The 57,671-nt window shown below is 46.3% G+C and carries 50 protein-coding genes (1 of these 50 running past the window's edge); 38 read left to right on the plus strand and 12 right to left on the minus strand.

Annotated elements, in window-relative coordinates; genetic code table 11:
• Nucleotides 1-208 precede the first annotated feature (208 nt).
• The gene (locus tag Q1B04_RS15610) at nucleotides 209-727 is read left to right on the plus strand and encodes a hypothetical protein (protein ID WP_299760451.1); all 519 of its coding nucleotides are present in this window, start codon (nucleotides 209-211) and stop codon (nucleotides 725-727) included.
• A 33-nt stretch (nucleotides 728-760) separates the two neighbouring features.
• On the opposite strand, the gene ltrA is transcribed toward Q1B04_RS15610, so the two are convergent.
• Nucleotides 761-2,098 carry a group II intron reverse transcriptase/maturase gene (gene ltrA / locus Q1B04_RS15615; RefSeq protein WP_299760453.1) on the minus strand — a complete coding sequence of 446 codons (1,338 nt, stop codon included), beginning with the start codon at nucleotides 2,096-2,098 and terminating at the stop codon, nucleotides 761-763.
• 537 nt (nucleotides 2,099-2,635) lie between these two features.
• Here ltrA and Q1B04_RS15620 point away from each other — a divergent pair.
• The 4 genes from Q1B04_RS15620 (at nucleotide 2,636) to Q1B04_RS15635 (ending at nucleotide 4,965) form a co-directional block, all read left to right on the plus strand.
• Nucleotides 2,636-3,334, plus strand: a complete 699-nt coding sequence (locus Q1B04_RS15620; protein ID WP_299760455.1) for a hypothetical protein — start codon at nucleotides 2,636-2,638, stop codon at nucleotides 3,332-3,334.
• A 43-nt stretch (nucleotides 3,335-3,377) separates the two neighbouring features.
• Nucleotides 3,378-3,902: a hypothetical protein gene (locus tag Q1B04_RS15625; RefSeq protein ID WP_299760457.1), complete on the plus strand. Its 525-nt coding sequence runs from the start codon at nucleotides 3,378-3,380 to the stop codon at nucleotides 3,900-3,902.
• A gap of 85 nt (nucleotides 3,903-3,987) precedes the next feature.
• The gene (locus tag Q1B04_RS15630) at nucleotides 3,988-4,206 is read left to right on the plus strand and encodes a hypothetical protein (RefSeq protein WP_299760459.1); all 219 of its coding nucleotides are present in this window, start codon (nucleotides 3,988-3,990) and stop codon (nucleotides 4,204-4,206) included.
• A gap of 243 nt (nucleotides 4,207-4,449) precedes the next feature.
• A complete protein-coding gene (locus Q1B04_RS15635) occupies nucleotides 4,450-4,965 on the plus strand; it encodes a hypothetical protein (protein ID WP_299760461.1) in 516 nt (171 codons plus the stop codon).
• Between the two features lie 42 nt (nucleotides 4,966-5,007).
• Here the strand turns inward: Q1B04_RS15635 and Q1B04_RS15640 are convergent, their stop codons facing one another.
• Nucleotides 5,008-5,313, minus strand: a complete 306-nt coding sequence (locus tag Q1B04_RS15640) for a helix-turn-helix domain-containing protein (protein ID WP_299760463.1) — start codon at nucleotides 5,311-5,313, stop codon at nucleotides 5,008-5,010.
• A gap of 124 nt (nucleotides 5,314-5,437) precedes the next feature.
• On the opposite strand from Q1B04_RS15640, the gene Q1B04_RS15645 reads away from it, so the two are divergent.
• Nucleotides 5,438-5,950, plus strand: coding sequence for a VOC family protein (locus tag Q1B04_RS15645; RefSeq protein ID WP_299760465.1), 513 nt, complete (start codon nucleotides 5,438-5,440; stop codon nucleotides 5,948-5,950).
• Between the two features lie 190 nt (nucleotides 5,951-6,140).
• On the opposite strand, the gene Q1B04_RS15650 is transcribed toward Q1B04_RS15645, so the two are convergent.
• On the minus strand, nucleotides 6,141-7,289 hold the full coding sequence (locus tag Q1B04_RS15650) for a hypothetical protein (RefSeq protein WP_299760467.1): 1,149 nt from the start codon (nucleotides 7,287-7,289) through the stop codon (nucleotides 6,141-6,143).
• 223 nt (nucleotides 7,290-7,512) lie between these two features.
• Between Q1B04_RS15650 and holA the strand changes: the two genes are divergently transcribed.
• The 9 genes from holA (at nucleotide 7,513) to trmB (ending at nucleotide 18,804) form a co-directional block, all read left to right on the plus strand.
• A complete protein-coding gene (holA, locus tag Q1B04_RS15655; protein ID WP_299760469.1) occupies nucleotides 7,513-8,559 on the plus strand; it encodes a DNA polymerase III subunit delta in 1,047 nt (348 codons plus the stop codon).
• 225 nt (nucleotides 8,560-8,784) lie between these two features.
• On the plus strand, nucleotides 8,785-11,916 hold the full coding sequence (locus Q1B04_RS15660) for a tetratricopeptide repeat protein (protein ID WP_299760471.1): 3,132 nt from the start codon (nucleotides 8,785-8,787) through the stop codon (nucleotides 11,914-11,916).
• 33 nt (nucleotides 11,917-11,949) lie between these two features.
• Nucleotides 11,950-13,644: a TonB-dependent receptor gene (locus Q1B04_RS15665; RefSeq protein WP_299760473.1), complete on the plus strand. Its 1,695-nt coding sequence runs from the start codon at nucleotides 11,950-11,952 to the stop codon at nucleotides 13,642-13,644.
• Between the two features lie 9 nt (nucleotides 13,645-13,653).
• Nucleotides 13,654-14,793, plus strand: a complete 1,140-nt coding sequence (locus Q1B04_RS15670) for an SPOR domain-containing protein (protein WP_299760474.1) — start codon at nucleotides 13,654-13,656, stop codon at nucleotides 14,791-14,793.
• A gap of 1 nt (nucleotide 14,794) precedes the next feature.
• Complete coding sequence (locus tag Q1B04_RS15675) at nucleotides 14,795-15,505, plus strand: MotA/TolQ/ExbB proton channel family protein (protein ID WP_299760476.1); 711 nt, start codon at nucleotides 14,795-14,797, stop codon at nucleotides 15,503-15,505.
• Nucleotides 15,506-15,507: 2 nt separating this feature from the next.
• A complete protein-coding gene (locus Q1B04_RS15680) occupies nucleotides 15,508-15,906 on the plus strand; it encodes a biopolymer transporter ExbD (RefSeq protein ID WP_299760478.1) in 399 nt (132 codons plus the stop codon).
• 10 nt (nucleotides 15,907-15,916) lie between these two features.
• Nucleotides 15,917-16,843, plus strand: coding sequence for a hypothetical protein (locus tag Q1B04_RS15685; protein ID WP_299760480.1), 927 nt, complete (start codon nucleotides 15,917-15,919; stop codon nucleotides 16,841-16,843).
• Between the two features lie 54 nt (nucleotides 16,844-16,897).
• Complete coding sequence (locus tag Q1B04_RS15690; protein WP_299760482.1) at nucleotides 16,898-18,145, plus strand: folylpolyglutamate synthase/dihydrofolate synthase family protein; 1,248 nt, start codon at nucleotides 16,898-16,900, stop codon at nucleotides 18,143-18,145.
• 2 nt (nucleotides 18,146-18,147) lie between these two features.
• Complete coding sequence (gene trmB / locus Q1B04_RS15695; protein WP_299760485.1) at nucleotides 18,148-18,804, plus strand: tRNA (guanosine(46)-N7)-methyltransferase TrmB; 657 nt, start codon at nucleotides 18,148-18,150, stop codon at nucleotides 18,802-18,804.
• Nucleotides 18,805-18,897: 93 nt separating this feature from the next.
• On the opposite strand, the gene Q1B04_RS15700 is transcribed toward trmB, so the two are convergent.
• Nucleotides 18,898-19,521, minus strand: a complete 624-nt coding sequence (locus Q1B04_RS15700; RefSeq protein ID WP_299760487.1) for a hypothetical protein — start codon at nucleotides 19,519-19,521, stop codon at nucleotides 18,898-18,900.
• 229 nt (nucleotides 19,522-19,750) lie between these two features.
• On the opposite strand from Q1B04_RS15700, the gene mnmA reads away from it, so the two are divergent.
• From mnmA to Q1B04_RS15725, 5 genes are all read left to right on the plus strand, one after another.
• The gene (mnmA, locus tag Q1B04_RS15705) at nucleotides 19,751-20,878 is read left to right on the plus strand and encodes a tRNA 2-thiouridine(34) synthase MnmA (protein WP_299760489.1); all 1,128 of its coding nucleotides are present in this window, start codon (nucleotides 19,751-19,753) and stop codon (nucleotides 20,876-20,878) included.
• Complete coding sequence (locus Q1B04_RS15710; RefSeq protein WP_299760491.1) at nucleotides 20,878-21,639, plus strand: hypothetical protein; 762 nt, start codon at nucleotides 20,878-20,880, stop codon at nucleotides 21,637-21,639. The genes mnmA and Q1B04_RS15710 overlap by 1 nt, the downstream gene beginning before the upstream one ends.
• A 3-nt stretch (nucleotides 21,640-21,642) precedes the next feature.
• Nucleotides 21,643-23,295, plus strand: a complete 1,653-nt coding sequence (locus tag Q1B04_RS15715; protein WP_299760493.1) for a S8 family serine peptidase — start codon at nucleotides 21,643-21,645, stop codon at nucleotides 23,293-23,295.
• 61 nt (nucleotides 23,296-23,356) lie between these two features.
• Entirely contained in the window at nucleotides 23,357-24,010 is a 654-nt protein-coding gene (gene rpe / locus Q1B04_RS15720; protein ID WP_299760495.1) for a ribulose-phosphate 3-epimerase, read from the plus strand.
• A 50-nt stretch (nucleotides 24,011-24,060) separates the two neighbouring features.
• Complete coding sequence (locus tag Q1B04_RS15725) at nucleotides 24,061-26,457, plus strand: carboxypeptidase-like regulatory domain-containing protein (protein WP_299760498.1); 2,397 nt, start codon at nucleotides 24,061-24,063, stop codon at nucleotides 26,455-26,457.
• Between the two features lie 24 nt (nucleotides 26,458-26,481).
• Here Q1B04_RS15725 and Q1B04_RS15730 read toward each other — a convergent pair whose 3' ends face one another.
• Entirely contained in the window at nucleotides 26,482-27,354 is an 873-nt protein-coding gene (locus Q1B04_RS15730) for a DUF2911 domain-containing protein (protein ID WP_299760500.1), read from the minus strand.
• A gap of 928 nt (nucleotides 27,355-28,282) precedes the next feature.
• On the opposite strand from Q1B04_RS15730, the gene hisG reads away from it, so the two are divergent.
• From hisG to hisB, 4 genes are all read left to right on the plus strand, one after another.
• The gene (hisG, locus tag Q1B04_RS15735) at nucleotides 28,283-29,134 is read left to right on the plus strand and encodes an ATP phosphoribosyltransferase (RefSeq protein ID WP_299760502.1); all 852 of its coding nucleotides are present in this window, start codon (nucleotides 28,283-28,285) and stop codon (nucleotides 29,132-29,134) included.
• Between the two features lie 4 nt (nucleotides 29,135-29,138).
• Nucleotides 29,139-30,428 carry a histidinol dehydrogenase gene (gene hisD / locus Q1B04_RS15740; protein WP_299760504.1) on the plus strand — a complete coding sequence of 430 codons (1,290 nt, stop codon included), beginning with the start codon at nucleotides 29,139-29,141 and terminating at the stop codon, nucleotides 30,426-30,428.
• The gene (gene hisC, locus Q1B04_RS15745; protein WP_299760506.1) at nucleotides 30,421-31,467 is read left to right on the plus strand and encodes a histidinol-phosphate transaminase; all 1,047 of its coding nucleotides are present in this window, start codon (nucleotides 30,421-30,423) and stop codon (nucleotides 31,465-31,467) included. Before hisD ends, hisC begins: the two co-directional genes overlap by 8 nt.
• Nucleotides 31,468-31,557: 90 nt before the next feature.
• Nucleotides 31,558-32,661, plus strand: coding sequence for a bifunctional histidinol-phosphatase/imidazoleglycerol-phosphate dehydratase HisB (gene hisB, locus Q1B04_RS15750; RefSeq protein WP_299760507.1), 1,104 nt, complete (start codon nucleotides 31,558-31,560; stop codon nucleotides 32,659-32,661).
• A gap of 70 nt (nucleotides 32,662-32,731) precedes the next feature.
• On the opposite strand, the gene Q1B04_RS15755 is transcribed toward hisB, so the two are convergent.
• Nucleotides 32,732-33,142 carry a hypothetical protein gene (locus tag Q1B04_RS15755; RefSeq protein ID WP_299760509.1) on the minus strand — a complete coding sequence of 137 codons (411 nt, stop codon included), beginning with the start codon at nucleotides 33,140-33,142 and terminating at the stop codon, nucleotides 32,732-32,734.
• Nucleotides 33,143-33,422: 280 nt separating this feature from the next.
• On the opposite strand from Q1B04_RS15755, the gene Q1B04_RS15760 reads away from it, so the two are divergent.
• The 13 genes from Q1B04_RS15760 (at nucleotide 33,423) to hisIE (ending at nucleotide 45,829) form a co-directional block, all read left to right on the plus strand.
• Nucleotides 33,423-34,916, plus strand: coding sequence for a M20/M25/M40 family metallo-hydrolase (locus Q1B04_RS15760; protein WP_299760511.1), 1,494 nt, complete (start codon nucleotides 33,423-33,425; stop codon nucleotides 34,914-34,916).
• A gap of 273 nt (nucleotides 34,917-35,189) precedes the next feature.
• Complete coding sequence (locus Q1B04_RS15765; protein WP_299760513.1) at nucleotides 35,190-36,602, plus strand: anthranilate synthase component I family protein; 1,413 nt, start codon at nucleotides 35,190-35,192, stop codon at nucleotides 36,600-36,602.
• Nucleotide 36,603: 1 nt separating this feature from the next.
• Entirely contained in the window at nucleotides 36,604-37,167 is a 564-nt protein-coding gene (locus Q1B04_RS15770) for an aminodeoxychorismate/anthranilate synthase component II (protein ID WP_299760515.1), read from the plus strand.
• A 44-nt stretch (nucleotides 37,168-37,211) separates the two neighbouring features.
• Nucleotides 37,212-38,219, plus strand: a complete 1,008-nt coding sequence (gene trpD, locus Q1B04_RS15775; RefSeq protein WP_299760517.1) for an anthranilate phosphoribosyltransferase — start codon at nucleotides 37,212-37,214, stop codon at nucleotides 38,217-38,219.
• Between the two features lie 51 nt (nucleotides 38,220-38,270).
• Nucleotides 38,271-39,086, plus strand: coding sequence for an indole-3-glycerol phosphate synthase TrpC (trpC, locus tag Q1B04_RS15780; protein ID WP_299760519.1), 816 nt, complete (start codon nucleotides 38,271-38,273; stop codon nucleotides 39,084-39,086).
• On the plus strand, nucleotides 39,083-39,706 hold the full coding sequence (locus Q1B04_RS15785; protein ID WP_299760521.1) for a phosphoribosylanthranilate isomerase: 624 nt from the start codon (nucleotides 39,083-39,085) through the stop codon (nucleotides 39,704-39,706). Before trpC ends, Q1B04_RS15785 begins: the two co-directional genes overlap by 4 nt.
• Before the next feature lie 60 nt (nucleotides 39,707-39,766).
• Entirely contained in the window at nucleotides 39,767-40,957 is a 1,191-nt protein-coding gene (trpB, locus tag Q1B04_RS15790) for a tryptophan synthase subunit beta (RefSeq protein WP_299760523.1), read from the plus strand.
• Entirely contained in the window at nucleotides 40,947-41,723 is a 777-nt protein-coding gene (gene trpA, locus Q1B04_RS15795; RefSeq protein ID WP_299760525.1) for a tryptophan synthase subunit alpha, read from the plus strand. Before trpB ends, trpA begins: the two co-directional genes overlap by 11 nt.
• Nucleotide 41,724: 1 nt before the next feature.
• Nucleotides 41,725-42,735, plus strand: a complete 1,011-nt coding sequence (locus tag Q1B04_RS15800; RefSeq protein WP_299760527.1) for a bifunctional 3-deoxy-7-phosphoheptulonate synthase/chorismate mutase — start codon at nucleotides 41,725-41,727, stop codon at nucleotides 42,733-42,735.
• Nucleotides 42,736-43,082: 347 nt separating this feature from the next.
• Entirely contained in the window at nucleotides 43,083-43,664 is a 582-nt protein-coding gene (gene hisH, locus Q1B04_RS15805) for an imidazole glycerol phosphate synthase subunit HisH (protein WP_299760529.1), read from the plus strand.
• Nucleotides 43,661-44,383: a 1-(5-phosphoribosyl)-5-[(5-phosphoribosylamino)methylideneamino]imidazole-4-carboxamide isomerase gene (gene hisA, locus Q1B04_RS15810; RefSeq protein WP_299760531.1), complete on the plus strand. Its 723-nt coding sequence runs from the start codon at nucleotides 43,661-43,663 to the stop codon at nucleotides 44,381-44,383. Before hisH ends, hisA begins: the two co-directional genes overlap by 4 nt.
• Nucleotides 44,377-45,135 carry an imidazole glycerol phosphate synthase subunit HisF gene (gene hisF / locus Q1B04_RS15815; protein WP_299760533.1) on the plus strand — a complete coding sequence of 253 codons (759 nt, stop codon included), beginning with the start codon at nucleotides 44,377-44,379 and terminating at the stop codon, nucleotides 45,133-45,135. Before hisA ends, hisF begins: the two co-directional genes overlap by 7 nt.
• Before the next feature lie 82 nt (nucleotides 45,136-45,217).
• On the plus strand, nucleotides 45,218-45,829 hold the full coding sequence (gene hisIE, locus Q1B04_RS15820) for a bifunctional phosphoribosyl-AMP cyclohydrolase/phosphoribosyl-ATP diphosphatase HisIE (RefSeq protein ID WP_299760535.1): 612 nt from the start codon (nucleotides 45,218-45,220) through the stop codon (nucleotides 45,827-45,829).
• Between the two features lie 58 nt (nucleotides 45,830-45,887).
• On the opposite strand, the gene Q1B04_RS15825 is transcribed toward hisIE, so the two are convergent.
• On the minus strand, nucleotides 45,888-46,754 hold the full coding sequence (locus Q1B04_RS15825) for an alpha/beta fold hydrolase (RefSeq protein WP_299760537.1): 867 nt from the start codon (nucleotides 46,752-46,754) through the stop codon (nucleotides 45,888-45,890).
• Between the two features lie 189 nt (nucleotides 46,755-46,943).
• On the opposite strand from Q1B04_RS15825, the gene Q1B04_RS15830 reads away from it, so the two are divergent.
• Nucleotides 46,944-48,557: a hypothetical protein gene (locus Q1B04_RS15830; protein ID WP_299760539.1), complete on the plus strand. Its 1,614-nt coding sequence runs from the start codon at nucleotides 46,944-46,946 to the stop codon at nucleotides 48,555-48,557.
• A gap of 13 nt (nucleotides 48,558-48,570) precedes the next feature.
• Here Q1B04_RS15830 and alr read toward each other — a convergent pair whose 3' ends face one another.
• From alr to Q1B04_RS15855, 5 genes are all read right to left on the minus strand, one after another.
• A complete protein-coding gene (alr, locus tag Q1B04_RS15835) occupies nucleotides 48,571-49,722 on the minus strand; it encodes an alanine racemase (protein ID WP_299760541.1) in 1,152 nt (383 codons plus the stop codon).
• Between the two features lie 6 nt (nucleotides 49,723-49,728).
• The gene (locus Q1B04_RS15840; protein WP_299760543.1) at nucleotides 49,729-50,892 is read right to left on the minus strand and encodes an amidohydrolase; all 1,164 of its coding nucleotides are present in this window, start codon (nucleotides 50,890-50,892) and stop codon (nucleotides 49,729-49,731) included.
• A gap of 217 nt (nucleotides 50,893-51,109) precedes the next feature.
• A complete protein-coding gene (locus tag Q1B04_RS15845) occupies nucleotides 51,110-55,444 on the minus strand; it encodes a PAS domain S-box protein (RefSeq protein ID WP_299760545.1) in 4,335 nt (1,444 codons plus the stop codon).
• Between the two features lie 243 nt (nucleotides 55,445-55,687).
• Entirely contained in the window at nucleotides 55,688-57,046 is a 1,359-nt protein-coding gene (locus Q1B04_RS15850; protein ID WP_299760547.1) for a sigma-54 dependent transcriptional regulator, read from the minus strand.
• Nucleotides 57,047-57,389: 343 nt separating this feature from the next.
• Nucleotides 57,390-57,671: the 3' portion of a DUF1206 domain-containing protein gene (locus Q1B04_RS15855; protein WP_299760549.1), read on the minus strand. 549 nt of this gene lie beyond the right edge of the window; only the last 282 of its 831 coding nucleotides appear in the window; its start codon lies off the right edge, out of view; the stop codon is at nucleotides 57,390-57,392.

Raw genomic sequence — 57,671 nt, forward strand, 5'->3', positions numbered from 1 at the left:
CATTGTTTATCTGTAAGCTTCATGACAGATAAACAAATACCCCCTAAGGAAGGTCCATATTTATGAGATAGCTTCTAGTTCTTATTGAGACCGAAAGAACAAAATCACCTAACCCTGCACAGGCTCCATATTCGGCTTTGCCTCATTCGCAGCCTGTACAAATCCGTTAGGCGTAACTAAAATTAATAAATTCGTTATTTTAAATTCAATGAGAAAGCCTTCCATTTTAGTTTTTCTACTTCTGTTTATACCGTTTTTAGAAGGCTTTTCACAAATTTCGGCTACTGAAATTGATTCTAAATGGAACAATCTTAAAATGGCCTTAACAAGGCGTTCTGACCATATTATAGAATTTTCAAATTATATCTCAAAATCAAATAAAGGGAATATAAAAGGTTTAAAAGAATCGAAAGAAATTAGTTCATCTTTAAGAAATGATCTCAACAATATAACTTCTATAGATAGCCTTATAATCAATAGATTAAAATCCAAAAATGACAGCTTAACTAATTCTTTCAAAATAGTTCTTAAGAAAATTAATATTGATCAGACCTTCCATAAGCCAAATAAAAGCCAAGAATTTTTAATGCGGTTAGAAGGTATTGATAATAGAATATACTTCGAGAAAAAAGAATTTAATAAAGCTTGCAGAGAAAATGGAAGAGTTGACTTATTGTTTGGCAACGATGACCATTCCAATATAGTTGAAGATATAAATAAAGAATAGCATCTGCCAATCGTGTAGACGGCCCCGCCAGCGTTAGGTAGCGGGGAGCGCCTCACACACCACTGTACGTACGGGTCTCGTATACAGCGGTTCGTTAAGTTGTGGAGCTACCTTCTTGTAGTAGTCGAGCATCGATTCATACCCCCTCCGGACAAGCCGTTTCACCGTTACCGTCGTTATCAGGATCGGGCTCTGAGCCACGGCCCAGCCTCCTTTCCTGGTTCTGCTCCAGGCATAGGCCTGCCACTTCGGGACGCCCAGCCGGATCAGGTTCTTCCTTTTCCGTTCCGGTCGCTTCCAGTCATGCCAGATGCAGTGCCTTAATCTGTTGCGAATCCAACTGTCAAGGTCTTTGAGCTTGCCCTGTATACTAGCCGTACGGAAGTAGTGGACCCAGCCTCGCTGCGCCTCTTTCAATTCCCGGACACGCTCGTCAAAAGCGCTTGGCGTGGTTTTGCGGGTGATAGCCTTCAGCTTCTGCTTCAGCCTTGCCAATGCCTTCTCTGTTACCACCAGCTGGTATTTGCCCTTGTCGCCTTTCCTGTAGGTGGGCACGAAGCCGTGGCCCAGTAACTGGAAGTCCACAGGCCGCCTGATCCCCGACTTCTCCCGATTTATCGGTAGCCTCAGCCTGTCCCGCAGGAACCGGAATACAGTGTTGCCTACTTTTCGGGCAGTATCTTCACTTTGGGTGTAGACACTGAAGTCGTCGGCATAGCGGACGTAGCGAAACCCCTGCCTTTCCAGTTCCCTGTCCAGCTCGTGGAGCAGGACGTTGGAGAGCAGCGGCGAGAGCGGGCTTCCCTGCGGCACGCCTTTCCTGCGCTTGACGAGTCTCCCCTTGATAAGAATGGGAGCCCGTAACCATTTGCGGATCAGGCGCAGGGTGAGCGGACACTTTACCTTCCGGTAGAGCAGTTGCAGCAGCAGGCAGTGGTCCACCTCATCGAAGAAGTTGGCAAGGTCGATGTCCACGATGTGCTGATAGCCCTCGTGGATGTGCCTGTGCGCCTGCTGCAGGGCCTGATGGGCATTGCGGTTAGGGCGGAAGCCGTAGCTGTGCTCGCTGAACTCCAGTTCAAAGAGCGGGCTTAGCACCTGGCTCGCCGCTTGTTGCAGCACCCGGTCGGTGACAGTGGGAACGCCTAAGAGGCGATTCTTGCCGTTGCTCTTGGGTATTTCTACCCCCAGGATGGGCTGTGGCAGGTACCTGCCGTTGCAGATGGCGGTGGCGATGGCGTCCCTGTATTGTTTCAGGTGCAAAGCCAGCTGCTCTACCCGCATACCGTCCACGCCGGCCGAACCTTTGTTGGCCAGCACATGCTGGTATGCCCGAAGCATGTTGCCGCGGTGGAGTACCTTCTCTATCATCTGTTACTACTACTAGTTGTAATCTCTTCTCCCGCTTAAGGCAGGGCTGGCTGTGCCTCCCTGCCGAATTGGGGAAAACGTAACGCTTGGTCCTTGAGTAGCCTGTGAGACCTCCGGGGCCTTCCCGGCTCGTTACTGCTACCTACTACGACCGCTGCTGACTTCTCCCCACATTCCCGACGTGCGGAGACCTCCCCAGGTAAGAGCATATTCCTTCCTCCGATTCCTGGTACATCTACATCTTAGCGCTTGTTGGTCAGGGGCTTTGCAAAGAGGTGCTTGCTTACCCGCGCTACTATGCCTCTTATGTACTTTCTGTCCGTCAGTACCGGATTTTGCAGTCCCGCTTTCTTCACTGCGCACCTCGCGATGCACCAGCCTGCGGCTTACTAACAGGCTTCACCAACTCGCCTGTAAGGGACTTTCACCCTCTGGAATAATTTGGTATCTTCGATACCAGATGCTCATACTGGGCGCACACAAGACCTAAACCACACCTGATGGCGTGCCTTAGCCAAGACGTCAGGGTTAATAGAAATGAACAATAAGCTAATCATACTGCTCTTGACCATGCTTTTAGTGGGCTGTGGGTCTAAAACTACTATTGAAGAAGCCACTGGTGAGCCAGAAGAAAGCGACAGTCAGTTTACAGCTTTTGAGTTAAGAAGTCGAAAGTACTGGCCTGTTTTTCTTGATGTCCAAAACTCATGGCTCCCATTGAATGACTCTGTTACAAACGATGTGAAAATAGTGCGGATAGAACCATATGTGGACCAAGAAAGCAAACCCTATAATGACCTGATGTATGTCTTTCCTCACAATCAGTTTGAGGCAATTATTTACCAGGATACTTTATATCTAAAGTTCTTCCAGAGGAGCAGTAGTATCGAGGGAGGAGTAAGAGTTAAAGTTGTAAACGATGAATTTAGCACTTCTCACTACTTAAAGAGCCTTGGTGGTGATGGCGTCATTATTACCAGACCAGGAGAGGCCATACAACCATACTCTGAGGTAGAGGAATATGTTGACACAACATTTGTTGCTAACAGGCAGGTGCTTCGCTTAAACAGAAAGTCATACGAGGTAGGAGACTCCATTTCTGGTGATATTATTTACGAGGGAAGAAGAAACTATGAATCAAAAAATCCAATGCAAGCCTCTATTTTGGCAAAGGGTAGCTTCAAGGGTACTGTAAAAGAAGGAAAACAATTTACCCTAACCACACCTAAATTTTAGCTACGCCGCCGTTTACACGAGTACCGTTAGCAAACTTTTATACATGAATAAATCTCTATCAATCTTGTTTTGCTTGTTAACCAGTTTGACTTTTACTGCTCATCCTGCATTTTCACAAGAAACATACTATTTCAAGCCTTGGAAAGGGAAACATCAGATTCCAGTTGAAAATATTGTTTTTGTTATTGATAATTTAGGAAACGAGGAGAGCTATCAAGCTTTTGAAACCATTACCGATGAGCTATGCAGTAACATAAGAACAAGCGGAATCCAATGTAATACAGTGCGTATAGAAGATTCTAAAATTGCTGTTAGGGGAAGTAGCAGCTTATTTTTATTAATGTCGTTAGAGAAGCCAGCCTATGTCTATTTAGGCGATAAAGAAAAAGAAATACCGCTTTGCAATAGGATTGCATTGAAGCAGGTTAATTTTTTAGCCCCTAAATTGAAGCATAATATTGAAACAGTTATTTCTATTTCGATAGATAAAAATGATGAAGCGATAAAGCCATTAGCAGAAGAACTGTCAAAAAAGATATTGCTACATTTTGCTGCAGTTAAAGACTAACATTTCTCTTCACAAAACGGTACAGGCTCTATATTCGGCTGCGCCTCACCCACAGCCTATACTAACCGTTGATCCAATTTAATTTATGAAAGTAGAAGTTCTTCAAGTAAATTGGTTTCTAGGGAAGGATCCACCTGAAGGTACGGTTACGGTAAAAACAAAGGACGGCTGCCCTATATCTGCTTTTGCTTATGGAGAAGATTTTACTGAAGGAGAAGCTGTAAGCGTAGAAATTTGTTCGATTAATGATGACCTTGCTTGGAATACTATATTTGGTGAGAACGAAAACCAAGAAAAAAATTAGTAAAGTCCATAAATGATTGGGAATATGAAGGATATGGGCAGATAAAGTCTATTGATCCTGTAATTATTGACTTTGGAGAGATTGAATTGGAAACAGGCAAATGGACATCTGATAAAAAAGTGGTTGGAGAATTTATCTACTGGAAAATTGATAGGCTTGATATAATTAGAATAGAGTAACTCGGTACAACACCATTACGGTAGCTACGCCACCACGAAGCCCAGCACGTTACCTTTTATAAAAATGATAGAAATAGAGAAGCTAAATAACGCTGACAAGAGCAAAATAAAGCTCGAAATGAGACAAGTGTTAGTTAACTATTTAGCTATCGGGATCATTGTGGCTATAGTAACTGCTGCCTTTGTAATCCTCATACAAATGCACGACAATCTGCCAATCGGAAAAGGAACTGCTAAAACTCTTTTGCTTTTAGCTGTAGTGTCTGGTTTTGCAGCCTATTTATACTTTGCTGTTAAAGACTTCCTGAAGGACTTAAATAGTGATTCAAAAAGAATATACTCTGGAGAGATAACAGATAAACCTACTAACACCAACTGGGGGCGGCATGGCAACCCTGCTGCTGACTCTAATTCACAACCAAAGCTTGTCGAACACTTTTTAGTTATATACAATCAAAAAATACGTGTAGCAGAAGAAGAGTATAACAAGTATGAAGTTGGAGACAGAGTAAGTCTATATTTTACAAGCGAGAGTAACATCTTGTTAGAGGTAAAAGAAGAATTACGTTCAGGTAAATAAGCACAGGCTTAACCTTCGCCTCTGCTTCAAAAGTAACTTTAACTAAGCAGACATTTCTTGTCCCCACGAGTCTAAGCTTCTAAGTATAGCTTCTAATGACTTTCCTTTTGGAGTCAGTTCATACTCCACTTTCGGAGGAACAACAGCATATATTTTTCTGGTAATAAGGTCATCTTTTTCTAGTTCACGCACTGTTTGCGTAAACATCTTATTAGAGATACCTGATATCATTTTTTGTAATACGCCAGAACGAAGAGGCCCATCTAGGAGGTGAAATAAAACGAGCGGCTTCCATTTGGTGCCAATAAGGTTCATTGTATAATCAAGAGGGCAATAATCTCTTTCCATTTTATACTTGTAAGTGTTTGATATAAAGCAATTAACTCTTTTAGGTACCTATCTTGCTTTTAAGTAACCTGTTGTTTTACAGGTAAATATGCTTTTAGTTGGTGCTATAAATAATCAGATAAATATGAATAAAGAAGAAACTTACCCAAAATCCTTTTCCCATATAGGAATCACGGTTCCGAATATTAAGGAAGCTGTAAAGTTTTACTCAGAAGTAATGGGTTGGTATTTCATCATGGAGCCTTCAGTTGTGAAAAAACAAAAGGAGACAGCTATTGGAATAATGTGTATCGACGTTTTTGGCGAAGAGTGGGAGGAATTTGAGATAGCACACATGGCCACATCCGATGGTATTGGCATCGAATTATTTTCTTTTCCTCACGGAATCAAGGAAGCTCCAGAATTCAATCCTTTTAACACTGGGCTGTTTCATTTCTGTGTTCAAGATCCAAATATTGAGAATTTAATTGAAAAGATCGTCGCAGCTGGAGGAAAACAAAGAATGCCCATAAGGGCATATTACCCAAATGAAAAGCCGTACAAAATGTGCTATGTAGAAGACCCTTTCGGGATTGTATTCGAAATTTATACCCATAGTTATGAGCTAACATATTCTTCTGGTGCTTATTCAAAATAAGCGCCAGAAGGTATTGAGGGGGTGAATGCAATTGCCTTTTTTATAAAATAGTTTATCAGGCAAATCAGGTTTAGCCGCAGGATATTGCCAATCTCTGGAATGCATAAGAGAACCTGAAACCTCCACTAACTTAATATTTTAGGAATTATACCTTGATAAGGAAAATCCGGTTTATAAAGAACATTATCCTTTATAAACCCCTCAACTGCGCTTCAATTTTTTTATTCCACTGGTCCTGCGCTACTTTGTTCAGGCCGTGCTGAGTTTCTACGTCGTATTGCTCCTGTAGCCGGTTCATTTCCCGGAAAGATTCTATGTAGTGATACTGAATGATGCTATTATAATCAGTCACAGACAGTATGTCAGGTGTTATTTTCTTCTTGAACCGCTCGGCTACCAGCTTTACCAGGTCAAAATGCTTTTGCTCGTGATTCAGGCTATAATCGTTGCGCGAATCTGACTTTACCCAGGAAGAACTTTGTAGCACGTATACTTTCATGTCGAGGTACAGGTGCAGTTCGCTGTTCACGACCTCACTACGGCCCTCGTAGGCAAAACCAGGAAAAACAGCCGCCGCGAACTTACTTGGTTTAGACGGGCTTCCAGTAAAATCTTCCCAGTTAAGAGGCCGAGTAGGAGAGTAAAAGACACTGTCAGGGGCTGAGGAAGCAGTATAATCCTTGAAAATTACATTTATACTTTTAGCCAGGCGCGGATTGGTGCTGGCGCTCTCCTCCATCCATTTGTTAAAATATACTAAAGCTCCGGTCAGTGATTGGCGAAGCGCCGGCTCCACGGCCTCTACCTGCGCAGCGGGCCTGTTGTAGCGTATGCCGCCTTTATACTCTGTTAAAGGTATAATTTCTCCCTCAGCCTGCAGTTCAAACTTCATAGCTGTAACAGCTTGCCCCTGCACTCGCCCATTTTCTGCAGGTGCTTCTTTTACCTCAAGCTCCTTCAAAGTGATAATGATGGGCCGGAGCTTTTTGTTAGCCGGCAACCCTTTTCCTATAAACTGCTGCACAGCTTGCAAAGCGCCGCCTTGTAAATCAACTGGCGTTGGTGCTGTTGCTAAGGGTTTACCTGCGGCGGGAGCAGGCATAATATGGGCAACGGCTTTTTTATCGGCACGCTCATCAAGCACGCCAGCCACATAAAATTCTTTGGGCGTAAAATTGAGCGGCTCCGATTTAAGGACAATAGGCGTTATGCCAGCATCAGGCGCAACAGCGGACAACATACTAACCAGCAGCAGCATAATAATGCCCCCAATGGCAAGTTGCTTGGCAAACCTTCTGCTTCGGTGGGCAGATCGGCTATTTTTATAAGAAAACATCATGGATACAGATTGCTAACGCAGCCACAAACTACACTATACAAAAGGCAGTGGCTGCGTGATGTAAAACACAGATCGCAACTGTAGAGTTCTGATTTCGGGTATTTCATTATTCAGGAGATTATACTTTGTCTTTCGTGGCGATGCCTTAAATTTGTGATAGCGGGGCAGCAAGTATAAACTGTTCCGTTTTAAAAAACACTTTTACCCGCTACACCACATTACCATGGCCCACACACCCGAAGGTATTTTAGAGCAGCTCAAGCAAAGGCAGTTTGCGCCTGTATACTTTTTGCAGGGCGAGGAGCCTTACTATATTGATACCATAGCCGATTATATTGAGGAGTATGCGCTGCAGGAGCACGAGAAGGGCTTTAACCAGGTGGTGCTGTACGGCAAGGATGTGGATGTGTCAACGGTGCTGCTGCAGGCCAAGCGTTTCCCGATGATGTCGGATAGGTCGGTGGTGATTGTGAAGGAGGCGCAAAGTATAGCAGATATCGAAAAGGAGGAGGGGATGAAGCAGCTGGAGGCTTACCTGCAGCATCCGCTTCCGTCTACCATACTTGTGTTCTGCTACAAGCACAAATCGCTTGATGGGCGTAAGTCTCTGGCTAAAGCGGTGAACAAGCATGCGGTGCTGCTCACCACCAAAAAGCTTTACGACAACCAGGTGCCCGCCTGGATAAACAGCTACCTGAAAAGCAAAGGCATGAAGGCAACCCAGCAGGCGGTGGTGTTGCTGAGCGAGTACATTGGCTCTGACCTCTCCAGGTTGGCCAACGAGATAGATAAGCTGCTGATCAACCTGAAACCCGGGGCAACCGTGGCTGAAGGACTGGTGCAGGAGAACGTAGGTATCAGCAAGGAATACAATGTGTTTGAGCTGCAGGCGGCCTTAATTGCGCGCGATGCCCTGAAGGCGAACCGCATCATCCTTTATTTTGAGGCCAACCCCAAAAACAATCCGCTCATACCTAACCTGACAATGCTTTTTACGTTTTTCACTCGGCTCCTGACGCTGCACGCGCAGGCTGATAAGTCAGAGGCTGGCCTGAGAAAGAGTTTGGGCAACCAGGGCTGGAAAGTGAAGGACTACATGCAGGCGATGCGCGTTTTCCCGCTGCAGCGCTGTGCCGATATCATCCATTTTATCCGGGTGGCTGACCTGCAGGTAAAAGGTATAACAGGAGGAGACATGAGCGACGCTGATATCTTGCGAGAGCTTGTGTTTAAGGTGCTGCACCCGGTGCCGCGCAGTTTGGCATCTTAGCCTTTATTTTTCCACAGGCACAATAATTTACCGCTTTGTCCTTTGTAAAAGAGGTTTTGGCAAACTTCAGCCAGAACTACCCAGAAAAACAGCAAAGGCGGCGGTGGCTTTCTAAAAATTACTAACTTTGAGTGAGGCGGTATGAGTGCCGGTAATTTCCCGGTAATTTATACTTCCTCCTTTTATTTGAATAAAACGACGTGCCCTTAGGGCGAACAGGGAAATATGAAGATAGCGTACAAAATAGCACTTGCATCGGTACTTACCGGGGGCTCCCATGTGGTGGTGGCGCAGCACACGCAAGCTTTTACCTCTGAGGAACGATACTTTCATGAAGGCGTAGAGCTTTTTGACCGCGCCAAGTATGGTGCGGCCCAAGAGGCCTTTAAGAAGTACATTGAGCTGATTGGCAACGACGCCAAAACTGCCGATGCGCAGTATTATTATGCGCTTAGCGGCCTGTACCTGCTGCACCCGGATGCTGAGCAGCTCGTGCTGAACTTTGCCCGCAAATACCCGACTCACCCTAAAACTGCACTGGCAAATTATGAGCTGGGCCTGTACTACTTCGAGCAGAAGGACTACAAGAAGGCGGTAGAGTTGCTGAAAGACGCGCCCACACACCTGTTAAGTATAAAACAGAACAAGGAGCTGGAGTTTAAGCTGGGTTATTCCTATTTCGCCACAAAGGATTTTGATAACGCTAAGATTTGGTTTGACAAGAACAAGACAACCGGATTCCGGGAGGATGACCACCGTTTTGCCTATGCCTCCAACTACTATGCAGGGTACATCTCTTACCGCAAAGGCGATTACGCCGCGGCCAAAGAAGATTTAAAAATAGCGGAGAAAAACGAAGCTTACGCGAAGATAGTGCCATACATGGTAACGGAGATTCTCTACAAAGAGAACGATGTTTTTGAAGTGATCCGTTACGGTGAGGCGGCATTGGCTAAAAAGCCGCAGGTGCAGCAAGCAGATGAGATTGCCTTATTGGTTGGGGATGCTTACTACCAGCGCGCTGAGTATAAGACTGCAGAGAAATACTTTAACCAGTTTGCTGATGGCAAACGCTCTCTGGAGCCGGTAGTGCAGTATAAAATCGCTTTTACAGATTATAAGAACAACAACTATAAAAACGCCATAGCTAACTTTAAACCTGTTGCGCTTAAAAAAGACTCGCTGGGCCAGAATGCAGCTTATTACCTGGGCCTTAGTTACCTGAAGGAGGATAACAAGCAGTTTGCGCTCACCGCTTTTGATCAGGCTAGGAAAAATGACCAGGACAAAGCCGTTACCGAAGCGGCCACACTTAAGTATGCGCAGGTAAATTTTGATGTGGGCAACTTTAGAGAAGTTATAAACTCTCTGTCTGATTTTACGGCTAAATACCCTAAGTCCGAAGAGGCTGAGGAGGCTGATCGTTTACTAAGTGAATCATACTTTGGCTCTAACGATTATGCCGCAGCTATCCGTCACATCGAAGCGATGGACAAGAAAAGCTGGCGAATTCTGCAGACTTACCAGCGCGTAACGTATTACCACGGTGTTAATCTGTTTAACGATAGCAAGTTTCCGCAAGCCGTAGCAATGCTCGATAAGTCGCTGCAGTACCCTTACGATAAGGAAGTTACCAGCGCCAGCCACTTTGTTAAAGGCGAGGCCTACTCTATAGGGCAGCGCTACAACGATGCTATTAACAGTTATGCCGCTGTGTTCCGTACCGCGCCTAACACAAAAGAAGACTATTACATTAAGTCCCGCTACGGCATTGGGTATGCATACTTTAACACAAAGGAGTATGATAAAGCCCTGACTCACTTTAAGGCTTATGTAGAAAATACGCAGCCAAGCAACCCTAATTATAACGATGCCACTGTTCGTCTGGCTGACACCTACTATGTAAACAAGAACTATAGCGAGGCACTGCGGCTTTACGAGCGCGTAATTTCTACCAGCTCTCCAGACCGTGACTATGCCATGTTCCAGAAAGGTGTGGTGCTGAGTATTCTGAATCAGAATCAAAAAGCGAAAGACGCCCTGCAGGAGCTGCTGAATAATTTCAAAACGTCCCGCTTCCGTGATGACGCCATGTACCAGTATGCAGTGATAGATTTTGAGTCAGGAAACTATGAGGCGGCTGTGCAAAGCTTCACCAGGTTAATTGACGGCATGTCTGATAGCAAGCTGGTGCCGAACGCATTGCAGAAACGAGGCCTTGCTTATTCCAACCTACGCCGCAACGATCTGGCCATTGCCGATCAGCAGCGTGTGCTGGACCAGTACCCTGAGTCAAAAGTGGCAAGCGGCGCACTTTACAGTCTGCAGGAGGTGCTTGGGCAGGAGAACCGCAGCAGCGAATTTGATAAGTATGTAGACCGATACAAGTCTGCAAACCCGGAAAGCGGTGCCCTGGAAAGTATAGAGTTTGAGGCTGCTAAGACCTTATACTTCAACCAAAAGTATAAAGAGGCTGCAGCCAAGCTGGAAAGCTACATCACGACTTACGCAAAAAGCAGCTTTGTGCCTGACGCGCGTTATTACCTGGCAGATTCATACTTGCGCAGCGATAACAAGCAAGCCGGCGTTAAAATTATGAAGCAGGTGGTAACTGAAAACCGCTCCGAGTTTGTGAACCGCGCCATTCAGCGTGTAGCTGATTTGGAGTTTGAAGCCCAGAACTACTCAGAAGCGATCAAATACTACAGTCGCCTGCGTGATTTGGCTACTAACCGCAAGGAGCAGCAAACAGCTTTACTGGGCCTGATGCAAAGCTATTACCGCACCAATGATTTTGCCGCTACTAAGCGTGTGGCCGGAGAGTTGATCAGCCAGGGAAATGCTTCGCTTAACGCCTATAATTCTGCGCTGTTGTTCAGGTCTAAGTCTACATTGGCGCAAGGCAATATGGCGCAGGCGCTGACAGAACTCCGTGAAACAGCTACTTCAGCAAGCGATGTGCATGGGGCAGAGGCACACTTTCTTATCTCCCAAACACTGTTTAAGCAGAAGAAAAACCAGGAAGCACTGGATCATGCCTTTGAATACAGTAATAAGTTCGGCAACTATGATTACTGGCTGGGTAAAACATTCCTCCTGATCTCTGACATTTATGCTGCCCAAAATGAGATGTTCCAGGCAAGAGCTACCCTTAACTCTATAATAGAAAACGCCCCTAACCAGGAGATTGTGGCAGAAGCGAAGCAGAATCTGGCAAAACTTGATGGAAAGCCGCAGCAGGCGCAACCGCAGAACCTGCAGCAGCAGCAAACACCTGTTCAAATGGATAGCACCATCATGGAGGAGCCGATTGATACCACAGGTGTACCGGTTGACTCAACAGGCCAGCAGAACTAATCAGGATTTTAGATTAAGAAGAGAAGCATCACCATGAAAAATAAATTAAGATTAGCATCACTTGCCATTGTGCTGAGCGTGGGGTACAGCTACCTGAACACAGCGCAGGCGCAAACTCAAGGCTGGTCTGAAGGCGGTAAGCTGGAAGATGCCGAGGTAGTGGTGGAGAAGAACCGTGTAATTGAGTTGCCACAAGCTGCGCGAAACTATGAGAAGTTCCGCATCAACCCGCCGGAGATTGCGGACCGGAATGTGCGCTACCGCTTCTCTGATTACCGCCTGCCATCGCAGGACGTGGATCTGCAGATGAAGGTGCTCACGATTAAGCAAGACGAGCTTACCAAACTTTACGGTAACTATCTGAAGGCTGGTTTAGGTAACTATGGTTCTGTTTATCTGAAAGGTTACTTTCATAACAAGCGTAGCAAGGATGCCAGCATCGGTGCTAATGTTAGCCATGTTTCATCCGCAAGAGGACCTGTAGATAAAAAGAACTCTGCTGTTTCACAGTCTGATATCGGAATTCACGGTGAGCGATACCTGCAGGGTTTAACCATTGGCGGTGATCTGAAGTATGGCCGCGAGAAACATTATTTTTATGGCTATGCTCCTTTAGTGGAAGAAGGTGTTGAAGTGGACCGCGACACAATCAAACAGGTGTTTAACCGTATTCATGCGCAGGGCTTCTTTCATAACCAGAATTCCAAGTCGCCGTTCCTGTACAGAACCAATGCTCGCTTCCGCTATATCAACGACGCGTATGAAATGAAGGAGAGCAACTTTGCCGTTGATTTCCGAAGCGAGTATGGTATAGATGATGTTTCAGCCTTTAAAGTAGATGCCGATCTTTCGGTACTTTCTCATAAAGACTCTGCCGATGTTAGCCGCGGGCTGTTTAAGCTGAACGCTGCCTATGAGCGCCAGTTTGAAGTGGTGCGCCTGACGCTTGGTGCCAAAGTGGCTTATACAAGAGATGAAGTAAACGATGCGCGCCAGGTAAACGTGTACCCGATGGTGCGTGTAGCACTAGAGCCAATAAAGGGTAACCTTTTGATATACGGTGGAATAGGAGGTGACCTTGAAAGAACTTCTTTATACGAGCTGACGCAGGAAAATCCATATTTGGCGCCAAACGTACAAGTGGCTGATGTTAACAAAGGTCTAGAGATTTACGGAGGCTTCCAGGCGAATGTAGCCAATTACGTGCATCTGAATGGCCGCGTAGCTTACCAGAACTTCCGAAATCTATACTTCTACAACAACTCTGAGGCAGATCCTTCTAAGTTTGAGCTGCTGTATGATGACGGCGTAACAAATGTATTTAATATTTTTGCGGAGGCTTCATTCAACTATTCAGATGAAGTTAGACTGGGCTTAAAGGCTGATTATAACAGCTATAATACAGCAAGCTTAGAGAAGCCCTTTCACCGTCCGGAGTTGATGGCGAGCGTTTATGGCACCTACAACTTCTACGACAAGATTCTCTTTAATTCAGAACTTTATTATATTGGGGGTTCATTTGGCGGAATCACACGTCCTGATGGTACTTTAGATTTACGAGAGACAGATTCTATCGTAGACCTAAACCTTAAGGCGGATTACAAGTTCACCAATAATTTTACGGTGTTCCTGATGGCCAATAACCTGTTTGGGAAAAAATACGAGCGTTTCGTAAATTACCCGAACAAAAGTATAAACCTAATAGGAGGCGTAACTTACTCATTCTAAAAACTGCGTATGGTTGAGAAGCACATAAAGTCACTGCTGTATGATCACGACTGTGTCATTATCCCTGAATTTGGAGGGTTAATCGCACGGTATGTGCCTGCCCGAATTAATCCGGTAAAGCACACGCTCTCACCGCCATCTAAAAAGATAGCTTTCAACGAGAAACTAGTGCTCAATGACGGCCTGCTGATAAGTACAATTGCCCACCACAGCAATGTTACCAAAGATGAGGCACAGCAGCGCGTGGCGGAGTTTGTGCACAAAGCCAAGTCTAACCTTCATCTGGAGAAGCGATTTGAGTTGATGGATATTGGTATTTTCAGGTATAATGCGGAGCGCCGCCTTGTGTTTGAACATACTGAGGCTGATAACATGCTGGAGGAGAGTTTTGGCCTTCCTGAGCTATCAGCCAGACCGGTGAAAGTTGAGGAGCCCGCTGTGCTTCGTACGCTTATAAAAGAACGGCAGCAGGAGCTTGTGGAGGAGAGGCAGCCGTTGCGCAGGCGCATTAAGCGTGTGTACAATATGGCGGCAGGCCTGGCATTAGCCGGGTTATCCGTATCTGCGTTTTATTTTCTGTCCTTGCAAGCGGATTATAATTTGAGCAGCCTAAACCCAATGTCTGTGTTTAGCTCAACAGGTTATTCAGCGCCTGCCACAGTAGAGCCAAGCCGCTATACCAGCGACTATGTGCCTTTTACCGAGGATGAGCGATTGGCTTACTATGCAAAGCTACTGCCAGAAGAGGTGCAGGCTGCGACTACTCAGGCAGATGATGAGTTTGAGCCAGCTGGTGCAAGTATAGCATCAGATGAGTTTGCTTACGGATTTGGAAATGAAGAGGTTATAGCAGAGTCGGTGGCACCAGTAGAAGCTGCAGAAGAAACTGCTCCGGCTCATATAATTTATACAAAGGATGGGCGTTCATACATCATCTCTGGTGGGTACGCCCGGCTGGAGAATGCTGAGCAAGGCCGTGAGGAACTAATGAAAGAAGGGCATGAGCAGATATTTATTCTGCTGCCACAGCCTGGGAGCAGATTATTCCGCGTAGCCCTGGCTGATTTCTCTACGGCAGAGGAGGCACAGGAAGCCTTGAACACTTACAGAAAGAATTTCGGAGAAACACTTTGGGTACTTAATAATTAACATGACATCACTCTTATTACAAATCACGACCTCGGCAGATGCCGATACTACTGCAGCACTGGCAGAGGGGACTGAAGCTGCTGCAGAAACTTCTGTCTCGCTTTTAGATTTGGCCATGAATGGCGGGTGGGCCATGATTCCGCTAGCGCTTCTTTCTTTGGCAGGTATTTACATTTTTGTGGAGCGTTACCTTACGCTTAAGAAAGCCGCCAAGAACCCGGAAGGTTTCAACGACCGCATCAAAAGTATGGTTTTGGCCGGAGATATTAACGGTGCTAAAATGCTCTGCGCTCAAGCCAACACACCGGTTTCACGCATGATCTCCAAAGGTATTACCCGCATCGGGCATCCGCTGAAGAACATCGAAACCTCTATTGAGAACCAAGGTAAAATTGAGATCAGCAAGCTGGAGAAAAACCTGGCAGCGTTAGCAACTATTGCCGGTGCCGCGCCAATGCTTGGTTTCCTGGGTACTGTAACCGGTATGATTGCCGCTTTCATCGCTATTGCACAGGCAGAAGGTTCTGTTAGCCCGAAATTGCTTTCAAGTGGTATTTACCAGGCCATGGTAACAACAGCAACTGGTTTGATTATCGGTTTGCCAGCTTATGTAGGCTACAACTACCTAGTTTCCAAAATCGACAGCATTGTGCACGCTATGGAGTACTCTTCTATTGAGTTCCTTGATCTTTTACAAGAACCACAGCTTTAATAATGAATTTTCGCTCAAAGAACAGGATAAACGCAGAGTTCAGCATGTCGTCTATGACTGACATCATCTTCCTGTTGCTGGTGTTTTTCATGCTGACTTCAAATTTCGTTACGCCGTCGGGGTTGCCGGTTAGCTTGCCTAGCAGTCAAACATCCGACATTGTGATGCAGAAGATCAGTGTGACGATTACAGACGACCTGAAGTATTACTTGAACGAGAAGCCGATAGCGCTGGATGAAATAGAGCCCCAGCTTGCTGCCTTGCTACAGCAGGGAACAGAGCAGGGAGCTGTAGTGTTACACGTAGATAAAAGCGTGCCAGTGGAGCACCTGGTAAAGGTAGCTGGTATAGCTAAAAACCTAAACGCAAGCGTTACACTAGCCACAGTGCCTACCGAATAATTACTTAATTATGTCAATTGCCCTCACCCAAGAAGAAGAGAAAAATAAACGCATTGCTGCCGGTGTAAGCATCGGGGTGCATGTGCTTATTGTTCTTTTGCTGATATACTTGCTGGCTTGGCGCGCTCCAGATCCACCTGCTGAGGAAATAGGCATCCAGCTCAACTTTGGTATGGACAATGTTGGAAGCGGCGATGTACAGACTGAGGCTACTCCGAACGAGTCTAAAAACGTAGAAGACAGTAAACCTGCACCTACACAGCCAGACCCTGAACCGGAGCCGCAACCACAGCCTACGCCTCAACCCACTCCTCCGGCACAACCAGTGGAAACTCCTAAAGTAACCACTACCACAGCACCTGAGCCTGTTTCTGTTAAAGAAGAGGTGAAGCCGGTGCCAAAGCCGCAGCCAAAGAAGGAGGAAGTTAAAAAGCCGGAGCCAAAACCAGAGCCTAAAAAAGAGGAAGTAGTGAAGAAGGAGCCTGAAAAGCCTAAATCACTTTATCCTGGAAAGCCTACAACAAGTACAGGTACGGGTAAAAATGGCTCGTCTGATGCTGCCACAGGTAACAACAATGGCGATGACACTGGCAAAGTAGGAGACAAAGGAGATCCGGCAGGAGACGTAAATGCCAAAGCCCTATACGGCAAAGCCGGAGGCGGTGGCGGTGGATCACTGAACCTGCCAGGTTGGCGATACGACATAGAGCCTAGGCGCGACCCTTATACAAATGAAACCGGTATTATCCGTTTCCGGATCAGAATTGATGCAGACGGTAATCTTGTTAATGTGGAGCGTGTAGAAAGCACCGTGTCGCCGCAGGTAGAGAAGTGGTATAGAGACCAGCTTTATAAAACCACCTTTAGCCGTACAGGTACAGGCGCTACTTCAGTCAGTTATACAGGAGAGGTTGTTTTCAGAATTACGGCCCGATAATTTTTTTTGATGACTTATCAAGAGTGTCTTGATTACCTATACCAGCAATTGCCGATGTTTCAACGCATCGGCAATGCTGCTTTTAAGAAGAGCCTCGATAATATAATAGCTCTTTGTGATGCGCTGGGGCAGCCTCAGCACCAGTTTAAAAGTATACATGTGGCCGGTACCAATGGCAAGGGCAGTAGCTCCCATATGCTGGCTGCCGTGCTGCAGGAGGCTGGTTATAAAACTGGTCTTTATACTTCACCGCACCTCAAATCATTTACAGAACGTATTCGCATAAATGGTCAGGAGCTACCGCAGGAGTACCTTGTTAGCTTTGTAGAGCAGCATCAGGAACTGTTTGCAAGTATAAAACCTTCGTTTTTCGAGATGACTGTAGCGCTTGCCTTTAAATACTTTGCTGAGGAAAAGGTGGATGTGGCAGTTATAGAAGTCGGGCTGGGCGGGCGTTTAGACTCTACCAATATCATTACCCCCGAGGTTTCGCTTATCACCAATATCAGCTTTGATCATCAGAGCATGTTAGGTGATACCATTGCCGCCATCGCGACGGAGAAAGCGGGAATTATTAAACCGCATGTTCCGGCAGTGATAAGTATGTTTCAGCTAGATGCGAAGGAAGTGTTCAAAGCCAAAGCTCGAGAAGTAGAGGCTCCTTTATACTTTGCTACGGATTATTTTAAAGTGGAGCAGACAGAGAGCAATCTGGAGCGGCAGGTGTTTCAGGTCTATCATAACAACAATTTATACTTGCCTAACCTGGAGGTTGACCTGACGGGTGTTTATCAGAAGTATAATTTACCGGGTGTGCTGCAAACATTAGCCATACTACAAGATAAGGGGTATGCTATTTCTGAAAATGCCATCCGAAAGGGTTTAGCACAAACTAAAAGTATAACTGGCCTGAAAGGGCGCTGGCAAGTGCTGCAGCAAAAACCACTTATTATTTGCGATACCGGGCATAACGAAGACGGAATACGCCAGATTCTGCTTGGGCTGGAACAGCTGCAGGCAAAGCAGGTGCACATGGTTTTTGGGGCTGTCAATGATAAGGATGTCACAAAGATTCTGGAGATGCTGCCTCGATCCTATACATATTATTTTTGCCAGGCAGATATTCCGCGTGCACTTCCGGTGCAGGAACTAGTGCTAAAGGCTGAGGCTGCTGGGTTAGAAGGTACAGCTTTTGGTACGGTGGCTGAAGCCGTGGCCGCAGCAAAGGCAAATGCGGCACAAGATGAGGTTATTTTTATCGGAGGTAGTACCTTTGTGGTTGCAGAAATTGAAGAACTATAGGAATGGGAAGATCTAAATTAGCGAAATTTGCCGCCATCGCGGAGCGTGAGAATGTAGTAGAACCAGGCGATGAGCTGTATGGTCAACTAGTGGGCCGTTGGGCTGAACTTCATTTTGAGAACAAAAACCCTATTGTGTTGGAGGTTGGCTGTGGCCGTGGTGAGTATACGGTAGGTATGGCACAGCTGTATCCGGAGAAAAACTTTATAGGCTCCGACATAAAAGGAGCACGCCTTTGGAAAGGGAGCACATTGGCAGAGGAGGGAAGCCTGACTAACGTAACGTTCCTCCGTACTTTCATTGAGAATATAACTGAGAATTTTGCCGAGGATGAGATAGATGAGATTTGGATTACTTTTCCGGACCCTCGCCCGCGCGACCGCGATATCAAGCGCCGCCTTACCTCTCCGCGATTCCTCGATTTGTATGAGCAGATCGTAAAGCCGGGCGGCATTATTCACCTAAAAACTGATAACGGCCCTCTGTATGAGTATACCTTAGAAGTGCTCCAGGAGCGGCAGGCAAAAAACTTGATCTATACTCCGGATTTGTATAACTCAGATTTACAAGAGCATACTATGGGGATTTACACAACGTATGAGAAGCGGTATTTAGCAGAAGGTGTTCCGATCAAGTACCTGCAGTATACTGTAAATTAGAAATGGAAGTATAAAAATGCCTTTACTCCAAACAGAAGAGCCTGCCGAGTTTAAATCGGCAGGCTCTTCTGTTTGGAGTAGATGGATGAAATGTTAATTCTCCTCTATTTCTTCAAAGATTTCGGCAAGTTCGTCAAAATCTTTCAGGCCGGGCTTAATCTCATGGCCACCCTGAAGACCGATACCTGTTGGCTTCAAGTTATTTAACACACTGTTTATGTTACCCTTATCTATCCCAAAGCCAATATAGGTTTTAAACTTTTTAGTGATAGCTTCCAAAAAGCGTGAATTTGTGTCATCAATAGTGGTAAAGTCATCTGAGAAAATGATAAACGAATGAACATAAGGGCTGTAAAGCTCCATCATTTCAAGCAGTTCGCTTTCTACCGTGTCTTTGTTGATGAATACTTTTTGAATAACAGGCTGGTTTATCTCTTCAATTTCATCAATCAGGTAGGGTACATCCAACTGAATATAATCCAGTTTATACTCCTGCGCCATCTCATTTATGATATCTGGCCTGGCACGGAGAAACTCGCCTGCAGTTTTCACACCGGCCACCCAACCCATAATTTCCTTCAGTGTTTCAGGCTGTAAACGCTCCGGGTCATCCAATTTTAAGTTAAAACCTATAACGTCTACACCCATTCCGGCGCAGTATCTGGCATCACTAAGATTGTTTATTCCGTTCACTATCACAGAGGTACGTAAGGACATGGTAATTTATACTTTAAGTTTTCAGTTCTGATTATACACAGGTTTCTATAGCCCAAAGTAAAAGCGATTTTCCTACACTGCCAACTTTTTTACTTTTTTCAGCAGGAATTAGGGCGGAAATGCACGAGCCGCGGCATTTATTAGAACCTGAATCTTTATAACTGTGTTGTTGTTGCTATATTTGTATCAGCTTACAAATATTTTAATTAGATATACACTTTTTATATAGATGAGTACAAAAGGAAGGGTATTAGTAGCTATGAGCGGGGGCATCGATAGTTCGGTGGCGGCCGTTATGCTGCACGAGCAAGGATACGAGGTAGTGGGGATGACCATGAAAACATGGGATTATGCTTCCAGCGGAGCAAGCAAGAAAGAAACCGGCTGTTGCTCACTCGACTCCATCAACGATGCCCGAAATATTGCTGTTCAATTAGGCTTTCCGCATTATATTATTGATATCCGTGATGAGTTCGGGGATTTTGTAATCAACCATTTTACTGATGAGTACTTGGCAGGCCGCACACCAAACCCGTGCGTGCTTTGCAACACGCATATTAAATGGGATGCCCTGCTTCGGCGTGCCGACCAGCTTGGCTGTGAATTTATAGCTACAGGCCATTATGCGAACCTGCGTCAGGAAAACGGACGTTATGTAATCTCAAAAGGATTAGACGAAAACAAGGATCAGTCGTATGCGCTTTGGGGAATCTCTCAGGAAAGTTTAAGCCGCACTATTTTTCCATTGGGCAACTTGCATAAAACGGAGATCAGGGAGATGGCCCGTGAGCGAGGATTTACAGAACTTGTAAACAAACCGGAGTCCTATGAAATCTGCTTTATTCCGGATAACGATTACCGTGGCTTCCTGAAGCGCCGTGTTGAGGGTTTGGAAGAACGTGTAGCAGGAGGCGAGTTTGTGCTGGAAGACGGTACTGTGGTAGGTACGCACGAAGGTTATCCTTTCTATACGATAGGGCAGCGCAAAGGCTTAGGTGTCGCTTTAGGTTTCCCGGCTTATGTCACACGCATAGAGAAAGATAACAACAGAGTTGTGCTTGGTAATTACGAGGAGCTTGCTAAAAACGCCATGACGGTTGGCAAGCTAAACATGTCTAAGTATGAAAACCTGATTGGGCAGCCTATCCCGACTGTTACTAAAGTGCGCTACAACGATGGCGGCACTGAGGCTATCGTAGAGCAGGAGGGTGATAAAATGAAAGTGCACTTCTTAAGTGGTGTACATGCCATAGCGCCTGGCCAAGCTGCTGTTTTTTACGAAGGTAATGATGTAGTAGGCGGAGGCTGGATAGAGTCAAACTATAACTCAGAGTATAACCTGAACGTGTTGCAATAATGAGAAGAGCCCTGTTGCTTTTGGTTGTTCTGGCTGGCTTAGTAGCGGCTTGCGAGGATAAGTATAAAGACCCTGACCCGAAAGCGATGGGCTATGATTATTATCCGTTGGAGGTGGGAGACTATCGTATATACAACGTGACGGATATCCGTTTCCAAAGCGACATTGGCGACACCAACCGCTTTCAGATGCGCGAACGTGTTGATACCACTTTCTACGATCAGACCAATACGCTTAATTACAAAATCATCCGTTCGGTAAGGGCTAATGAAAACCAGAACTGGCTCGACGACTCTGTAATGGTTGTCTCTAAGTCTGATGTTAATGTTGTTCTGACAAAGAACAATACCAGGTATGTTAAGATGGTCTTTCCTGTGAAAAACGGGTTCTCATGGCTAGGTGATGCATACAATGCTAACAAGGAGACAAGCTATGCGCCTGATCCGACCACAAACAGAAGAGCGGACTATTATCTTACTAAGGAGTCTTATACTTACCAAGAAGTCGGCCAGCCTATGACGCTCAACGGCACCACATTTGATAATACACTAACTGTAGTTCATGGCTCTCCAATTGAAACCTGGATTGGCTATGATGACAGAAAAGAGATTTACGCTGAAGGGGTTGGGATGGTGTATAGGTTATTCACAAGAATAGTCTATTGCAATGCGCAAGACCGCGAAGACTGTGAGTACGGTATTGGCTATAAGCTTCATGGCCACGAGCGGCATGAAGAACTAATCTCCTACGGAAAAGAATAAATTATGCGCCAGTTGCTCCTCTTTATCTGTCTGCTACTGCACCTGCCTGTTCTGGCGCAGAGTTCTGGCAACACAGACGAAGAGGAGCAGAAGCGTTTAATATACTTTTCAGATAAAAATAACTCCCCTTTCTCTCTCTCTGAGCCGCTAGCGTTCCTGTCACCTAAGGCATTGCAGCGCAGGCAGCGCCAAGATATTCCTCTTCTTAGCCGTGACCTTCCGGTAAACCCTGACTATGTTGCCAGCATCCAAAATGCGGGCGCTAAGGTTTGGTATACTTCACGGTGGTTTAATGCAGCGGTGGTGCAGTGCACCGAGGAACAGTTACAGGTTGTGGAATCGCTGCCCTTTGTCAGAAACACTCGTAGCCTTAATAGGTTGGCATCATCACCCGGAACACAACAGGGCTTTGGTTATGCTGCGGTCGATGAAGCCTCATTCAGCACTGCGTTGAGCAGCGAAGATTATGGTCCGGCTTTTCATCAGGCTGATATGCTGGGCGCTGATGAGCTGCATGCGGATGGTTATAATGGCGCAGAAATGACCATTGCCGTTTTTGATGCAGGCTTTCCAGGAGTTAATGATCTAGAGGCTTTTTCGCATCTGTTTACTAACAATCAGTTAAAAGGCTCTTTCGATTTTGTAGAGAAACAGGAGAATGTTTTCGGAGCCGATTCCCACGGCACATCCGTTTTATCTACTATGGCTGCTTATGCTCCCGGAAGTATAATCGGCACAGCCTATGGAGCCAATTACATACTGCTACGGACCGAAGATGCCGCTACAGAACATACTATTGAAGAAATAAACTGGCTTTTGGCTGCTGAGTACGCTGACAGTGCCGGAGCTGATGTGATTAATTCCTCTTTAGGCTACACTGTTTTCGATACGCCTTCCCAAAGCTATACTTACCAAGACCTGGACGGAAATACCTCCTTAGTTTCTAAAGCGGCTGATTATGCTGCAGCCACTGGAATGTTGGTTGTAGTGAGTGCCGGAAACAAAGGAAACAAAACATGGCGTTACATTTCCGCACCTGCCGACGGTGACTCGGTTTTAGCCGTAGGGGCTGTAGACTCCGTAGGTACTAAAGCAAGTTTCAGCTCATTTGGGCCTACACCAGATGGCCGTATAAAGCCTGATGTGGTGGCGCTTGGGCAGCGGGCATACTTCTTAACATCAAGCGGTAGGCTGGCACAGGGCAATGGTACTTCTTTTGCCGGGCCTATTGTCGCGGGGTTTGCAGCTAGCCTTTGGCAGGCTAATCCTTTTAAGACTAACTTAGAACTAATAGATTTATTACGCAGTAGCGGCAGTAAGGGCCAAAATCCAGATAACAGCATTGGTTACGGTGTTCCAAACTATAGCCGTACGATTACTGCTTTGCCACCTTTGCCCACGGCGGGAAGTCTCTACATAACCAATCCGGTCAAGCGCGACCCGATCATACTTTATATGGGGCAGGAGTGGCTGTTGCAGCAGGTAGAGGTGCAGGTGCTGGATGCCGCCGGCAAGCAGGTTTTTCGGCAAAACATCAGGCAGGCGCAGCAGGAGCAACCGCTTAAGCTTCTTCCTCAGAGCTTACGTAGTGGCTTATACTTGTGCCGTATTAGGTCTGGTAGTAAAGTTGCAACGCTAAGGTTTGTAAAGTTGTAGTTTAACTTGCTGTCAATAATTCATCATCTAGGATCATAAATATTAAATTACCTTTGCTGGTATGAGACCAATAGTTGCCCCATCCGTGTTAGCATCCGATTTCGCCAATTTGCAGGCGGAGGTAGAGATGCTGAATAAGAGCCAGGCCGACTGGCTGCATGTAGACATCATGGACGGCCGTTTTGTGCCTAACATTTCATTTGGTTTTCCGGTGATGGAGGCCATTAAGCGCTTTGCCCAGAAGCCGATGGATGTGCACCTAATGATTGTGGAGCCGGAGCGCTATATTGAGCAATTCAGGGAGGCCGGAGCCGATTCCATTTCAGTGCATTTGGAGGCATGTACGCACTTACACCGGACGGTGCAGCAGATTAAAGCATCGGGAGCCAAAGCTGGTATTGCTGTTAATCCTCATACTTCGGTGCAGCTTCTAGAGAACGTTATTGCTGATGTAGATTTAGTTTGCCTGATGTCCGTTAATCCGGGTTTTGGAGGGCAGAAGTTTATTGAGAACACTTACCGCAAAATAGAGGCGCTGAAGGACCTGATCATCCAGCGTAATTCTCAGGCTTTGATCGAGATTGATGGGGGAGTGAACCAATACAATGCGCCGCTGCTGCTGGAAAAAGGTGCCGATGTGCTTGTGGCGGGTAGCTCCGTGTTTTCTTCCGCAGATCCGTTGCAAACGATTGCCGATTTAAAATCAGTTAAGTAAATGCTGCGCTCCAAATGCTGAAATATCTTACGGTTTGGTTATGCATACTTTTGCCCTTAGTAGTTTCTGCACAACAAGCTAATATTATAGGAAAAGTGCTTAACCAGCAGCAGGAGCCGCTGGAGCTAGCCACAATAGGTTTAAAAGGGAGCACAGTCGGCACCAGAACGGATGCTTCCGGGAATTTCATACTTAACGTGCCTTCCCAAACTGAACTGGTGGTGCTGGTGCGTTACCTGGGCTACAAAGAGTTGGAACAGACGCTACTATTGAAGCCGGGCGAAAACCGAGTATTGCAGTTTATACTTGAGCCGGACCCTCAACAGCTGCAGACGGTGGATGTGCGCGGCAAAAATGATGATAGTCGGGAGCAGGTAAGCGTCACTACCCTGGATCCACGCGAGATCAGGAACCTGCCATCAGCCTTCGGTGATTTCAATAAAGTCTTAGTCACACTCCCTGGCGTTACGAGCAATAACGAGTTATCCAGCACCTACTCAGTGCGCGGCGGCAACTACGACGAAAACCTGGTTTACGTCAACAACATCGAGATCTACAGGCCGTTTCTGATAACGGCAGCACAGCAAGAGGGGCTATCTTTTATAAACCCGGACCTTGTAGCGGATATACAGTTTTCTTCCGGAGGGTGGCAGCCAAGGTACGGCGACAAACTGTCTTCGGTGCTGAACATCAATTATAAGCAACCTACAGGTTTTGCTGCTTCGGTCAGCGGAGGTTTAACTGGCGGAACCTTGCATTTGGAGTCTACCTCCAAAAATAAGAAGGTATCTTACTTGTTTGGAGTTCGGCACAAAAACGGGCAGTATGTTTTAAAGGGCCTCCAGACCGATGGCAAGTACAACCCGGTTTTCACAGATGCTCAGGCGTACGTGCACGTAGACCTGACTAAAGACACCTTACATGCCGGCCGCACAACACTTGGGCTGCTCACCAGTTATGCCAAAAACGATTTTCGGGTAAAGCCAGAATCCCAGGTGACTACCTTTGGCACGCGCAATACACCTTTGCGCCTTTTAATCGGCTTTGACGGGCAGGAGCAGATGGAATATGCCACCTATCAGGCAGGTATTAATTTAACCCACCATTTTAGCCAGTTCTATACTTCTGAGTTTATACTTTCGGGTGTGCATTCTCGGGAGCGGGAATTTCGGGATGTGGAAGCTGGCTATCGGCTCTGTGATGTGGGTACAAACGGCAATAATTTTGGGGAGTGCCAGCAGGAGCGAGGAGTTGGCAGTACGTTTAACCATGCCCGTAACACCCTGCTGGCGCGAATGCTGTCTGCTGAGTTGCGCAATACCTGGCGCGTAAGCCAGCGCAGCAATTTAAGATTTGGTGCCAAGATAGGCTCTGAGAACATTGAGGATCAGCTGCAGGAGTACATTTTTTCTGACTCTGCGGATTTTGTCACACAAAATTACTTTCTCCGTTCAAACCTCGGCTTAAACACCATGCGCTACAGTGGTTACCTGCAGCACACATATGAGCTCGATTCGTTAAAAACAATTACCTACGGAGTGCGGGCAACTTACTGGGATTATAACAGAGAACTAAATATTTCGCCAAGGGTTCAGTATGCATTTATCTCACCTAAAAACCCTGATCTGTCTTTTAAAGCCGCGTTAGGTTTATACTTTCAGCCGCCTTTTTACCGGGAGCTCCGTGATTTTAACGGCACGCTCAATCCTGACCTCAAGGCACAACGCGCCATACATGCCATTATAGGCAGCGACTATCTTTTTCAGGCTTGGGGCAGAGACTTTAAGCTAACCACTGAGGCATACTATAAATGGATGACAAACGTCATACCTTATGATCTGGACAACGTGCGCTTGCGTTACTATGCTAAAAACAATACTAAGGCATACGCTGCAGGGTTTGATGTACGTGTAAACGGTGAGTTTATACCTGGGGCGGAATCATGGCTAAGTTTAGGATTGCTTACTACCAAGGAGAATGTAGAAGGCGACTCCACCTCAGTTTTTAACGCGCAAGGTGAATTATTAGGTAAACAGGAGCAGGGCTATATCAGAAGGCCCACTGACCAGCTTCTGAATGTGGGCGTTTTCTTCCAGGACCACCTGCCGGATAACCCAACTGTCAGGATGTACCTCAACTTGGTTTATGGCAGCGGCCTACCGTTCGGCCCTCCGCAACAGCCTGAGTACCGCAATGCATTTGACGGCCGCTCCTACAAGCGCATCGACATCGGATTCTCTAAAGTGATAGTTGTAGAGAGCGATGTCGTAAAACGAAAAAAACTTGGCCTGGAGAGCCTTTGGATAGGCTTGGAAGTACTAAACCTGATTGACGCGAAGAACCGGGTTTCTTACAACTATGTAAGTGATGTGAACGGAGTAACCTACGCCGTGCCAAACTTTTTGACAGGCCGCCGTTTAAACCTTAGGCTTGTCGCAAAGTTTTAGCCGCATTTATACCTACTCATACTTTTACTTACGCTTCTTCCACTCGCTGTAGGCCGTTTCTATCTGCTTAGCATAGGTTTGATATGTTTCCGGCTCCACGGTACCCAACTCCATAGCTTTAGCCGACAAAGATGCCGCCATTTGGAACTCTTTATTATAAGCGTAAAGCTTAGCCTTTATCCAATTGTTGTAAAAGTTCTCTTTAATTGCAATGGATTTGTTTATCCACTGTAGTGCTTTTTGATGATGCTCCTTGCGCGGCAACATGTATTCTGCGCACTGTGCCCAAGTATACCAATCATCATCAGCCGCGTTTGATAAAGCGTAGTCAATATTTTCAAGAGCTTTTTTCTCTATGTCTGTCTCAATGTTGAGCGAGATCATGGTGTTTTCCCATGCAAGGTTGAGCTTGGCTTTGTTGGTGCTGATGTCGGTGAAAGAGAACTGCATAGTCTCTTTGAAATCAGAGGTTTTGGTTGGTTTTACCTCCAGATAAGCTACGTCGTCGAGTTCATTGTAGCCTTCCAGACCCCACAGCGTAGTATCTCTGTTTAAAACTACATGCCATAAGGAGTCGTTTTGCGGGAAAATAAAGAAAGAATAGGTGCCGGCAGGTACCCGCTCATTGTTCAGAAAAAGCTCATCCTGAAAAGTAACCAAAGTCGCTTCGTTTGCACCTGCACGCCATAACTCACCGTAAGGCACTAAGCTGCCAAAAACCTGTCGACCTCTTGCACTTGGAGCGTGGTAATTAACAGTAATATCTGTTAACCCAACTGTCTGCCGCAACATGGCCGCCGGACTAGCCTGTGGCAGCCGTACCTGCGCAGCAGCACTGCCTGCCCATGTCAAAGTAATTACAAAAAGTACGAAAAGGGAACGTATGAATCTATTCATGATACTTAGGTCACAGATTTAAGCTATTACAATAGGCATTATACCGTAAAAACTATGCCAATTATATGGCAAATAGCAGATGATCTTGGCTGTAAAGCTAAGCATCTTGTTAAAATAGTCTTAAATATTTCCATTCTTTGCATATAGTTTATCAATAATAACTTAAATGCTTCACGAAAATTATATACAGTTAGTACCGAAGCTCTGCTTATAAATTAATTAGCCTTTGATTAAACTAGAAGAGTCATTCGCGCAAAAGGCTTATTAAAGTACCAGCTTATACTGTGAAGTATAAAATATTCAAAAAAATATCAGCTAAATTTAGGACTTTAAGTAAAAGTTGTTGCAACGCTATATGTGGCTGTATATGACACTTCTAAGGTTCATAGCAGCAGCAATTAATCAACTATCCATGTAAGTATAGGTATTTTTGGATAATCATAGATCGGCAACATTTTATTTTAAAGGCTGTATAGTAGTGAAATTACTTTGTGTGACTGCAGTAATTAATAAAGCAGAAAACACAATATACCCTTTTGCTAATTATGATTGTTTGCAGATTTATTTTACAGAAATTAATCAAGCTTATTGCAGAGTAGGTTTGATGCCAAATTATCTTCTCAGGTAATTATCTTTTTAATCAACAGGTAATATTTTATCTTTAGAATTACTTTTATTTAAGCGCAAAACAAGTTTACTTTGCGCCAAGTACATGAGCAAAACCTATACATATAGCACACCTCTTAGCTGGACAACCCCTGTTGCCCCGGCTGCGCATGTACATTTCCACCACTGCCATCATTCCTCGTAAGAGGAATCCATATAACCATATTGCCCCCGACGGGCTTTGACCCGTATTATGCTTTGCCAATGGCAGGGTATATAGCCTTATTATAATTCTTACTCTTACTTTACGAAACGACATAGAATGCTACGAATAGCAATCCAGAAATCCGGTAGGCTTAGCGAAGAATCGCTTAACCTCATCCGCGAATGCGGTATCTCCTTTATCAGCAGCTCTCTAAAGCTAAAAACAGAATGCACCAACTTTCCGCTAGAGATTCTTTTTCTGCGTGATGATGATATACCTGGTTATGTGGCCGATGGTGTGGCTGACATTGGCATTGTAGGCCAGAACGTGCTGGTAGAAGAGGGGAAAGAGTCGTTGACAGTTGAGCCGCTAGGGTTCTCGAAGTGCCGCCTGTCTCTGGCTGTTCCTAAAAGTGCCGAGTACAATTCTATAAAAGATCTTAACGGTAAAAACATAGCTACCTCGTACCCAAACCTGCTGCAGGCTTTTCTGGATGAGCAAGGGGTGCAGGCGCAAATCCATACCATTAGCGGCTCCGTAGAAATTGCTCCAAGTATAGGGCTTGCCGAGGCTATCTGTGATATTGTTAGCTCAGGCAGCACTCTGATTAGCAATGGCTTAAAAGAGGTGGAGCGCGTGTTTAAGTCTGAGGCGGTGCTTATCGCTAATCAAGATCTTACGCAGGAGAAGCGTGAGGTGCTGGAAAAACTGCTATTCCGTATTCATGCCGTACAGCGTGCCCGCAAAGCCAAGTATATACTTCTGAACTCTCCGGACGATAAGATTGAAGAGATCAGCAACTTATTGCCGAGCGTGAAAGCGCCAACTGTTCTGCCTTTGGCTGAGGAAGGTTGGAGCTCTTTGCACTCAGTAGTGAATGAAGACGATTTTTGGGAGATAATAGAGAAGATAAAAGCCGCCGGTGCACAGGGTATCTTAGTTGTTCCGATTGAGAAAATGATAATCTAAGCGTATGCGCAAAATTATTCAACCAACTCCGGATACTTGGACTGAGCTGTTGAAACGGCCAACCAAAAACCTGGAAGAACTGGAGCCTGGTATTCAGGAAACATTCAGGCTGGTGCAGGAGCTAGGTGATGAAGCCTTGTTGCAGCTAGCCGAAAAATTTGACCGGGTGCAACTGCAGGGCCTTCAGGTAACGGAGCAGGAGATTGCTGATGCAGAGTTTAAAGTGCCGCAAGATCTGAAAGAGGCTATTCTGCAGGCTTATAGTAATATACAGCTTTTCCATACACAGCAGGCTGAGCCGGTAAGGCAGGTGGAAACCATGAATGGCGTAAACTGCTGGCGTAAAAGCGTGGCTATAGATAAGGTAGGGCTATATATACCGGGAGGTACTGCCCCTTTGTTTTCTACGCTGCTTATGTTGGGAGTGCCGGCGCGTATTGCAGGCTGTCGTGAGCTTGTGCTTTGCACGCCGCCTGCTAAAGACGGCAGTATTCATCCGGCTATACTTTATACGGCTTCGTTGCTTGGTGTAACGCGCATTATAAAAGCGGGAGGTGCACAGGCTATAGCAGCTATGGCTTTCGGTACCGAGAGCGTGCCTGCCGTGCATAAGATCTTCGGGCCCGGAAACCAATACGTAACTGTTGCAAAGCAGCTTGTAAGTAAAGCTGGCGTAGCCATTGATCTGCCTGCCGGTCCTTCGGAGGTGCTCGTGATGGCCGATGACAGCGCCAATCCTGCTTTTGTGGCCGCTGACCTGCTCTCTCAGGCCGAACACGGTGCCGATTCTCAGGTGGTCCTGCTCACAACATCAGCAGAGGTGCTGCAGCAAGTGGAGCAGGAGCTGGAGCAACAGTTAAACATACTGCCCCGCAAGGAATTTGCCGCAAAAGCCCTGGAAAACAGCTTGGGTATTGTGCTAAACAGCCGACAAGAGATGATGGATTTCTCTAACAGGTATGCGCCAGAGCACCTTATCTTGTCGGTTTCTGATTTTGAGGAGCTGATGGATGACGTGGTGAATGCAGGCTCAGTGTTTTTGGGGCACTACAGCCCGGAGAGCGCCGGTGATTATGCCTCAGGCACCAACCATACTTTGCCTACCAACGGGTATGCCCGCGCCTACAGCGGCGTTTCGCTGGATAGCTTCGTCAAGAAAATCACCTTCCAATACATCACCCGCGAGGGACTTCAAAATATAGGGAAGACAATTGAGATAATGGCCGAAGCTGAAGGATTGGAAGCCCACAAGAATGCTGTAAGTATACGACTTAAAGAACTGAACCGTGTTTAACCTGAATGATATAATTCGCCCTAACGTGCTAAAGATGAAGCCTTATTCATCGGCACGTGATGAGTTTAAAGGCACAGCCAGCGTGTTTTTGGATGCCAACGAGAATAACCTGGGTAGCCTGGCTGGCGAGAAGTATAACCGCTATCCGGATCCGCACCAGAAAAGCCTGAAAGCCCGCATTGCTGAAATCAAAGGCGTGCAGCCGGAGCAGATTTTTTTAGGCAACGGCTCAGATGAGGCAATAGATCTGCTTTTCCGTATGGTTTGTCGTCCGGGCCAGGATAGTATGCTGCATTTGCCGCCAACCTATGGCATGTATGAAGTTTCTGCCAACCTGAACGATGTGGCGCTTGATGCCGTGCAGCTGACAGAGGATTTCCAGCTTCCGGTGGAGGAGGTGCTGTTGCATGTAAAGCCTACCACTAAAATTATCTTTATCTGCTCGCCAAACAACCCTACCGGCAATCTTATAGAGCCGGAAAGCATTGAGGATATCCTGCGCAGCTTCAACGGGTTGGTGGTGTTGGATGAAGCATACATTGATTTTGCTGATGTACGCAGCTGGACAGCACGCCTTGATCAATTCCCGAATTTGGTTGTGCTGCAGACTTTTTCGAAAGCATGGGGCATGGCTGGCCTGCGTTTGGGCCTTGCTTTTGCATCTGCAGAAATTATCTCTGTTTTGGATAAAATAAAGCCTCCTTACAATATTAACGAAGCCACGCAGGAATTGGCTTTGCAGGCGCTGGAGCGTGAAGAGGCTTTGAAGGATATGATTGAGGAGATTGTGCAGGAGCGTGAACTGCTGATGGAGGCGTTGCCAGACATGCCAGCGGTAGAGCAGGTGTATCCTTCCGATGCAAACTTTATACTTGTTAAAGTAAAAGATGCAAATTCATTGTATAACTATTTGCTAGATAAAGGAATAGTTGTTCGAAACAGATCGTCGTTGCCTGGGTGTGAAGCCTGCCTGCGCATATCAGTAGGAACACTGGAAGAAAACCAAAAGTTGTTAAAAGCAATAGCAGAATTTAATTAAGCGTAGCAAGTATCTTGTATCACAATTTATACTTTGAAGATGCTTCTGTGTCGTGATACCTGATACGTTAAAGTGATACCTAAGTCATACATGAAAAAAGCACTTTTTATAGACCGTGACGGCACCATATTAGTGGAACCTAAATCGGATTACCAGGTAGACTCGTTTGAGAAGTTCGCTTTCATACCTAAGTCCATCACCAACCTGGCGCGTATTTTCAAGGAGTTGGATTATGAATTTGTAATGGTTACCAACCAGGACGGGTTGGGGACAGATTCCTACCCGGAGCATACTTTCTGGCCTTACCAGAACAAAATGCTGGAGGTGCTGGAGAGCGAAGGAATAACGTTTGACGAGATTCTAATAGACCGCAGCTTTGAGCACGAGGGGCTGGAAACCCGGAAGCCGGGAATAGGTATGATGAAGAACTACCTGGCAGGAGAGTATGACCTGGCCAACAGCTTCGTTATCGGTGACAGGCAGACGGATGTAAAGCTGGCGCAGAACCTGGGGGCAAAAGCTATCTTTATCGGGGAAGCAGCAGCAGAAGGTGCCTCGCTCAGCACGAACAGCTGGGATGATATTTATACTTTTCTGAAGCAACAGCGCACCGGTCGCACGGCAAGTATACGCCGAAGCACTTCAGAAACTGACATTCAGGTAGAGCTGAACCTGGATGGCTCCGGAAAAATGAGCATCAGCACAGGCATCGGCTTCTTTGACCATATGCTGGAGCAAGTCGGCAAGCACGCTAAAATCGATCTTAGCATCAAAGTGAAAGGCGACCTTCACATAGATGAGCACCATACTATAGAAGATACCGGACTTGCACTGGGCGACGCTTTTCTGCAGGCCTTGGGTGACAAACGTGGTATTAGCCGTTACGGCTTCTTCCTGTTACCCATGGATGAGACGCTGGCGCAGGTTGCTATTGATTTCAGTGGCCGGCCTTGGACGGTGTGGCAGGCAGACTTCAAGCGCGAGAAAGTAGGGGATATGCCGACAGAAATGTTCTTTCACTTCTTTAAATCCTTCTCAGATACGGCTAAAGCCAACCTGAACATTAAAGTGGAAGGTGACAACGAGCACCATAAGATAGAAGCTATTTTCAAAGGCTTTGCGCGGGCTTTACGTATGGCCATAGAGCGTGACCTTCATGATAACACTATACCGAGCACAAAAGGTATACTGTAATAGGCTGTCCAGTAACAGAAAGAGGCGCTCATACTTTATGAGCGCCTCTTTCTGTTTTAGCTATCGGGATTTAAATCTGAGACCGGAGCCAGTCTTTAGCTTGAATAATATCGTCAAAAACCTTTATGCCATCCGGGAAATCCGCAAGCTTTAGTGTTTTGTCTGTGGAGAGTCGGCTTAAAGTGCTGGGGGAGTATATCCAGGCAAAGTAAGTAAGGCCTGCTGCAAACATGGCCGGTAACCACACGTCAGCTCCCCATTTAGCCGCAGCTGACCATTGCCCTTCCACAAAGGTATTATCGTTGAGTATGCGGTAACAGGCTTTCTCCTGCATCAGCTCAAGCATTTTCTCACAACCAGCCACCACCGATTCGTAGTTCTGATAACCGCGCCAATTGACATAAATCCACTCTTCCAAGGGGTCAAATTCTATGGCTATGGTGTTGTCTCTGTAAAGAAGCTCTGTACGTGATCGGATCATAACTCAAGTAAGCGTTGTGGCAAAAGGGGTTGCAAAGGTAAGCAGCTTAAGCCAAGGAATTCAAGTAAATACTCATTTCCTTTTGCCTTAACAGATAAAGATCACCTACAGGCGGTGTATCTAACTTTATACTTTAACCGGGACATTTATTAAACGTACATTATTAATAATAATGATGATCAGTAATTTAAGATTATTCTATCATAGCCAATTATTTCCTCGGATTTTCAAAATTCAAGATGCTTTTAAGATGAGTCTATCTTAACAGGCATCAGCACTTATGAAGTATATATTTTTATTTATAACCTACTTTTTAACTTTTCCTGCAGCAACAGCAGCTATTTCTACGAGCGATAGCACGGCTTTAACCTCTCAAATAACAACCGCTGAAAAACTTGCTGCGGTTGTCGGCTTCAAAACAGTTTCTGCAGTAGAGACCAGTGATTTCAAGTACGAAGAGTTTAAGAAGCTCCATGTTTATCTGGCAGAAGCTTTTCCGCTGGCGCATGAACAACTGCAAGTAGAGGTGATTAATGATTACAGCTTACTTTATACTTGGCAGGGGCAGAACCAAGAATTAAAGCCAGTACTTTTTAGCGCGCACTTTGATGTGGTGCCTGTGGAGACAGGTTCAGAAGGTACATGGCTGGCCGCGCCGTTTAGCGGCAAAATAAAAGACGGGTATATCTGGGGCCGGGGCACCATGGACGATAAATACAGAGTAGTGGCCATTCTGGAAGCGGTGGAGCACCTGCTGGAAATCGGCTACACGCCAAGCCGTACAATGATCCTTGCCTTTGGCCATGACGAAGAGGTAGGAGGCTATGCCGGTGCCGGGATGATTAGCAAGCATTTACAGCAGCAGGGGGTGCAGCTTGAGGCCGTTTTTGACGAAGGGCTGGCTATAGCGGAAGGCATAATCCCGGGCGTTAAAGAACCGCTTGCATTGGTGGGCACGGCCGCAAAAGGCAATCTTAACCTGCTGCTGACTGTAAACGGGGCAGGCGGCCATTCTTCCGTTCCGCCCAAAGATACTCCTATAGATATATTAAGCAATGCCCTGAAAAACCTGCACAATGCGCCTTTTGAGCCACGTTTGATCCCGACTACCCGAGAGACGCTGGAGACATTGGCAGAGAAGATGGGCGGCAAGTATAAATTTGCGCTACGGCATTACGGTTTATTCAAAGGCAAAATTTTCAAGAAGCTATCTGAGGATAGAGCGACAGATGCATTGATCAGAACTAAACTGGTGCCGACGGTTATATCGGGAGGTGAGAAGTATAACGTGCTGCCCCGGCGCGCTACTGCTGTGGTTAACGTGCGTATTTTAAATGGCGAGAATGAGCAAACAGTGCTCCATCATGTTACGAAAGCCGTAAACGATGAGCGCGTATCAATTGAGCGGTACGGAGTTTACACGCCTCCTTCGCCGGTAACAGCTACCGATACCTGGGTTTACAATGCGCTGAAGTATAGTATAACGGAAACTTTTTCTGACGTGATGGTAGTGCCGGCTCTTTTTCCGGGGGCTACGGACTCCAAACATTATACTAACCTAACCGATAATATCTTCAGGTTTGCCCCGCAAGTGGTAAACCGCGAAAGCGCACAGCTTATTCATAACTCAAATGAGCGGCTGTCGGTGAGCGTGTTGGAGAACAGTGTCAGCTTCTATAAATCCCTGATTCAGAATACCTGCGGACTGGAGGCACAGCACCCGTTTGTGAAGCAGGAGGAAGGCAAAATCCCGTTTGGAGTAGGAGGCGAATAAATTTAATGAACAAAATTATTTTGATAGAGTAAATATATCTTTACTTTTGCCTACAAGAAAGTTCAGCACTTTCCGCAATAAACTGAAAAATATAGCATAGTGATTCAAAATCTTCATATGGCATGGTGGTGGCACGTTACAGAAAGTATCGTGGACAGCCCATCTATGCCAAGTATGAAGTAATATATAAAGCATAAATCCTAAAGGTATCAAAGGCCTGCTGTTCACCTCGAACTGCAGGCCTTTTTTGTTTTCCATCACCTCAAACTGACTATGAACAAGTATAAAATTAGCACCACTTATAAACGGCTTCTAGCCGATACGCTGACGCCGGTAAGTGTGTACCTGAAATTGCGCGATAAGTTTCCGAACAGCATTTTGCTGGAAAGCTCTGATTACCATGGCGCCGAAAACAGCTTCTCTTATATCTGCTGCAACCCAATGGCAAGTATAAAAGCCCAAAACGAGGTGCTGACAGAGACTTTTCCGGATGGCACTGTCCGAACCACAGACATCAGCAAAGAGATAAATGTACCGGCAAGGCTAAGCGAGTTTTCGAGGAGTTTTGAGGTGGAGGAAAACAAGCAATTCAGCTTTATACACAATGGCTTGTTCGGCTACATGAGCTACGATGCGGTACGTTATTACGAGGATATAAACGTCACCATGCGCGAAGGCCGAGCGGACATTCCGGATTTATACTACGCCGTTTACCGCCACATAATCGCTATTAACCACTTTACAAACGAAGCTTATATCTTCGCACACAACTATAACCAGGGAGACGACGAGGGCATTGCACAGCTGGAGGCGCTGCTGAACAGCCGTAACATTCCGAGTTATTCCTTTAAAACAACAGGAGAGGAAGAGCATAACATCACGGCGGAGGATTTTCTGGAGAACATTGCCAAAGCCAAGCAGCACTGCTACCGTGGGGATGTGTTTCAGCTGGTGCTCTCCCGCCGTTTTGCGCAGGGCTTTCAGGGAGATGAGTTTAATGTTTATCGGGCCCTTCGCTCAATCAACCCCTCGCCATACTTGTTTTACTTCGACTACGGAAGCTTTAAGATATTTGGCTCCTCCCCAGAGGCCCAGCTAGTTATAAAGGATCAAAAAGCCAGTATATTTCCGATTGCAGGCACTTTTAAAAGAACAGGAGATGACGCCGCTGATGCTGCACTGGCCGAAAAACTGCTAGCTGACCCAAAAGAAAACGCTGAGCATGTGATGCTCGTGGATCTGGCCCGCAACGACCTAAGCCGCAACGGACACAGTGTGCAGGTGGAGACTTTTAGGGAGATACAGTTTTACTCGCACGTTATTCATCTGGTTTCCAAGGTTTCAGGCACATTGCATAGCCAGGAAGATGCGCTGCAGATGGTGGCAAGCACTTTTCCGGCTGGTACGCTCTCCGGCGCACCCAAGCACATGGCCATGCAGCTCATAGACCGTTACGAAACGACAAATCGCGCCTTCTACGGCGGGTGCATCGGCTTTCTCGACTTCAACGGCAATTTCAACAGCGCCATCATGATCCGCTCTTTCCTGAGCAAAGACTATAGTCTTTACTTCCAGGCAGGTGCAGGTATTGTGGCCGCCTCCAACCCGGAAAGCGAGCTGCAGGAGGTGGACAATAAATTAATGGCGCTTCGCCGCGCCCTTCAACTAGCCCAAGAGATAAACTGATATGAACGTTCTGGTAATCGACAACTACGACTCTTTCACTTATAACCTGGTGCACCTGCTGCAGGAGCTTGGCGCCACAGTTACAGTGCGCCGCAACGATAAAACCACGCTGGAAGAAGTCGGCAAGTATGACAAGATCATGCTCTCGCCTGGGCCCGGTATTCCGGATGAAGCCGGCATGTTGAAAGATATCATTCGCACCTATGGCTCCAGCAAAGATTTGTTTGGAGTATGCCTGGGGCATCAGGCAATAGGTGAAGTATACGGTGGTAAGTTATTTAACAGCAACGAAGTATGGCACGGGATATCTACGCCGGTGCAAGTGGTGTGTGAAGAGGAACCGCTGTTTAAAAACCTGCCAAAAGAGTTCGGGACGGGCCGTTATCATTCCTGGCTCGTGGAGCAGGAGCTGCCGGAGTGCTTGGTGCCAACTGCTGTAGACAAAGAGGGGCACATCATGGCCATGCGCCATAAAGAGCACAAAGTACGGGGCGTGCAGTTTCACCCGGAATCTGTGCTGACAGAGCATGGCAAAGAGATGATCAAAAACTGGTTGGAAAGTTAAGGGTTCAAAATTAAGAGTCGTGTTAGCTGATACTTATAAGAAACATGAAAGAGATATTAAACCATTTATTCGAGCATAAAACCCTGACAAAAGCGCAGGCGCAGGAGGTGCTGGTGAATATTACGGCAGGCAAGTATAACCAGAGCCAAATTTCCAGCTTCCTGACTGTGTTTATGATGCGCAGTATTACCGTGGATGAACTGGAGGGTTTCCGGGATGCGCTACTGGCGTTGTGCCACCGCGTGGACCTGGACGCTTATAACCCGATAGACCTCTGCGGCACCGGCGGTGATGGAAAGGACACTTTTAACATATCTACACTATCATCCTTTGTGGTAGCGGCTAATGGAGTGGCAGTGGCTAAGCATGGCAACTATGGCGTGTCGTCTTCCTGCGGTTCCTCTAACGTGCTGGAGGCGCTTGGTATTAATTTTACCACTGATAAGGATGCGCTTGAGCGAAGCATAGAGAAGTATAACATTTGCTTTTTGCACGCGCCGCTTTTCCACCCGGCCATGAAAAGCGTAGGGCCGATCCGCAAAGATTTGGGCGTGAAAACTTTCTTTAACATGCTGGGGCCAATGGTAAACCCTGCCTTTCCGAAGCGTCAGCTTGTGGGGGTGTTCAGCCTGGAGCTGGCACGCATGTATGGCTATCTATACCAGCAAACTGATACCCGCTATACCATACTTCACACATTAGATGGTTACGATGAAATCTCTCTGACAAGTCCGTTTAAGGTTATTTCTGATAACCAGGAAGCTCTTTTAGACGCTGCTGCCCTAGGTTTGCCGCGCCTTCAACAAGAGCAGATCAAAGGGGGAGGAAGTATCTCATCTGCAGCAGAAATTTTCACTACGGTGCTTAAAGGCGAAGGAACAGAGGCTCAAACAGCTGTGGTAGCGGCTAATGCGGGTATGGCATTGCAGTGCGACCGTCCGGAGCTGGGGCTGCAGGAGGCTGTAATTATAGCAAAAGAAACACTGGAATCGGGCAAGGCTTATACCTTGTTCAATAAATTAATAGAAGACCGGAAACTAGCTGCTGTATAACTGGTTATCGGTTAAGGCTATTATCACTTTAAATATCAAGTATACTTTACTATGAACATACTAGACGAAATTATCGCCAACAAATACAAAGAAGTAGCTGAGCGGAAAGAGCTTTACCCGGTGAAGCTGCTGGAGAAAAGCTTATACTTTGAAACACCTTGTATTTCGCTGGAGCGTTACCTGCTAAGGCCAGACAAAAGCGGCATAATTGCAGAAATCAAGCGTAAATCCCCTTCAAAAGGAGACATCAATCCTTATGTCTCGGTGGAGCGGACGTCTATTGGCTATATGCAGGCCGGAGCCTCTGCTTTATCAATTTTAACTGACGGGCCATACTTTGGCGGCAAAAACGAAGACCTGATCACGGCCCGTAAGTATAACTACTGCCCGATTCTCCGAAAAGATTTTACTGTGGATGAGTACCAGATTGTGGAGGCAAAATCTATCGGAGCAGACGCTATTTTGTTGATTGCTGCTGCCCTTGAACCAGCCCGCTTAAAAGAACTGGCAGGTTTTGCCCGCTCGTTTGGTTTGGAGGTGCTGTTAGAAGTGCGCGACCGCGAAGAACTGGACGCGACGCTGAGCGACGATGTGAACGTAGTGGGTGTAAACAACCGCAACCTGAAGGACTTTGTAACGGATATAAACGCATCGTTTGAAATTGCAAAGAATATTCCGGCAGGTGTTACTAAAATCTCAGAAAGCGGCATCAGTAACCCGAAAACGCTTGTGGAGTTGCGTGAGGCTGGCTTTAACGGCTTTCTGATTGGCGAAACGTTCATGCAAAGCAGCCGGCCGGAGCATGCCGCCGCCAGCTTTATCAAAGAATACAGACAGCTGCTCGAGAAACAGCAGGTACCGGCATGAAGGTAAAAGTATGCGGTATGCGCAACCCCGAAAACATCAGGCAGGTGGCGGCGCTGCAGCCTGATTACATGGGTTTTATCTTCTATGAAAAGTCAAAGCGCTTTGCGGAAGGCCATATTTCGCCGGAGCTGCTGGCCGAGTTGCCTGCAAGTATAAAAAAGACAGGTGTGTTTGTCGGGGAATCCATAGATACTATTAAATCTGTGGTTGGAAAGTATAAACTCGATGCGGTGCAGTTGCATGGCCGGGAAACGCCAAAACTATGCGCTGAAGTAAAGGACCTCGGAGTAGAGGTGATAAAAGCGTTTTCGGTAGATGACAAGTTCGTTTTTGAAAATACTTTACTTTACGAAAACTCAGCAGACTTTTTTCTGTTTGATACCCGTGGCAAAGAGTATGGCGGCAACGGTATTCCCTTTGATTGGGAACTTCTGACAGGTTATCTGTCTCCGAAGCCATACTTCCTGAGCGGCGGCCTTAACCTCGAAAATATGCAGCATCTGGATAAAGTCCGTCCGCAGCCTTACGGTTTAGATGTAAACAGCGGATTTGAGCAAGAGCCGGGGCTGAAGAAAATCGAGGAGCTGAGAATGCTGTTTGAGTTGATCAGAAAAAAGTAAACAATTAGAGCGTAAGCGTCTGCTTGTGCTAAGTTAAAAGAACTAACGTCTCGAAATATAATGAGCTATCACGTTAACGAAAAAGGGTTTTACGGCAAATTTGGCGGAGCTTATGTTCCTGAAATGCTGTACCCGAATGTGGAGGAGCTGCGCCAGAACTACCTGCGCATTATGCAGGAGCCGGATTTTCAGGAGGAGCTGCAGCATCTTTTAAAAGATTATGTTGGCCGCCCGACGCCTTTATACTTTGCACCGCGCCTTTCTGAAAAGTATAACACCAAAGTATACCTGAAGCGCGAAGACCTGAACCACACGGGGGCACACAAAATAAACAACACCATCGGGCAGGTACTGCTGGCTAAGCGCTTGGGGAAAAAGCGCATTATCGCCGAGACCGGAGCCGGGCAGCACGGCGTGGCCACTGCCACAGTTTGTGCGCTGATGGGCCTGGAGTGTATCGTGTACATGGGGGAGGTCGATATTGAGCGCCAAGCCCCGAACGTAGCCCGCATGAAAATGCTGGGTGCGCAGGTAGTGCCAGCCACCAGCGGAAGTAAAACTTTAAAAGATGCCACTAACGAGGCTATCCGTGACTGGATTAACAATCCTGAAAACACGTATTATATCATCGGGTCTGTAGTTGGTCCGCACCCGTACCCGGACATGGTGGCGCGTTTTCAGGCAGTGATTTCTGAGGAGATGCGTGCGCAGTTGCTGGAGAAGGAAGGCACAGAACTGCCAACTTATGTGGTGGCTTGCGTAGGCGGCGGCAGTAATGCGGCCGGTGCTTTTTACCATTACCTGGATGAGCCTGCAGTTGAATTAATAGCTGTAGAGGCAGCCGGAAAAGGCATAGATTCCGGTGAGTCGGCGGCTACATCGGTGCTGGGCAAAGACGGTATAATTCACGGCAGCCGCACCTTGCTGATGCAGACGGAGGACGGCCAGGTTACAGAGCCATACTCTATTTCTGCCGGACTGGATTACCCGGGCGTAGGCCCTTTGCACGCGCACCTGTTTGAAAGCCAGCGTGCCCGCTTTATGAGCGCCACTGACGATGAGGCGCTGCAATCGGTGCTGGAGCTTACAAGGCTAGAGGGGATTATACCTGCACTTGAGTCGGCACACGCCCTTTCGGTATTAGACAGGCTACAGGCAAAACCATCCGATATTATCATTATTAACCTTTCCGGCCGCGGCGATAAAGATTTATCAACCTACCTTAAGCACTTTCACTTCGATGAGAAATAGAATTAAGCATCTGTTTGAGCAGAAGCAGAAAGGACTGTTGTCGGTATACTTTACAGCAGGCTTCCCATCTTTAAACGACACGGAAACGATCATTCTGGAGCTGGAGAAAAACGGTGTAGACTTGATTGAGGTAGGAATGCCGTTCTCAGACCCACTGGCAGACGGACCTACAATTCAGGCCAGCAGTACTGTTGCGTTAAGAAACGGGATGACCATTTCTACGCTTTTTGACCAGTTAAAGGACATCCGGAAGAAAACGCAGATTCCGCTGGTGCTGATGGGATACCTGAACCCAGTTATGCAGTATGGCGTCGAGCGTTTCTGCCAAAGAGCCGCCGAGGTGGGCATAGATGGAATTATACTTCCGGATCTGCCGCTGCGTGAATATGTGGAGGAGTATAAGGAGCTGTTCGAAAAGCACAACCTCAGCAAAGTGTTCCTGATAACGCCTCAGACACCGGAGGAGCGAATCCGGGAGATCGACAGCCATACCAACGGATTTATTTATATGGTGTCTTCGGCCTCTACCACAGGTAAAACCTTAGGTTTGGCTGAGCAGAGCCAGGCTTATTTCCAGCGGGTGGCAGGTATGCAGCTGCAGAACCCGGGCGTAATCGGTTTCGGCATCCACGACAAGGAAACTTTTGCCTCAGCCTGTAACCACGCCAGCGGCGCCATCATTGGCAGTGCCTTTGTAAAGGCGCTGCAAGAGGAGGGAAGCCTCCAGCAAAACATCGCAACATTTATCCAAAGCATCAAGAATTAATATGATTATACAACTGCAGCAAGGGATTCCGGCTGAGCTGAAGGAGAACATCCTGAAGCAGGTAAAGGAAATCGGCTACAAAGCCAATGAAGTTCAAACTCAGGAAGCGCACTACCTGGTAGCAATCGGGAAAAAGGATTTTGATATCCGCCATATCGGGCAACTGCCAGGCGTGGCAGACATTCACCGTGTATCGGAAGAGTATAAACTGATATCCCGTAAATGGCGCGTACAGCCTACCCGCATTGATTTAGGCGACGGCGTGGTGGTTGGAGAAGGCAGCTTCAGTATTATGGCCGGCCCTTGCTCAATCGAGAGCGAGGCGCAGATAGAGAGTGTGGTGGCGCACCTGAAGCAGAATAACGTGAAAATTATGCGTGGCGGTGTGTTTAAGCCGCGCAGTTCGCCGTATGCTTTCCGGGGTATGGGAATGGACGGCCTGAAGATGTTCCACCGCATTTGCCGCGAAAACGATATTAAGGTAATTACGGAGGTGATGCAGGTATCGCAGATCGAGGAGATGATCGATTATGTGGATGTTTTTCAGGTTGGTGCCCGAAACAGCCAGAACTTTAACCTGCTCGATTCGCTGGGCGAGGCACAGAAGCCGGTTCTGCTGAAGCGGGGTATTTCAGGCACGATTGAGGAGCTGCTGCAGGCAGCTGAGTACATCTTCTCGCATGGCAATGAGAAAATTATGCTGTGTGAGCGTGGCATCCGTTCTTATGAAGGCGCTTACCGAAATGTGCTGGACCTGAACGCGGTGCCGGTGCTGAAGGAGAAAACGCACCTTCCGGTTATTGTGGATCCATCGCACGGCATCGGCCTGCGGGATTATGTGGAAAGCATGTCTTTGGCCGCTGTAATGGCAGGTGCCGACGGCGTGATTTATGAAACGCACCAGACACCGGAGAAGGCTTTCTCGGATGCGCAGCAAACCGTGGATTTCCAGGAATCCGCCAAACTGATCCTGCGCATGCGGCAGGCTTATGACCTGAGAGAGAGTTTCTAGTGATTTAATAGTTGGTTTATACTTCTGATGCACTATATTTGCAACCATGAATGGCACAATGGCTCATAAGCATCATCATTATGCACGAAGCAAACGTTTCGGAGCCGCTTGCCTATGGATTTGCCAGTAGTATAAACTGTACATATTCAAAAGCCTGACTCCGAAACGAGTCAGGCTTTTTTGTTTCTCTGGATCAGGATTACCGGATGAAGTATGGATGAGCAGAGTTTATAATTTGGCAAGTTTGTTTGCCTAAAGCAGGTGATGATGTAGCAAGTATAAACCATCTGCTATTTGCGGTTGTACTTCATTTTTGATTCGTAATTATCAATTCTAAATTAATTAAAATGAATTTAGTTATAGTTGATTATAAAGCAGGTAACGTGCAGTCGGTGCAGTTTGCATTGGAGCGTTTAGGCGTGCAGGCAACACTGAGCGCCGATGCTGAGACCATTAAAGCTGCCGACAAAGTGATTTTTCCGGGCGTAGGCCAGGCAGCCTCTGCTATGGCGCAGCTAAAGGCTCGCAACCTGGATAAGCTGCTGCCGACGCTGGGGCAGCCTTTTTTTGGCGTATGCCTGGGTATGCAGCTGCTTTGCCAGCACTCGGAAGAAGGCGACACCGATTTGCTGAACATTATTCCGCTGCCGGTGAAGCACTTTGAAACAGACCTTAAGGTGCCGCACATGGGCTGGAACCAGCTGGAGCGCTTGCAGTCGCCGCTTTTTGACGGGCTGCAGGAGCAGGACTTTGTATATTATGTGCACAGTTATTATGTGCCGCTAAGCGAATACACCATTGCGCAAACAGCTTATCCAGATCCGTTTTCGGCGGCTCTGCAGTATAAAAACTTCTACGCTGCGCAGTTTCACCCGGAAAAAAGCGGTGCTGCCGGCTCACAAATCCTGAAAAACTTTTTAGCTATATGATGGAGATTATACCAGCGATAGACATAATCGGCGGCCAGTGCGTGCGCCTAACCGAAGGGGACTTTGCCCAGCAAACCACTTACGACAGCAACCCGCTTGAAGTAGCCAAACGCTTTGAGAGCCACGGCATAAAGCGCCTGCACCTGGTAGACCTGGACGGGGCCAGAGCTAAAAAGCCTGTAAACCTGGCTGTTTTGGAAAGCATCGCCGCAAACACCAGTTTAAAGATCGATTTTGGTGGTGGCATTCAATCCGAAGACGCTATCCAGCAGGCTTTTGAAGCAGGTGCCGCTCAGATAACGGCTGGCAGTATAGCCGTAAGAGAACCAGAAACTGTTAAGGGTTGGTTGTTAAAGTATGGAGCCGAGAATGTTATTATTGGGGCTGATTTTAAAGGGACTAACATAGCAATAAGCGCATGGACCGAAGAGAGCAAATACCCGCTGCAAGAGTTTATATCCGGCTATGTAAAAACCGGAGCGCGCCTTTTTATCTGTACCGACGTCAGCAAAGACGGTAAACTACAGGGGCCGTCCACGAACACGTACCGCCACCTGAAGCTGACTTTGCCAGATGCCGACATTATAGCCAGCGGCGGCGTGACGACAGTAGAAGACCTGGAGCAGTTGCAGGAGATTGGTGTGAAGGGCGCCATAATTGGTAAAGCTATTTACGAAGGCACCATCAGTTTAAAAGATTTAGAGCGATTTTTATGTTAACAAAACGCATTATACCCTGCCTCGATATCAAGAACGGCCGAACCGTAAAAGGGGTGCAGTTCGAAAATATTCGAGATGCAGGCGACCCGGTAGAGCTGGCTAAATGGTATGCTCAGCAAGGAGCCGATGAGCTTGTTTTTTTAGATATCACAGCTACAAACGAAGGGCGTAAAACGTTCGCGGAACTGGTACGCGATATTGCTCGCCATATTGATATACCTTTTACAGTTGGCGGGGGCATAGGCTCTGTGGCCGATGTGGAGGTGCTGCTTCAAAATGGCGCTGATAAAGTGTCTATTAACTCATCAGCCATCAAAAACCCTGAACTGGTAAGCGAACTGGCCACACATTTTGGTAGCCAATGTGTTACCGTAGCCATCGATACCAAGTATACAGAAGAAACCGGCTGGAAAGTATACACCCGCGCTGGAACAGTAGAAACTGCTCATAAAACTATGGATTGGGCCAAGCAAGTTGTAGCGTTAGGTGCCGGCGAGATTCTGCTTACAAGTATGAACAACGATGGCACAAAAGCAGGGTTCGCGCTTGATATAACCGGGGAAGTGGCCAATGCTATTTCAGTTCCTGTTATAGCCTCGGGAGGCGCCGGTAGTATGGAGCACTTCAAGGATTCTTTTCAGAAGGCAAATGCTGATGCAGCCTTGGCTGCCAGCCTCTTTCACTTCCGCGAGTTAGGTATACCAGACCTGAAGCAGTACCTGAAGCAGCAAGGCATAGCAGTGCGCATTTAATTATTTTTGAGTGTTAAAATGTGCTTTATTTATACTTTAAGTAAAGCATGTTTAATCCTCTAACTATCAAACTTATAAAACTTTGGATCTAGATTTTAAAAAAGCCGGTGGTTTAGTTCCTGCCGTGATACAAGACAATATAACCGGGCATGTCTTGATGCTTGGCTACATGAACCAGGAGGCACTGGATAAAACCCGCCAGGAGGGACTTGTTACCTTCTTTTCCCGTTCAAAAAACCGCCTCTGGACGAAAGGTGAAACATCCGGCAATACCTTGGAGGTCATCAGCATTGCCCGGGACTGCGATGCGGATTCACTGCTTATAAAAGTAAAGCCAAACGGACCGACTTGCCATACCGGCAGCACCAGTTGTTTTGGTGAAGATGAAACCGCGAAACGTGTGGCCGCTATACAGTTTATAGCGCAGTTGGAAGGCGTAATTCAGCAGCGGAAGACAAACCCGGCTGATGGCTCTTACACCAATTTCCTGTTTGAGAAAGGCGTTAACAAAATCGCCCAGAAAGTAGGAGAGGAAGCCGTGGAAACAGTGATAGACGCGGTGGCCGGTGAACTGGAGACCATGAAAGGCGAGACAGCAGATCTTCTTTACCATTTGCTGGTGTTGCTGGTAGCCACTGGCCTTGAACTAAAAGACGTGGTAGCGGTGCTACAGGAGCGGCATCAGAAAAAGTAGCCAGTTAAGAGATTATGTAAAGCAGCTGCAAGTATAAACCCATACTTGCAGCTGCTTTTTAGTTGGCTTGCACAAAGCTTTTGATAGCATCTGCCACTTCTCCACCTCTCTCTTCCTGCACAAAATGCCCGGCTTTATACTTAACTGTTTTAGCCTCCGGAAACTCTTGCTGCCATCGCTGTAAAAAGTGGAGCGGAAGCAGTTTGTCTTTCTCGCCCCACAGAATCAGTTTATTTATACTTTTTAACTTGGCCCGCTGCTCCCACAGCTCCGCGAAGTATGGGTTAGCGTGGTGCAAAGCTTTAGCAAAGTTCCAGGTGCCCAGCCGGTTGGCAGAGGAGGAAAGCGGCTTCTGATAATGCTGCTTTATATCTTTTGTCAGGTGTTTGCGCTCCAGGTAACCTTGTGGCAGTAAAACTTTTGCCGAGAAGCCCAATTGCAGGTAGAGAAATCTGCCTATACTTCCGGACATAAAGCGGCTAATCTTCATCATCGTTTTCTCCTCCTCCAGGCTCCACATCCACGTGTTTAAGATAACGATGTTCTTCACGTTTTCAGGGTGACGTAACGCATAGCGCAGACCAATTGGCCCACCAAAGTCATGAACAACCAGTGTGATATTTTTTAGCTGTAAGTGCTGAATGAGCTGTTCCAGGTTATCAGCGTGTCCGTCTGGTGCATAAGAGAAATCGCGGGGTTTATCAGAAAGGCCAAACCCAAGATGGTCGGGGGCAATGCAGCGGTAGTTCCGGCTGAGGGATTTAATCTGCTGCCGCCACACAAATGACCAGGTGGGCGTACCATGTACAAAAACGATTGGCTCACCTGTACCTTCATCCACATAATGCAAATTACCTTCGGGCAACGCAAAAGTATGATGGCCGAAAGGATAGAGGATGCGATCTAACCACTTGGGTGTATTCATAGCGTGAAGTTTAATTTTAGAATTACAGCTTGCTAAGTTTAAGCGCATTATAAGCAATATTTATGATCTGCTATACAGCGATACCTTGAAATTAACGTATGGAGTGCTAAATGATACTTTTACATGCAGAAAAATCAAAAACAAGGATCTATAAAAGTAAAGAAGTTGCTTAAAGTTACCGCATGGGTTGTGGGAGTTGCACTTCTGCTTTTCGTGGGCCTCTTCGCCTTTACTTTCTGGCTTGAGAGTAAAATAGAAAATATGGTCGCCAAACAATCCAATGGAGTGTATAGGTTGCAGCTTTATGGCCTGGAAACATCGCCTTTCTTAGGCAGTCTTTCCGTGGATAGTTTGTCGCTGGCACCTGATTATAAAAGATGGGAAGAGCTAAACGGAAAGGGGCAGCAGGTGCCCAGAACATTGCTGGACCTGCGTACAAACGGAATTAGCATGCGGCGGTTGAGTTATGCCAAAGTCCTTTTTAGCCAGGATGTGGTGCTGGATGAATTAGCTGTGCAGCAGCCGAATATGGTGATGACAGTGATGCGCCAGGATACCACTACAACACATAAACCGCTGCACGAGACATTGAAAGGCTTTATGAACGGGTTGGCTATCGGCAAAATAGATGTTAACCAGGCAAGCCTTCATTACCGCAGCGGAGCTCAATCCGATACAATGCTTTCTGTACAGCGTTTTTTGCTTACTGTTACTGATTTTAAGTTGAACAGTGCTTCCTTTCATGCAAAGGACAGGGCCTATTACGCTCAAAAGTATGAGGTGCAGGCTACCGATGCTTCATTTCTCCTGCCAGATGGTTTGTACAAAGCAACAACTGACTCGCTGTTTGTAAATAGTGTAACAGGTGAAATTATAGTTAAGAAGATTCAGCTTAACCCGCTGGTAGGCCCGGCTGCATTGGCAAGAGCAAAGGGAGAAGCTGTTACGCACCAGGAGCTGAAGGTGGAACAGGTAGCTTGTAAAGGCATGGATTTTGGGAAGCACTCGCGCAGCAATGAGGTCAGAATAAAGTATGTGTTGGTGCAGACTCCTTCGCTTATCGCATTTAAAGATAAGCAGCATTTTAACATAAAAGGGAAAAAGCCCATGCCGCACGAGATGGTGCAAAGTATAAAAACTCCTTTCCTGATAGACTCTCTTGAGTTGAAAAATGGCTATGCCAGGTATGCTGAATTAGTGCCTGAAGCAGCAGAGCGAGGCCATATTACATTTCATAAGCTCAATGCTGTTGCCACTAACATTTCAAACATACCCGAGCAGATAAGTATGGAAAAGCCCGCCGTTATCAAAGCTAGTACTATGGTGATGGATAGAGCAAAGCTAGAAGTGACCGCACGTATTCCGTTGCTGCACAAGAACGGATACCATACGTTAGAAGGCACTATCGGCGAAGCAAACCTGCAAATGCTGAACCCCATACTTATACCAACCGCTTTTGTAAGAATGGAAAGCGGACAAGTGCGAAGTGGCAGTTTCAAAGCAGAACTGAATGACTCGGAGGCAAACGGAAATTTAACGCTTCTTTACAGCAACCTTAAAATAGATTTATTAACCAAAGGCTCAGGTGGAGAGCAGGGGCTGGGCAAAAATGTACTGTCGTTTTTAGCCAACACTGTCGCTATAAAAGATGCTAACCCAAGTGAGGGAGAGAAGCCCCGCATCGGTACCATTATGGTTAATAGAGACCCGCAACGATCATTTCTGAGTTACTGGAAAGACTGTATTAGCAGCGGCTTCTTATCAAGTATGGGCTTAAAAGGTATGGCAAAAGGGAATATTTAAGTAAAGTGTGCTATCAATCTATAATATAACGGGGTATGTTGACAGGTAAGCGGGTGAGCAGCTCGTAGTTTAACTGTGTGCTGAGTTCGCCGAAAGAGGCTACCGTTATACTTTCGTCGCCTTGCGTACCTAAAAGCACCACCTCATCGTCTTTCTGCACATCCGGAATATTGGTAACGTCCACCATCATCACGTTCATGTTCACGGTACCGACAACGGCAGCCCGCAAGCCTTTAATCAGTACCTGCCCTTGGTTGCTGAGGGCGCGGCTGTAACCCCAGGCATAGCCCACCGGAACAACTGCCAGCACCATATCACGAGGAGCCTGAAAGGAGGTGCCGTAACCAATATACTCGCCTTGCGGCACACTTTTTAGGCTCATGATGCGGCACTTCCAGTTGATTAAGCGGCGTAACGGATCTTTTTTATCATCATGCTGGCTGATGTAGTGGCTGTAAATTTCAGGGCTCGGCCAGAAACCATACTGCATAATCCCCACACGCACCATGTCCATGCGTGTTTCTGGATAGGAGACCATGGCTGCGGAACAGGCCGTGTGGCGCTGTTTGGGATGATAGCCTCCGTTTTGCAGGCGATTAAGTTGCTGCTCGTAAAGCTGTAGCTGTTTCTGTACGCGCTCATGGTTCTGCAAACTCTCGGCACCGGCAAAATGGGTACAGATGCCTATCAGCTCAATCTGCTCCTGGCAACCTTCTAAAATAGATTCGGCATGCTCCAGGGCTGCTTTATCAAAACCAGTTCGGTTCATGCCAGTTTCCAGCTCCAGATGCACTTTAGCCCTTTTGCCAAGCCTTTTGGCTATAGCAGCTGCTTCTATCAATCTATCTAACTCAAATACAAAGAATTCAATATCATGCTGTATGGCCCACTCCAGCTCTGGATTATCTAAATAACCCATAATCATAACCGTTGCCGGCATTTTAATGGTCTGCAAAAGCCTGTGTGCCTCATCAGCGCTGAACACAGAGAAATGATCTATGCCGCATTCCTGCGCTAACGGAGCAAACAGCTCTATGCCATGCCCGTACGCGTTGCCTTTTATAACAGAAGACAGCTTGACAGAAGCACCGACTTCAGATTTAAGGAAGTTGATATTATTCTGAAGTGCTGATTTACTTATCTCAATGTAAGAGCTATGAAGCATAAGGTGTTATGTATGCAGTGTCTGCTGAATTATTTCGTAAAACATAGAGGCACCAGTTAGGATAAGATCGTCCGGGAAATCGTAGTTGGCGTGGTGAAGTTGGGGCTGGTCCATACCGGCACCCAAGCCAAACAATGCACCGTTATACTTTGCCGTCAGGTGCCCGAAATCCTCTGACCACCTGAATGGCTGTGTCGCCTCCTGTACCTGCAAGTCTAGTTTTTCTGCGGCCTGCCTTACCAGTTGTACGGCTTTGCTGTGATTTATGGTAGCCGGGAATTCCTCTACAAAACTTATTTTATACTTTAACCTATACTTTAAGGCAATTTGCTCCACGCTTTGCCTGGTCAGCTCCTTTAGCTTATGCAGGTCTGCGGTTTGGTAGGAGCGAAGGGTTGCCATCACAGTGCCTATGCCTGGGTTTGTGCCAAAAGCCACCTCGCCCAACTGAGCATGTATAACCGTCAGCAGTGTCAGGTCCTGGAAAAGCTCTTTCTGGCGAATCATTTCGTTGAACTTGAGTATAATCTCTGCCATCGCTTCTCCTGGGTTATTGCCATTCTCAGGTTCAGCTGCGTGCGATGGTTTACCGTGCAGTTCTACAATCATGCCTGTAGAGGCTGCGGCAAAGACGTTTTCTTTTATCACTACCTGGTGTTTTGGCCAGCCGGGCAGGTTGTGAAGCGCAAAAACGTAATCAGGGTTCAGTTGCTGTAGCCTTGCATCCTGCAGAACATCCCAGGCACCGGCACCGGTTTCTTCTGCCGGCTGAAACAGAAGTATAAATTTTCCTTTCGATGGTTTGTGATGGTGCAGCAGACTTGCAAGGCCCATCAGGATGGTCATATGACCATCGTGGCCGCAAAGGTGAGCTACTCCGGTATTTTTAGAAGTATAGGCCAAGTCTGGGTTGTCTTCAACTATAGGCAAGGCATCCAGCTCAGCTCTAAAAAGTATAGTAGGGCCTTCATCAGGATTTTTGCTGTTAAAAACGACCAGTAAACCTGTTCCCCCTACCTGGCTATGTATAGCAGCAGGCGAGTACTTTCGTAAAAGAGCTTCGAGATAGGCTGCTGTGTGTGTCTCGGCACCTGAAAGTTCAGGATGCTGGTGCAGGTGGCGGCGCAGTTGGGTTAGCTCTAAAAGAGCTGTCGGTTCTGTGATATGCATGTATGGGTTTTACCGTATTTACACTTAATACAGTAAGATACGAAATCTGCAACAGAGGTTTGGCCTCCGTTGCCACAATCTTAACAAGCGGGTTTAGCTGTAAAACCGATTTATGGCTTGGATAAAGTATAGGGCCTTATCATTTGCTACTAAAAGTATAAGCCATGGCTCCGAAGAAGGGGCCATGGCTTAAGAGTGTAATTAAAGTATAAATCCGCTACAGTTCAGCTTCTAATCGGGTTATAACCTGCTCCATTACCGCTACTAATACGTCAATATCTCTGTTGATTCTGGAAAGATCTCCCTGGGTTTTTGCTTCGCTTTCTATCTGCCGCACTACCTCTTTTAAAGATTCAATCTTCAAGGTATCAATCGAGGATTTAAGTTTATGGGCGGCAGCCCCGACGCCATCCCAGTCTGCCAGGTCACGTTTTAGCTGCAAATCGGCTACTGTTACCGGTACGGTTTCTATGAAAAGCTTTTTTGTGCGGGTAATAAAGTCATCATTCCCTCTGGCTATTTTATGAAGTACAGCCAGGTCATAGAGTGGCTCAGTTAGCTTAATCAGATTGTCTTCAATAGGTTGCATGTCTTGCAAAACGTCTGTTGTTTGGTTTGATTTATGCGGAAGCAAGGCCGCTATTTTCATAAATAATTTCTGTTCTTCAAAAGGCTTAGACATATAATCGTTCATGCCTGCTGCCAGATACTTTTCTGCGTCGCCCTTCAAAGCGTTGGCTGTCAAGGCGATGATCGGCACATTGGCCTTGTTTTCATTCGCTAAATTCCGGATTTCCTGCGTTGCATCCATGCCGCTAAGCTCAGGCATTTGTATATCCATCAGAATGACATCGTACAGGTTCTTTTCTGCCAGTTCCACAGCTATTCGTCCGTTCGGAGCCACATCTACTTCAGCACCCCAGTCTTCTAAAATTGACTGCGCCAGGAAAATGTTAATGTCGTTGTCTTCTGCCAGCAGCACTTTTATAGTTCCCAGGCTTTTATAATCAATTTCTTCTTCCTGTAAAACCTGTAGCTCTTCTGAAGATTTTAAATAGGTAAGTATAAAACTAAACGTACTGCCTCGCTCCTCTATACTTTCTACCCAAATGCGGCCATCCTGCATCTCTATCAGTGTTTTAGAAATGCTAAGCCCCAATCCTGTGCCGCCATACTTACGGGTAGTGCTGGAGTAGGCCTGGCTGAAACCTTCAAAAATATAATCAGCTTTAGACGGCGGTATGCCGATGCCTGTGTCCGTCACCGAGAACTCAACTGTAACCCGGTCTTCCAACTCTTCCAGTGCTTTGCAACTGAGGGTGACGCTGCCTTCTTCTGTGAACTTAATTGCGTTACTTAATAGATTGAGTAACACTTGGTTAAGTCGGTACGGGTCACCAATTACTACAGTATGCTCTAGCTCTAAAGGCTTCAGTATATAAGCAATCTCTTTCTCCTCAGCTTTGTAAATAAACGTCTGAAAAGCTAGCCTAACTGTTTCTGCCAGGTTAAAAGGTATTTCTTCAAGTTCCACCTTACCTGCCTCGATTTTGGCAATATCCAGAATGTCGTTAATGATAACCAACAGGTTGTCGGCGGACTGCCTTATGATGTTCAGGAAGTTCTGCTGCGCCTCATCAAGCGTGGTTTTTTGCAGCAGGCTGGCCATGCCGAGTATGCCGTTCATTGGCGTACGGATCTCATGGCTCATGTTGGCCATAAAGTTCTCCTTCACGCGTGCCGATTCTTCTGCGGCTTCTTTTGCTCTGGTAAGCTCCTGTTCCGTGCGCATCCGGTCGGTAATATCCTGCGCTATAGCAATTATGTAGGGTGATAAGTTAGGTTCCTCTACTTTGTAGTTTTTATAGTATAAATACTGAACCTGCTTCTCCTTGTTAAGTATGGTCAGTACCCCATCTACTAAATTCTGGGATTCAAACTGCTTCAGGTAGTCCTCAAATTGTACTTCAACCTCTCTTGGAAAAAAGTTAAGGAGGCTATGGCCAAGCATTTCTTCTGCAGTATAACCCAGCATGTTAAGCAGGTAAGGGTTAACCGATAGTATAATACCGTTCAGGTCATGCGTACAGATAAATGCGGGACTATAGTTGATTAGGTCGCGGTATTTTTTCTCGCTGTTTTTCAGAGCCTCATCAGATTGGCGCCTATGAGTAATGTTACGGGCAGCAGACTGAAATTTAACAGGCTCACCTAATTCGTTCAGGATCGGGCGTATGCTTGTTTCTACCCAAAGCTCAGAGCCATTGTGGCAAATAAGGCGGTGCTGAAACGTAACATTGATTTTTTTCTGCAAAGCCTCGTTCACAACCTGTTGCTTCGTGAATTCGATATCATCAGGATGGATGATGTCTTTTGGCCGTTTCTGGAGCAGTTCTTCCTGTTTGTAACCTAATATTTCTTCTACAGCCTTGGATGCATACACATAGCTGCCATCCAGGTTGTGGAGGCAAACCATGTCTTTGGAGTTCTCGGAGAGCAGACGGTGCAGTTCCTCGCTCTCTTTCAGCATTTTATTCGCTAAGCGCTGCTCCGTAATATTATTAGAAATACCTAACACATTGATCTGGCCATCGCTAGTAAGGATAGGTTTTTTAACCGTATTAAACCAAAGCACCTCCCCATTTTTCCGCGTAAACCGCTCTTGAATTCTTACTTCCCTATTATCCCGGATTGCCTGCGCGTCAGTATCCAGGTAGAAATTAGCTTCATCTGTACTATGGTGAATATCATTGCTGTTAAGACCGATTAATTCATCTAAATTTTTATCAAATAGCTTAGCAAATTCTTGGTTGGCAAGTATAAAATTGCCATTTGCATCCTTTACATAAATGAGGCTTGAGCTGGCATCTAGCACTTGCCTTATAAACTCATTCTTTTCTTTTACTTCCTGTGCTGCCTTTTTCTCTTCTGTAATATCCCGTATAATGGTCAGCACTTCTTCGTCACTGTACTTCAGCACCCTGCCTTCATAATGCCTTAACCCTTCAGGCAGGTCCAGCTCATAATCAATCTTTTCATAAATGCCTGTAGTAATCACTCTGGCTATCAGTGTCATAAAGGTTGAGGCCAGTTCTTTAGGAATCATGTTGAAGATGTTGGTTCCAATTACTTGCTCTTTCGGAATCATTAAGTGCTTCTGCGCCTCGTTCTTCATATCAAGGTACACGCCATCTTTACTGATAATAAACATCAGGTCGGGGATAGCGGCAAGTATGGAGCGGTTTTTATCCTCGCTTGCAATAATTTCTTCCTGGGCGTGGCGCAGCTCCGATATATTTAAACCATGGCCTATAATAAGCTCAACTTCGCCTTGCTGATTTAAAACCGGATTTAGTTTCCTTATAAAATAATCTTGCTGTCCGGCTTTGTCTGTTAATTTTTCCTCGAATTCTACGCGGGCTTTCGTTTCCAGCACAAGATCCAGGTTATAACTCCTTTCCTTCATGCGCGCAGGAGGGATGTTGCGCATGATGCTATACTCCTCGTTTGTTTTACCGATAATCCATTGGCGTACTTCTGAATCTGCTACAGCGGCAGGGTTTACAAACAGGTACTGCAGCTGCTTGTTGTAAACAACCAAGTCAGATGGAATGTGGTTGAGGATTGACTCGTAAAACTCTTTTTGCCGGAGCAGGTCTTCGCGCTGCTGTCGGATCTGCGTTACGTCTTCAGCTGAGCCAATTACAAGTTTTACCTCGCCGTTGCTCTTGCGTCTGAAGACACTCTCCCGGCAGTAAAGATTTTTCGTTGCGCCGGACTTTGTATGAACCAAATATTCTACATCAAAAACTTCCCCATCGCAAGCGTTACTCATACTTTGTGAGTGCTGCAGAACCATCTGCTTATGCTCAGGTAAAGCTAAATGGTAGAAAATTTGCCCGTTCAAGGCTTCCAGATCTGCTTCAGTATAACCCAGTACGGTTTGTAAATGGTCGTTTATGTAGATACACGCATTGTCTTCTATATCATAGATATATACTATGTTAGGGATAGTATGCGCTATGTTTCGGAGTAGGTTCTGGCTCTCGCGAAGTGCGGTTTCGGCCTGGTGCTGCTCCGTAAAGTCTGTCATGTAGAGGTTAAAGTATCCCTTCTGAGAAACCGGGTAAAACAGCACATGATAGTGGCGAGTGGCAATGCAAATATTAAAAGAAGAGGATTCATCAAGTGGATTTCTTTGAATGCGCTTGATGTGCAGGAGTAACAGGCGTGTAAGACTTTGCACTCGAGATGAGGCAATCTCACGCATAAATACCTGCGCCGCCAGGTTAGCAAATAATATATCGCCATCATAGCTCAACCTCAATACCGGGCTAGGATATTCGTTCTGTACCTCTGCCTGTATATTCTGCCATTTCTCCTCGATAATATCAGCTTCAGGATTTTGGTTATTAAACTCCCGATTTAAAGACGCTTGACGGTTCTGTAAAATTTGCAGCTCTATTAAACGAGCTTTAGCAAGCTCTTCAGCGGCCTTTCTGGCGGACCTTTCCTGCTCTAACTGCTGAAGTAGCTCTTCTTTGATCATCATATTAACGAGGCTTAACTAAACTGCAATGTATACTTTATAGGGCTTGCAGCTGAGTAAGTAATAATGTAAGTAAGCTTGTGTAAATGAATAAAGGCAAGTATGATATCTTGGTTAACTTAGGTGCAGACTAAACTGAAACTCTGTAAGTATGCCCTAGCATGAAGTATGCCCTAGCATGTAGCCGGTAATAAAACTAAACTGGAAGTCTAGATCATAGCTGAAAATTGCAGTTCAACTTTCAGTTTATCTTGTTACCACCTCATTGTTCTGAATCATACGGTATATGGTAGATTTTCCGATGTCTAGCTTATCAGCCACTAAAAGCACATTGCTATCATACTTATCCAGGAAGCGCTGAATAATTTCAGTTGTATACTGCTTTAAAGAGCGTTCCACTGCCAGAAAGTCCTTTTCCGAGTTGCTGGCTGTAAGGTTAATATCGTGTGCTTCTATGATATTTTCATCAGCCATCACTACCGCCAACTCTACCACAGCCTTTAACTCGCGAACGTTGCCAGGGTAGGAGTGGGCCAAAAGTTTTTCCTGCGCCTCCATAGAGAGTGTTTTTTTTCCAAGCCCGTTTTCCTTTGCAAAAGCATCCGTAAAGGATTTGGCTAGCACCAGAATATCGGCGCCCCGGTCACGCAACGGTGGCAGTTGTATCGGCAAGCCCAGTAATCGGTAATATAAATCTTCTCTAAAGTTACCTTTTTTAACCTCTTCAGCCAGGTCTTTGTGTGTTGCCACAATTATACGCGCGTCTATCGGCACCACACTGTTGCCACCGATCCGCGTAATTTCCTTCTCTTGCAGCACCCGCAGCAATTTTGCCTGAAGGCTTATGTCTAATTCTCCAATTTCATCCAGAAATATAGTGCCTTTGTTGGCTTCTTCAAACCGCCCAAGCCTACGTGCAACAGCGCCAGTAAAGGCTCCTTTTTCATGGCCGAAAAGCTCACTTTCGATCAGCTCCCGTGGAATGGCTGCCACGTTTACGGCCACATATGGCATTTTCTTTTTAGGGCTGTTATAATGTATGGCTTTGGCAACTAGCTCTTTACCTGTTCCTGTTTCTCCTGTTATTGATACGGTGATGTTTGTTTTTGCCGCTTTCCCCATCATCGTAAACACACGCTTCATGGCGTCGCTGTTCCCGATAATGAAGTTGCTAAAATCGTATTTCTGGCCGATCTCCTCGCGCAGTTGGTCGATTTCCTGGCGCAAAGAAACGTTTTCACGAATCTTGTTTATAGTATTCCAAAGGCGTTCAGGTGTATCTTCGTCCTTAACTATATAATCGTAAGCGCCTTTCTTTAAAAGGTCTACGGCAGTAGCCACATCCTTCTGTCCGGAAATGACAATGATCTGTGTATCCGGGCTTTGTTCTCTGATTTTGTTGAGTACTTCGGCTCCATTTTTATCAGGAAGCGAATAGTCGAGCGTGATAACATCGGGGCGCTGGTGCAGATTCGTCAGGCAGTCCTTCGCTGAATGGAACTTGGTTAGCTCGTAATCAGGGTTGAGTGACAAATGATACTCCAGTAGCTCACTATACCACACATCATCGTCCAGAATAAATATTTTGAAAGGAGTATTCTTCATGTATCGCTTCCGAAATAACATACTAGTTTGTATTAAAATAGTATGTTGGGATTAGGTTAAAATAATACCTTTTGGCATAAATGCTCAACAAAGCCAGGTTGGGGACTAAGTAATTGAAAAATATACTATTTTACAACTGCAGGAGCGGTTTTTCCTAAATTGGGAAAGCATCTTTGCTATCTCTAATGTATAAAATTAGTGCCATTAACACGCATGTTGTTCTCCAGAAAAAATTAGATATTTAAACATCAGATTAAAAGTAAAAAGGTGCATTAAATTAAAATGCCTCCTTCCTTAAGTATAAAACCAAAGAAGGAGGCATGCTCTTGAAATATACTTTAGCTTAAGTATGGATAGGCTGGTATTTTGCGCGCATAAACATAAAGATGCCATAAGCTATCACACCCAATGCAACGGCGCCTAGTACATAAGAACCATAAGATACATTCTCGAGGAACTGAAATGCCTCGCTGCTACCGCCTGCTTGCTGTGCACTGGAGTTCATCGCAGCCTTCAGGAACAGGTAACCAATCACCAACCATACTATACCACGGGCCATATAACCTACTTTTCCTGCCCGAATCATCTGGTGCTCAACATCGTGCTCTAATCCGCCGCTTTGCAC

The organism is uncultured Pontibacter sp. (genome assembly GCF_947495565.1).
Taxonomy (GTDB): Bacteria; Bacteroidota; Bacteroidia; order Cytophagales; family Hymenobacteraceae; genus Pontibacter.

Excerpts from the sequence above, each read along its gene's own strand:
- Q1B04_RS15610 (WP_299760451.1), top strand. The coding sequence starts at position 209 with ATGAGAAAGCCTTCCATTTTAGTTTTTCTACTTCTGTTTATACCGTTT.
- ltrA (WP_299760453.1), bottom strand. The coding sequence starts at position 2,098 with ATGATAGAGAAGGTACTCCACCGCGGCAACATGCTTCGGGCATACCAG.
- Q1B04_RS15620 (WP_299760455.1), top strand. The coding sequence starts at position 2,636 with ATGAACAATAAGCTAATCATACTGCTCTTGACCATGCTTTTAGTGGGC.
- Q1B04_RS15625 (WP_299760457.1), top strand. The coding sequence starts at position 3,378 with ATGAATAAATCTCTATCAATCTTGTTTTGCTTGTTAACCAGTTTGACT.
- Q1B04_RS15630 (WP_299760459.1), top strand. The coding sequence starts at position 3,988 with ATGAAAGTAGAAGTTCTTCAAGTAAATTGGTTTCTAGGGAAGGATCCA.
- Q1B04_RS15635 (WP_299760461.1), top strand. The coding sequence starts at position 4,450 with ATGATAGAAATAGAGAAGCTAAATAACGCTGACAAGAGCAAAATAAAG.
- Q1B04_RS15640 (WP_299760463.1), bottom strand. The coding sequence starts at position 5,313 with ATGGAAAGAGATTATTGCCCTCTTGATTATACAATGAACCTTATTGGC.
- Q1B04_RS15645 (WP_299760465.1), top strand. The coding sequence starts at position 5,438 with ATGAATAAAGAAGAAACTTACCCAAAATCCTTTTCCCATATAGGAATC.
- Q1B04_RS15650 (WP_299760467.1), bottom strand. The coding sequence starts at position 7,289 with ATGATGTTTTCTTATAAAAATAGCCGATCTGCCCACCGAAGCAGAAGG.
- holA (WP_299760469.1), top strand. The coding sequence starts at position 7,513 with ATGGCCCACACACCCGAAGGTATTTTAGAGCAGCTCAAGCAAAGGCAG.
- Q1B04_RS15660 (WP_299760471.1), top strand. The coding sequence starts at position 8,785 with ATGAAGATAGCGTACAAAATAGCACTTGCATCGGTACTTACCGGGGGC.
- Q1B04_RS15665 (WP_299760473.1), top strand. The coding sequence starts at position 11,950 with ATGAAAAATAAATTAAGATTAGCATCACTTGCCATTGTGCTGAGCGTG.
- Q1B04_RS15670 (WP_299760474.1), top strand. The coding sequence starts at position 13,654 with ATGGTTGAGAAGCACATAAAGTCACTGCTGTATGATCACGACTGTGTC.
- Q1B04_RS15675 (WP_299760476.1), top strand. The coding sequence starts at position 14,795 with ATGACATCACTCTTATTACAAATCACGACCTCGGCAGATGCCGATACT.
- Q1B04_RS15680 (WP_299760478.1), top strand. The coding sequence starts at position 15,508 with ATGAATTTTCGCTCAAAGAACAGGATAAACGCAGAGTTCAGCATGTCG.
- Q1B04_RS15685 (WP_299760480.1), top strand. The coding sequence starts at position 15,917 with ATGTCAATTGCCCTCACCCAAGAAGAAGAGAAAAATAAACGCATTGCT.
- Q1B04_RS15690 (WP_299760482.1), top strand. The coding sequence starts at position 16,898 with ATGTTTCAACGCATCGGCAATGCTGCTTTTAAGAAGAGCCTCGATAAT.
- trmB (WP_299760485.1), top strand. The coding sequence starts at position 18,148 with ATGGGAAGATCTAAATTAGCGAAATTTGCCGCCATCGCGGAGCGTGAG.
- Q1B04_RS15700 (WP_299760487.1), bottom strand. The coding sequence starts at position 19,521 with ATGTCCTTACGTACCTCTGTGATAGTGAACGGAATAAACAATCTTAGT.
- mnmA (WP_299760489.1), top strand. The coding sequence starts at position 19,751 with ATGAGTACAAAAGGAAGGGTATTAGTAGCTATGAGCGGGGGCATCGAT.
- Q1B04_RS15710 (WP_299760491.1), top strand. The coding sequence starts at position 20,878 with ATGAGAAGAGCCCTGTTGCTTTTGGTTGTTCTGGCTGGCTTAGTAGCG.
- Q1B04_RS15715 (WP_299760493.1), top strand. The coding sequence starts at position 21,643 with ATGCGCCAGTTGCTCCTCTTTATCTGTCTGCTACTGCACCTGCCTGTT.
- rpe (WP_299760495.1), top strand. The coding sequence starts at position 23,357 with ATGAGACCAATAGTTGCCCCATCCGTGTTAGCATCCGATTTCGCCAAT.
- Q1B04_RS15730 (WP_299760500.1), bottom strand. The coding sequence starts at position 27,354 with ATGAATAGATTCATACGTTCCCTTTTCGTACTTTTTGTAATTACTTTG.
- hisG (WP_299760502.1), top strand. The coding sequence starts at position 28,283 with ATGCTACGAATAGCAATCCAGAAATCCGGTAGGCTTAGCGAAGAATCG.
- hisD (WP_299760504.1), top strand. The coding sequence starts at position 29,139 with ATGCGCAAAATTATTCAACCAACTCCGGATACTTGGACTGAGCTGTTG.
- hisB (WP_299760507.1), top strand. The coding sequence starts at position 31,558 with ATGAAAAAAGCACTTTTTATAGACCGTGACGGCACCATATTAGTGGAA.
- Q1B04_RS15755 (WP_299760509.1), bottom strand. The coding sequence starts at position 33,142 with ATGATCCGATCACGTACAGAGCTTCTTTACAGAGACAACACCATAGCC.
- Q1B04_RS15760 (WP_299760511.1), top strand. The coding sequence starts at position 33,423 with ATGAAGTATATATTTTTATTTATAACCTACTTTTTAACTTTTCCTGCA.
- Q1B04_RS15765 (WP_299760513.1), top strand. The coding sequence starts at position 35,190 with ATGAACAAGTATAAAATTAGCACCACTTATAAACGGCTTCTAGCCGAT.
- Q1B04_RS15770 (WP_299760515.1), top strand. The coding sequence starts at position 36,604 with ATGAACGTTCTGGTAATCGACAACTACGACTCTTTCACTTATAACCTG.
- trpD (WP_299760517.1), top strand. The coding sequence starts at position 37,212 with ATGAAAGAGATATTAAACCATTTATTCGAGCATAAAACCCTGACAAAA.
- trpC (WP_299760519.1), top strand. The coding sequence starts at position 38,271 with ATGAACATACTAGACGAAATTATCGCCAACAAATACAAAGAAGTAGCT.
- Q1B04_RS15785 (WP_299760521.1), top strand. The coding sequence starts at position 39,083 with ATGAAGGTAAAAGTATGCGGTATGCGCAACCCCGAAAACATCAGGCAG.
- trpB (WP_299760523.1), top strand. The coding sequence starts at position 39,767 with ATGAGCTATCACGTTAACGAAAAAGGGTTTTACGGCAAATTTGGCGGA.
- trpA (WP_299760525.1), top strand. The coding sequence starts at position 40,947 with ATGAGAAATAGAATTAAGCATCTGTTTGAGCAGAAGCAGAAAGGACTG.
- Q1B04_RS15800 (WP_299760527.1), top strand. The coding sequence starts at position 41,725 with ATGATTATACAACTGCAGCAAGGGATTCCGGCTGAGCTGAAGGAGAAC.
- hisH (WP_299760529.1), top strand. The coding sequence starts at position 43,083 with ATGAATTTAGTTATAGTTGATTATAAAGCAGGTAACGTGCAGTCGGTG.
- hisA (WP_299760531.1), top strand. The coding sequence starts at position 43,661 with ATGATGGAGATTATACCAGCGATAGACATAATCGGCGGCCAGTGCGTG.
- hisF (WP_299760533.1), top strand. The coding sequence starts at position 44,377 with ATGTTAACAAAACGCATTATACCCTGCCTCGATATCAAGAACGGCCGA.
- Q1B04_RS15825 (WP_299760537.1), bottom strand. The coding sequence starts at position 46,754 with ATGAATACACCCAAGTGGTTAGATCGCATCCTCTATCCTTTCGGCCAT.
- alr (WP_299760541.1), bottom strand. The coding sequence starts at position 49,722 with ATGCTTCATAGCTCTTACATTGAGATAAGTAAATCAGCACTTCAGAAT.
- Q1B04_RS15840 (WP_299760543.1), bottom strand. The coding sequence starts at position 50,892 with ATGCATATCACAGAACCGACAGCTCTTTTAGAGCTAACCCAACTGCGC.
- Q1B04_RS15845 (WP_299760545.1), bottom strand. The coding sequence starts at position 55,444 with ATGATGATCAAAGAAGAGCTACTTCAGCAGTTAGAGCAGGAAAGGTCC.
- Q1B04_RS15850 (WP_299760547.1), bottom strand. The coding sequence starts at position 57,046 with ATGAAGAATACTCCTTTCAAAATATTTATTCTGGACGATGATGTGTGG.